This is a genomic window from Pseudomonas sp. FG47, assembly GCF_057809115.1.
Map to the genome: position 1 here is coordinate 1 of NZ_JBMDJI010000011.1, position 56,389 is coordinate 56,389.

53 protein-coding genes (1 of these 53 cut by a window edge) are annotated in these 56,389 nt (G+C 65.4%); 19 read left to right on the top strand and 34 right to left on the bottom strand.

Annotation, left to right across the window (positions count from 1 at the left end; all coding sequences use genetic code 11):
* Positions 1 to 151 precede the first annotated feature (151 nt).
* Together recJ and ACODS5_RS11120 are read right to left on the bottom strand one after the other, a co-directional pair.
* Positions 152 to 1,861: a single-stranded-DNA-specific exonuclease RecJ gene (gene recJ / locus ACODS5_RS11115; protein ID WP_134694034.1), complete on the bottom strand. Its 1,710-nt coding sequence runs from the start codon at positions 1,859 to 1,861 to the stop codon at positions 152 to 154.
* Positions 1,862 to 1,891: 30 nt separating this feature from the next.
* On the bottom strand, positions 1,892 to 2,434 hold the full coding sequence (locus ACODS5_RS11120) for a YaeQ family protein (RefSeq protein ID WP_134694035.1): 543 nt from the start codon (positions 2,432 to 2,434) through the stop codon (positions 1,892 to 1,894).
* Between the two features lie 129 nt (positions 2,435 to 2,563).
* Between ACODS5_RS11120 and ACODS5_RS11125 the strand changes: the two genes are divergently transcribed.
* A complete protein-coding gene (locus ACODS5_RS11125; RefSeq protein WP_489108686.1) occupies positions 2,564 to 3,763 on the top strand; it encodes a CaiB/BaiF CoA transferase family protein in 1,200 nt (399 codons plus the stop codon).
* A gap of 19 nt (positions 3,764 to 3,782) precedes the next feature.
* Positions 3,783 to 4,643 carry a TIGR02285 family protein gene (locus ACODS5_RS11130; RefSeq protein WP_134694037.1) on the top strand — a complete coding sequence of 287 codons (861 nt, stop codon included), beginning with the start codon at positions 3,783 to 3,785 and terminating at the stop codon, positions 4,641 to 4,643.
* A gap of 174 nt (positions 4,644 to 4,817) precedes the next feature.
* Here ACODS5_RS11130 and ACODS5_RS11135 read toward each other — a convergent pair whose 3' ends face one another.
* The 6 genes from ACODS5_RS11135 to xerD form a co-directional block, all read right to left on the bottom strand.
* Positions 4,818 to 5,084 (bottom strand): DUF3509 domain-containing protein, encoded by a 267-nt coding sequence (locus ACODS5_RS11135; protein WP_489108687.1) that lies wholly within the window; start codon positions 5,082 to 5,084, stop codon positions 4,818 to 4,820.
* Positions 5,085 to 5,147: 63 nt separating this feature from the next.
* Positions 5,148 to 5,585 (bottom strand): histidine kinase, encoded by a 438-nt coding sequence (locus ACODS5_RS11140; RefSeq protein ID WP_134694039.1) that lies wholly within the window; start codon positions 5,583 to 5,585, stop codon positions 5,148 to 5,150.
* 138 nt (positions 5,586 to 5,723) lie between these two features.
* A complete protein-coding gene (gene thrC, locus ACODS5_RS11145) occupies positions 5,724 to 7,133 on the bottom strand; it encodes a threonine synthase (RefSeq protein WP_134694040.1) in 1,410 nt (469 codons plus the stop codon).
* A 53-nt stretch (positions 7,134 to 7,186) separates the two neighbouring features.
* Positions 7,187 to 8,491, bottom strand: a complete 1,305-nt coding sequence (locus ACODS5_RS11150; protein WP_217849642.1) for a homoserine dehydrogenase — start codon at positions 8,489 to 8,491, stop codon at positions 7,187 to 7,189.
* Between the two features lie 82 nt (positions 8,492 to 8,573).
* Complete coding sequence (locus tag ACODS5_RS11155; protein WP_134694042.1) at positions 8,574 to 9,335, bottom strand: thioredoxin fold domain-containing protein; 762 nt, start codon at positions 9,333 to 9,335, stop codon at positions 8,574 to 8,576.
* 154 nt (positions 9,336 to 9,489) lie between these two features.
* Complete coding sequence (gene xerD / locus ACODS5_RS11160; protein ID WP_134694043.1) at positions 9,490 to 10,386, bottom strand: site-specific tyrosine recombinase XerD; 897 nt, start codon at positions 10,384 to 10,386, stop codon at positions 9,490 to 9,492.
* Between the two features lie 68 nt (positions 10,387 to 10,454).
* Between xerD and ACODS5_RS11165 the strand changes: the two genes are divergently transcribed.
* Positions 10,455 to 12,260, top strand: coding sequence for a cation:proton antiporter (locus ACODS5_RS11165; protein ID WP_489108688.1), 1,806 nt, complete (start codon positions 10,455 to 10,457; stop codon positions 12,258 to 12,260).
* 174 nt (positions 12,261 to 12,434) lie between these two features.
* On the opposite strand, the gene ACODS5_RS11170 is transcribed toward ACODS5_RS11165, so the two are convergent.
* From ACODS5_RS11170 to ffh, 6 genes are all read right to left on the bottom strand, one after another.
* Positions 12,435 to 12,842 carry an acyl-CoA thioesterase gene (locus ACODS5_RS11170; protein WP_134694046.1) on the bottom strand — a complete coding sequence of 136 codons (408 nt, stop codon included), beginning with the start codon at positions 12,840 to 12,842 and terminating at the stop codon, positions 12,435 to 12,437.
* A gap of 100 nt (positions 12,843 to 12,942) precedes the next feature.
* Positions 12,943 to 13,293 carry a 50S ribosomal protein L19 gene (gene rplS / locus ACODS5_RS11175; protein ID WP_011535315.1) on the bottom strand — a complete coding sequence of 117 codons (351 nt, stop codon included), beginning with the start codon at positions 13,291 to 13,293 and terminating at the stop codon, positions 12,943 to 12,945.
* A 41-nt stretch (positions 13,294 to 13,334) separates the two neighbouring features.
* Entirely contained in the window at positions 13,335 to 14,087 is a 753-nt protein-coding gene (gene trmD / locus ACODS5_RS11180; RefSeq protein WP_008094486.1) for a tRNA (guanosine(37)-N1)-methyltransferase TrmD, read from the bottom strand.
* A gap of 3 nt (positions 14,088 to 14,090) precedes the next feature.
* Positions 14,091 to 14,627: a ribosome maturation factor RimM gene (gene rimM, locus ACODS5_RS11185; RefSeq protein ID WP_134694047.1), complete on the bottom strand. Its 537-nt coding sequence runs from the start codon at positions 14,625 to 14,627 to the stop codon at positions 14,091 to 14,093.
* A 5-nt stretch (positions 14,628 to 14,632) separates the two neighbouring features.
* Positions 14,633 to 14,884: a 30S ribosomal protein S16 gene (gene rpsP, locus ACODS5_RS11190; RefSeq protein ID WP_011535318.1), complete on the bottom strand. Its 252-nt coding sequence runs from the start codon at positions 14,882 to 14,884 to the stop codon at positions 14,633 to 14,635.
* A 231-nt stretch (positions 14,885 to 15,115) separates the two neighbouring features.
* The gene (gene ffh, locus ACODS5_RS11195; protein ID WP_134694048.1) at positions 15,116 to 16,492 is read right to left on the bottom strand and encodes a signal recognition particle protein; all 1,377 of its coding nucleotides are present in this window, start codon (positions 16,490 to 16,492) and stop codon (positions 15,116 to 15,118) included.
* Between the two features lie 221 nt (positions 16,493 to 16,713).
* On the opposite strand from ffh, the gene ACODS5_RS11200 reads away from it, so the two are divergent.
* The 3 genes from ACODS5_RS11200 (at position 16,714) to ACODS5_RS11210 (ending at position 20,268) form a co-directional block, all read left to right on the top strand.
* Complete coding sequence (locus ACODS5_RS11200; protein WP_134694049.1) at positions 16,714 to 17,523, top strand: cytochrome C assembly family protein; 810 nt, start codon at positions 16,714 to 16,716, stop codon at positions 17,521 to 17,523.
* 9 nt (positions 17,524 to 17,532) lie between these two features.
* Positions 17,533 to 18,720: a transporter associated domain-containing protein gene (locus ACODS5_RS11205; protein ID WP_489108689.1), complete on the top strand. Its 1,188-nt coding sequence runs from the start codon at positions 17,533 to 17,535 to the stop codon at positions 18,718 to 18,720.
* A gap of 243 nt (positions 18,721 to 18,963) precedes the next feature.
* Positions 18,964 to 20,268, top strand: coding sequence for an MFS transporter (locus tag ACODS5_RS11210; RefSeq protein WP_489108690.1), 1,305 nt, complete (start codon positions 18,964 to 18,966; stop codon positions 20,266 to 20,268).
* 37 nt (positions 20,269 to 20,305) lie between these two features.
* Here the strand turns inward: ACODS5_RS11210 and purT are convergent, their stop codons facing one another.
* The 5 genes from purT to ACODS5_RS11235 form a co-directional block, all read right to left on the bottom strand.
* Positions 20,306 to 21,487 (bottom strand): formate-dependent phosphoribosylglycinamide formyltransferase, encoded by a 1,182-nt coding sequence (purT, locus tag ACODS5_RS11215; RefSeq protein WP_489108691.1) that lies wholly within the window; start codon positions 21,485 to 21,487, stop codon positions 20,306 to 20,308.
* Positions 21,488 to 21,561: 74 nt separating this feature from the next.
* On the bottom strand, positions 21,562 to 22,029 hold the full coding sequence (locus tag ACODS5_RS11220; protein WP_134691634.1) for a VUT family protein: 468 nt from the start codon (positions 22,027 to 22,029) through the stop codon (positions 21,562 to 21,564).
* A gap of 93 nt (positions 22,030 to 22,122) precedes the next feature.
* On the bottom strand, positions 22,123 to 22,317 hold the full coding sequence (locus ACODS5_RS11225; RefSeq protein WP_134691635.1) for a DUF1289 domain-containing protein: 195 nt from the start codon (positions 22,315 to 22,317) through the stop codon (positions 22,123 to 22,125).
* On the bottom strand, positions 22,310 to 22,834 hold the full coding sequence (locus ACODS5_RS11230) for a gamma carbonic anhydrase family protein (protein ID WP_134691636.1): 525 nt from the start codon (positions 22,832 to 22,834) through the stop codon (positions 22,310 to 22,312). The genes ACODS5_RS11225 and ACODS5_RS11230 overlap by 8 nt, the downstream gene beginning before the upstream one ends.
* Positions 22,835 to 22,879: 45 nt before the next feature.
* Positions 22,880 to 23,479 (bottom strand): CoA pyrophosphatase, encoded by a 600-nt coding sequence (locus ACODS5_RS11235; protein WP_489108692.1) that lies wholly within the window; start codon positions 23,477 to 23,479, stop codon positions 22,880 to 22,882.
* Between the two features lie 136 nt (positions 23,480 to 23,615).
* Between ACODS5_RS11235 and ACODS5_RS11240 the strand changes: the two genes are divergently transcribed.
* Positions 23,616 to 24,170 (top strand): NUDIX hydrolase, encoded by a 555-nt coding sequence (locus ACODS5_RS11240; protein ID WP_134691638.1) that lies wholly within the window; start codon positions 23,616 to 23,618, stop codon positions 24,168 to 24,170.
* A gap of 20 nt (positions 24,171 to 24,190) precedes the next feature.
* Complete coding sequence (locus ACODS5_RS11245) at positions 24,191 to 24,754, top strand: L,D-transpeptidase family protein (protein ID WP_134691639.1); 564 nt, start codon at positions 24,191 to 24,193, stop codon at positions 24,752 to 24,754.
* Positions 24,755 to 25,231: 477 nt separating this feature from the next.
* Here ACODS5_RS11245 and ACODS5_RS11250 read toward each other — a convergent pair whose 3' ends face one another.
* Genes ACODS5_RS11250 through ACODS5_RS11305 form a run of 12 tightly spaced genes read right to left on the bottom strand, consistent with a single transcriptional unit; the run spans position 25,232 to position 35,852 of the window.
* The gene (locus ACODS5_RS11250; protein WP_489108693.1) at positions 25,232 to 25,879 is read right to left on the bottom strand and encodes a hypothetical protein; all 648 of its coding nucleotides are present in this window, start codon (positions 25,877 to 25,879) and stop codon (positions 25,232 to 25,234) included.
* Positions 25,876 to 26,262 carry a type II secretion system protein GspM gene (gspM, locus tag ACODS5_RS11255; protein WP_134691642.1) on the bottom strand — a complete coding sequence of 129 codons (387 nt, stop codon included), beginning with the start codon at positions 26,260 to 26,262 and terminating at the stop codon, positions 25,876 to 25,878. The genes ACODS5_RS11250 and gspM overlap by 4 nt, the downstream gene beginning before the upstream one ends.
* Positions 26,259 to 27,335: a type II secretion system protein GspL gene (locus ACODS5_RS11260; protein ID WP_489108694.1), complete on the bottom strand. Its 1,077-nt coding sequence runs from the start codon at positions 27,333 to 27,335 to the stop codon at positions 26,259 to 26,261. The genes gspM and ACODS5_RS11260 overlap by 4 nt, the downstream gene beginning before the upstream one ends.
* Positions 27,332 to 27,922: a prepilin-type N-terminal cleavage/methylation domain-containing protein gene (locus tag ACODS5_RS11265; protein ID WP_489108695.1), complete on the bottom strand. Its 591-nt coding sequence runs from the start codon at positions 27,920 to 27,922 to the stop codon at positions 27,332 to 27,334. The genes ACODS5_RS11260 and ACODS5_RS11265 overlap by 4 nt, the downstream gene beginning before the upstream one ends.
* Complete coding sequence (locus tag ACODS5_RS11270; RefSeq protein ID WP_134691645.1) at positions 27,919 to 28,287, bottom strand: type II secretion system protein; 369 nt, start codon at positions 28,285 to 28,287, stop codon at positions 27,919 to 27,921. Before ACODS5_RS11270 ends, ACODS5_RS11265 begins: the two co-directional genes overlap by 4 nt.
* On the bottom strand, positions 28,284 to 28,739 hold the full coding sequence (gspH, locus tag ACODS5_RS11275; RefSeq protein WP_489108696.1) for a type II secretion system minor pseudopilin GspH: 456 nt from the start codon (positions 28,737 to 28,739) through the stop codon (positions 28,284 to 28,286). Before gspH ends, ACODS5_RS11270 begins: the two co-directional genes overlap by 4 nt.
* Before the next feature lies 1 nt (position 28,740).
* Positions 28,741 to 29,175, bottom strand: a complete 435-nt coding sequence (gspG, locus tag ACODS5_RS11280; protein WP_489108697.1) for a type II secretion system major pseudopilin GspG — start codon at positions 29,173 to 29,175, stop codon at positions 28,741 to 28,743.
* Between the two features lie 14 nt (positions 29,176 to 29,189).
* Complete coding sequence (gene gspF / locus ACODS5_RS11285; protein WP_489108698.1) at positions 29,190 to 30,386, bottom strand: type II secretion system inner membrane protein GspF; 1,197 nt, start codon at positions 30,384 to 30,386, stop codon at positions 29,190 to 29,192.
* 2 nt (positions 30,387 to 30,388) lie between these two features.
* The gene (locus ACODS5_RS11290; protein ID WP_489108738.1) at positions 30,389 to 31,837 is read right to left on the bottom strand and encodes a GspE/PulE family protein; all 1,449 of its coding nucleotides are present in this window, start codon (positions 31,835 to 31,837) and stop codon (positions 30,389 to 30,391) included.
* Entirely contained in the window at positions 31,837 to 33,786 is a 1,950-nt protein-coding gene (gene gspD, locus ACODS5_RS11295; RefSeq protein WP_489108699.1) for a type II secretion system secretin GspD, read from the bottom strand. The genes ACODS5_RS11290 and gspD overlap by 1 nt, the downstream gene beginning before the upstream one ends.
* A 3-nt stretch (positions 33,787 to 33,789) precedes the next feature.
* Positions 33,790 to 34,209, bottom strand: a complete 420-nt coding sequence (locus ACODS5_RS11300) for a pilus assembly protein PilZ (protein WP_489108700.1) — start codon at positions 34,207 to 34,209, stop codon at positions 33,790 to 33,792.
* Positions 34,206 to 35,852: a bifunctional UDP-sugar hydrolase/5'-nucleotidase gene (locus ACODS5_RS11305; RefSeq protein ID WP_489108701.1), complete on the bottom strand. Its 1,647-nt coding sequence runs from the start codon at positions 35,850 to 35,852 to the stop codon at positions 34,206 to 34,208. The genes ACODS5_RS11300 and ACODS5_RS11305 overlap by 4 nt, the downstream gene beginning before the upstream one ends.
* 206 nt (positions 35,853 to 36,058) lie before the next feature.
* Between ACODS5_RS11305 and ACODS5_RS11310 the strand changes: the two genes are divergently transcribed.
* Positions 36,059 to 38,110: a PhoX family protein gene (locus ACODS5_RS11310; RefSeq protein WP_489108702.1), complete on the top strand. Its 2,052-nt coding sequence runs from the start codon at positions 36,059 to 36,061 to the stop codon at positions 38,108 to 38,110.
* 235 nt (positions 38,111 to 38,345) lie between these two features.
* On the opposite strand, the gene gspK is transcribed toward ACODS5_RS11310, so the two are convergent.
* The gene (gene gspK, locus ACODS5_RS11315; RefSeq protein WP_489108703.1) at positions 38,346 to 39,311 is read right to left on the bottom strand and encodes a type II secretion system minor pseudopilin GspK; all 966 of its coding nucleotides are present in this window, start codon (positions 39,309 to 39,311) and stop codon (positions 38,346 to 38,348) included.
* Between the two features lie 135 nt (positions 39,312 to 39,446).
* Between gspK and tatA the strand changes: the two genes are divergently transcribed.
* From tatA to ACODS5_RS11360, 9 genes are all read left to right on the top strand, one after another.
* On the top strand, positions 39,447 to 39,665 hold the full coding sequence (gene tatA / locus ACODS5_RS11320) for a twin-arginine translocase TatA/TatE family subunit (RefSeq protein ID WP_134691654.1): 219 nt from the start codon (positions 39,447 to 39,449) through the stop codon (positions 39,663 to 39,665).
* On the top strand, positions 39,665 to 39,952 hold the full coding sequence (gene tatB, locus ACODS5_RS11325; RefSeq protein ID WP_489108704.1) for a Sec-independent protein translocase protein TatB: 288 nt from the start codon (positions 39,665 to 39,667) through the stop codon (positions 39,950 to 39,952). The genes tatA and tatB overlap by 1 nt, the downstream gene beginning before the upstream one ends.
* Positions 39,952 to 40,686 carry a twin-arginine translocase subunit TatC gene (tatC, locus tag ACODS5_RS11330; protein ID WP_489108705.1) on the top strand — a complete coding sequence of 245 codons (735 nt, stop codon included), beginning with the start codon at positions 39,952 to 39,954 and terminating at the stop codon, positions 40,684 to 40,686. The genes tatB and tatC overlap by 1 nt, the downstream gene beginning before the upstream one ends.
* Before the next feature lie 129 nt (positions 40,687 to 40,815).
* Positions 40,816 to 41,547, top strand: a complete 732-nt coding sequence (locus tag ACODS5_RS11335; RefSeq protein WP_134691657.1) for a GntR family transcriptional regulator — start codon at positions 40,816 to 40,818, stop codon at positions 41,545 to 41,547.
* 11 nt (positions 41,548 to 41,558) lie between these two features.
* The gene (gene nagA / locus ACODS5_RS11340) at positions 41,559 to 42,647 is read left to right on the top strand and encodes an N-acetylglucosamine-6-phosphate deacetylase (RefSeq protein ID WP_134691658.1); all 1,089 of its coding nucleotides are present in this window, start codon (positions 41,559 to 41,561) and stop codon (positions 42,645 to 42,647) included.
* Positions 42,644 to 43,666, top strand: coding sequence for an SIS domain-containing protein (locus ACODS5_RS11345; protein ID WP_134691659.1), 1,023 nt, complete (start codon positions 42,644 to 42,646; stop codon positions 43,664 to 43,666). The genes nagA and ACODS5_RS11345 overlap by 4 nt, the downstream gene beginning before the upstream one ends.
* An 18-nt stretch (positions 43,667 to 43,684) precedes the next feature.
* Positions 43,685 to 46,228 (top strand): phosphoenolpyruvate--protein phosphotransferase, encoded by a 2,544-nt coding sequence (ptsP, locus tag ACODS5_RS11350; protein ID WP_489108706.1) that lies wholly within the window; start codon positions 43,685 to 43,687, stop codon positions 46,226 to 46,228.
* A gap of 12 nt (positions 46,229 to 46,240) precedes the next feature.
* Positions 46,241 to 47,905, top strand: coding sequence for an N-acetylglucosamine-specific PTS transporter subunit IIBC (nagE, locus tag ACODS5_RS11355; RefSeq protein WP_489108707.1), 1,665 nt, complete (start codon positions 46,241 to 46,243; stop codon positions 47,903 to 47,905).
* A 346-nt stretch (positions 47,906 to 48,251) separates the two neighbouring features.
* A complete protein-coding gene (locus ACODS5_RS11360) occupies positions 48,252 to 50,291 on the top strand; it encodes an HET-C-related protein (protein WP_489108708.1) in 2,040 nt (679 codons plus the stop codon).
* Positions 50,292 to 50,365: 74 nt separating this feature from the next.
* Here ACODS5_RS11360 and ACODS5_RS11365 read toward each other — a convergent pair whose 3' ends face one another.
* Both ACODS5_RS11365 and purL read right to left on the bottom strand, forming a co-directional pair.
* Positions 50,366 to 50,677, bottom strand: coding sequence for an NGG1p interacting factor NIF3 (locus ACODS5_RS11365; RefSeq protein ID WP_489108709.1), 312 nt, complete (start codon positions 50,675 to 50,677; stop codon positions 50,366 to 50,368).
* A 3-nt stretch (positions 50,678 to 50,680) separates the two neighbouring features.
* Positions 50,681 to 54,580: a phosphoribosylformylglycinamidine synthase gene (purL, locus tag ACODS5_RS11370; RefSeq protein WP_489108710.1), complete on the bottom strand. Its 3,900-nt coding sequence runs from the start codon at positions 54,578 to 54,580 to the stop codon at positions 50,681 to 50,683.
* A gap of 360 nt (positions 54,581 to 54,940) precedes the next feature.
* Here purL and mltF point away from each other — a divergent pair, with 360 nt between their 5' ends.
* Positions 54,941 to 56,389: the 5' portion of a membrane-bound lytic murein transglycosylase MltF gene (gene mltF, locus ACODS5_RS11375; RefSeq protein WP_134691722.1), read on the top strand. The gene runs 9 nt beyond the window's last position; 1,449 of the gene's 1,458 nt are visible here — the first part of the coding sequence; the start codon lies at positions 54,941 to 54,943; its stop codon lies off the right edge, out of view.

Here is a 56,389-nt window from a genome sequence, read left to right on the forward strand (position 1 = left end):
AACACCCTGCGAAAGCGTACGCCTCGCAGGGTGCCGGGGTGACCATCTCATTAAGTAAGTCGCCGCAAGGCGAAACAGCGATGTAAGCGTCGCCACCGCGCATGTAGAAATACACAAAACCTAAAACCACAAACAAACAATGGTACGCGACCTACCGCGCCTCCATATGAGCAATCATCAACTGCACACTCTCATTCCCACGAAACTCATTCACATCTAGTTTGTAAGCCAACTCCACCCAACGCACAGTAGGGTTCGGCCACACCTCGCGGTCGATCCCGAAGGCAATCCCATCCAGCCGCACCGACCCACACTCGCTCTTGAGCACCACCTTCAAGTGCCGCTCCCCCACGACCCGCTGCTCGACCAGCTGGAACACCCCATGGAACAACGGCTCGGGAAAGTGCTGCCCCCAAGGCCCGGCATTGCGCAGGGCCCGCGCCAGGTCCAGGTGGAACTCCTCCACCGCCAACGTGCCATCCGACAGCAACCGCCCAGTCAGGTCCTCTTCACGCAGCTGGCGCCGAACTTCCTCATCGAAGGCCTCGGCAAACGCCGGGAAATGCTCGGCCGGCAGCGACAAACCCGCCGCCATCGCATGCCCGCCAAACTTGCTGATCAACGCCGGGTGCCGCGCCGCCACCGCGTCCAGCGCATCACGAATATGCAGCCCCGCCACCGACCGCGCCGAGCCCTTGAGCATGCCCTCCCCAGCATCGGCGAAAGCGATGGTCGGGCGGTGGTAACGCTCCTTCAGGCGTGAGGCCAGAATGCCGATCACCCCCTGGTGCCAATCCGCATCGAACAGGCACAGGCCATATGGCATTGACTCCACCGGCAAGTCCTTGAGCTGGGCCAGCGCCTCGCGCTGCATGCCCTGCTCGATGGACTTGCGGTCCTGGTTCAGGCCATCGAGCTGCTGGGCCATGTCCAGCGCCACCGCCGCGTCATCGCACAGCAGGCACTCGATACCCAGGCTCATGTCGTCCAGCCGCCCGGCGGCATTGAGCCGAGGGCCGAGGATGAAGCCCAGGTCGGTGGAAGTGATACGCCGGTGATCCCGCCGGGCCACTTCGAGAATGGCCTTGAGCCCCGGTCGCGCACGGCCGGCGCGGATACGCTCCAGGCCCTGATGCACAAGGATCCGGTTGTTGGCATCCAGCGGCACCACGTCGGCGACACTGCCCAGGGCCACCAGGTCGAGCAACTCGCCGATGTTCGGCTGCGCCTGGGTTTCGTAGCGACCCAGGCTGCGCAAGCGAGCCCGCAATGCCATCAGCACATAGAAAATCACCCCGACCCCAGCCAGCGACTTGCTCGGGAAGCCGCAGCCCGGCTGGTTCGGATTGACGATGGCGTCCGCGTCCGGCAACTGCTCGCCCGGCAAGTGGTGATCGGTGACCAGCACCTTGAGCCCCGCCGCCTTGGCCGCCGCCACGCCCTCGACACTGGAAATACCGTTGTCCACGGTGATCAGCAGCTGCGGCTGGCGCTGCAAGGCAACCTCGACGATCTCCGGGGTCAACCCATAGCCGTACTCGAAACGGTTGGGCACCAGGTAATCGACATGAGCCGCGCCCAGCAGGCGCAGGCCAAGCACGCCCACGGTGCTGGCCGTGGCGCCGTCGGCGTCGAAGTCGCCAACGATGAGAATGCGCTGGCGCAGGTCCAAGGCCTCGACCAGCAGGTCCACCGCCGCCTCGATGCCCTTGAGCTGCTGGTACGGCAGCAGCCGCGCCAGGCTCTTGTCCAGTTCGACCTCCGACTGCACGCCACGGGCGGCGTACAAGCGGGTCAGCAACGGTGGCAGGTTGCCCAGCAACGGCAGGGGCGATGGCAGGGGGCGGGGTTCGATATGCATGGGGCCTTCGTCGATCAGGTGTGAATCAGGTCAGCCGCGCTCGCCGAGCAGCCACTGCAGTTGCACTTCGTGCTGGCCACGGTCGTCGGTGACGAACACCGTGCCTTCGCTGATCATCACGTCCCACTTGATGGCACGCGGCATATCAGTGGCCAGGGTCTCCAGCACCTCTTGCGGCACGGCGGCGACATTGAGGTTCTTCAGGCCCTTGACCGCGCCGAGCACCTTGGTTTCCCAGACCCGCAGGCTGCCATAGGCCAGCAGGCTGGTGCGTTCTGTGCGGCGCGAACACCAGGTCAGGCGATCGGCGTCGGGCTGGCCGACTTCGATCCAGTGCAGGATGCGATCGTCCAGGCTCTTTTCCCACACCGCCGCCTCGTCGACATCCGACAGGCCCCGGCCGAACGCCAGGTTTTCGTTGTACCACAGGGCATAGGCCAGCAGGCGCACGGCCATGCGCTCCTCGGTTTCCGACGGGTGACGGGCGATGGTTTGCTTGACGCTCTCGTACACGCCGCGATCGAGGTCGGTCAGATTCAGTTCGAACTTGTAGGTGGTGGACGGCTGGGCCATGGGCGCTGGGCTTCTTGCGGGGGAAAGGCGCACAGTCTAACCGATAGCGCCGGTTCGGACGACGCCGGTATACCTGCCGTTGCCGAGCTGTGATACAACCTGCGCACGCCCAGCCGCCACGGATGCCCCATGCCCACGCCCAGCAAGCCACTCGCCGGCCTGAAAGTCATTGAACTCGGCACCCTGATCGCCGGCCCGTTTGCCTCGCGCATCTGCGCCGAATTCGGCGCCGAGGTGGTCAAGGTCGAGTCCCCTGACGGCGGCGACCCGTTGCGCAAATGGCGCAAGCTGTATGAAGGCACCTCGCTGTGGTGGTTCGTCCAGGCGCGCAACAAGCAGTCGCTGACCCTCAACCTCAAGCACCCAGAAGGCCGCGAAGTGCTCAAGCGCCTGCTCGCCGAGGCCGACATCCTGATCGAAAACTTCCGCCCCGGCGTGCTGGAGAAACTCGGCCTGGGCTGGGACGTGCTGCATGCGCTCAACCCGCGCCTGGTCATGGTGCGCCTGTCGGGCTTCGGCCAGACCGGGCCGATGAAAGACCAGCCGGGCTTTGGCGCGGTTGGCGAGTCCATGGGCGGGCTGCGTTACATCACCGGCTTCGAGGACCGCCCACCGGTGCGAACAGGCATCTCCATCGGCGACTCGATCGCCGCGCTGTGGGGCGTGATCGGCGCGCTGATGGCCCTGCGTCATCGCGAAGTCAACGGCGGCCAGGGCCAGGTGGTGGACGTGGCGCTGTATGAGGCTATCTTCGCCATGATGGAAAGCATGGTCCCGGAGTTCGACGTGTTCGGGTTCATTCGCGAGCGCACCGGCAACATCATGCCCGGCATCACGCCATCGTCCATCCACACCACTGCCGATGGTCGCCACGTACAGATCGGGGCCAACGGCGACGCGATCTTCAAGCGCTTCATGCAGGCTATCGGCCGTGACGACCTGGCCAACGATGCCGCACTGGCTACCAACGACGGCCGCGATACCCGCCGCGACGAGCTCTACGGCGTGATCGACCGCTGGGCCAACAGCCTGCCGCTGAACCAAGTAATGCAGGTGCTCAACGACGCCCAGGTGCCGGCCAGCCGTATCTACAGCGCCGAAGACATGCTGGGCGACCCGCAATTCCTCGCCCGCGAGATGTTCCTCCAAGCCCGCCTGCCAGATGGCAAGCCGTTCAAGATGCCCGGTATCGTGCCCAAGCTGTCCGACACCCCGGGCTCTGCCGAATGGATCGGCCCGACCCTGGGTGAACACACCAACGCGCTGCTCACAGCCCTAGGTTACGACGCCGCCGCCATCGCCCGCTTGCGCGCCGACGGCGTGCTCTGAGCGCGCGGCGGCCTGGCCCATGCGTATCGCGCAGCTGCCTGCCCTGCTCTGCCTGCTGCTTGCCAGCGTGCACATGGCCGAGGCCAAGGAACGCCTGCTGTGGCTGGTGCGAGACCTGCCGCCGTTCACCATCTTCGAAGGCCCCTCGCAAGGGCGCGGGGTGATCGACCAACTGCTGCCGCAGCTGATCGCACAGATGCCCGAGTACGACCACCGTATTGTCCGGGTCAACCGCGCGCGCGGCATCCAGATGCTCCAGGAGCCCAGCTTCACCTGTGATCCAACCTTGCTGTGGACCCCTGAGCGGGCACGCTACGTACATTTCTCCAAACCCTCGCTGGGCGTGCTCAGCAGCGGCCTGGTGATACGCAAGCAGGACCAGGCGCTGCTCGCCCCCTTCCTCGATGGCGAGCAAGTGGACTTGCAGCGCTTACTGGCACAGACCCAACTGAAACTCGGCATCGTCGCCGAACGCAGCTACAGCGTGCAGGTCGACCAAGTGCTGCGCCAATTGCCCGATAGCGCCTTCAGCCGCCACTACGGTAACGACGCCACCGCCAGCCTGCTGCAGATGCAGCAACTGGGTCGCCTGCAACTGGTGCTGGGCTACTGGCCGGAGGTGCGCTACCTGATCCAGCAGCAGGGCGGCACACTCGACGACTACAGCTTCCATCCGATCCGCGGAGTGGATCGCTACCAGTTCCTGCATGTGGGCTGCTCGGACACCGCCCTGGGGCGGGAGGCCATTGCCCATATCGATCAACTGCTGCCCGAATTGCGTGAGCACAGCCTCCCCGAGCTGTACGCCAGCTGGTTGGACCCAGCGTTGCAGCAGGACTATCTCGAGCAGGCTCGGCATTTCTTCGAACCCAGGTATTGAGGCTCAAGCTGCACCGCGTTGCCTGCGGTGCCAGCAAGGCTGGCAAAAAAGAAACCCCGGCCGCTGGGGAAGACGACCGGGGTCAAGCGAAAGCCCTTGGGACTTCCAGTGGCACCCTGCGCGATACCGGAGCAAAGCATCGCCAGGCGGCCCCTAAAGCGTCTGATTTGGCCGTCAGGCAAAGGTTCCCGGGGGCTGCTGGCGATGTTGCAACGCGGCGATCACGCAAGGCTGCAAACGCCCTTCGACAATCTGCAGGTCGCGGTGCAGGCCATCCACCAGGTCGACCAGCAACTGCCGCGCACAGACCGTACGCCGCAGGATCAACGCACCCTGTTGGTCATACAAGGTCAATTGCCGGTTACCATCGGCATCGAGCGCGCCAAGCGCGGCCTGGTAGGGGATCAGGGCATCGTTGAGCAGTCTGCAGACTCGTTCCATCCGGATCACTCGCTGGCTAGGGACATGTGGGAACTGACCGTCGGGCGTGATGGAAAGTTCGCATCAAGCCCGCTCCAGCGAGCATGCGCGGTCAACATGACAGTTTCGCCAGCGGCCTTTGCGCTCCAGCGCCAAGCCATCCAGCGCCCGACCCAGAGCCACGGCCAGCCTGGGCCAAGGCACATCCACCAGCACCTGCAGGCCATGGCGTCGCGCCTCATGGGCAAGGCTGGCACCGGCTTGCGCCTGGCCGACGAACAGTAGCGCGCGCGTCGAAGCGATGGACGCCAGGCGCGCGAACAAGGGCAAGGCCTCCTGCCGCGCCATCCCATGGTCGAGCACCAGCAGGTCGGCAGGTCGCCCACGCGCCAGGTCGCTGATGATCTCGCCCACGTCGTCGCTCAAGCGGACGTTGTAGAGCCCCTGGGCATTGAAAGCCTGGTGCAGGCGGATCTGGTGGAAGGGGCGTGTCTGATGGATAAGCACATGAAGGTTGTGCATGGGCCGGCTCCTGGGCAATACGCCGTGAAAATCAGGCGATCACTGTAGGGAGAGGCCAACGGGTAGTTCTATAGGAAATGTCCGAAAACGATGAGGGCCACTCTCGTGACCCTCACAGGATGAATGCGACCGCGCGCCTTACAGCGGCTTGCCACGATTGCCATGCTGGCTGACGAAGGCCTGCACGGTCTTCAGGTCGTTGGCCAGCACCGTGCAACGCTCCTCACGGCTGAACAGGTCGCTCAGGTGCGCCGGTAATTCCAGGGCCTTGCCGACGCCGGCCTGCTCCACCGCCTCGGGGAACTTGACCGGGTGCGCGGTGCCCAGCACCACCATCGGTGTGTCCAGGCTGCGACGGCACTCGCGGGCGGCCTTGACGCCGATCGCGGTGTGCGGGTCGAGCACCTCACCAGTACTGGCGAACACTTCGGCGATGGTCTCGCAGGTTTGCGCGTCGGTCACGGCCAGCGAATCGAACAGTTTGCGCGCCTCGGTCCAGCGATCCTGCTCGACACTGAAACCGCCGCCCTGTTTGAAGGTGTCCATCAACTGGGCTACCGCCGCGCCATTGCGACCGTGCAGGTCGAACAGCAGGCGCTCGAAGTTGGACGAGACCATGATGTCCATCGACGGCGACAGGGTCGGGTGCAGGGCATCCTTGACGTACTGGTTGCCGCTCATGAAGCGGTGCAGGATGTCGTTGCGGTTGGTCGCCACCACCAGCTGGCTGATCGGCAGGCCCATGTTGCGCGCCAGGTAACCGGCGAAGATATCGCCGAAGTTGCCGGTCGGCACCGAGAACGCCACCGAACGGGCCGGGCCGCCCAGCTGCAGGGCTGCGTGGAAGTAGTAGACGATCTGGGCCATGATCCGCGCCCAGTTGATCGAGTTGACCGCCACCAGGCGGGTGCCCTTGAGGAACGACTGGTCGGCGAAGCTGGCCTTGACCATCTCCTGGCAGTCGTCGAAGTTGCCCTCGATGGCGATGTTGTGGATGTTGTCACCAAGAATGGTGGTCATCTGCCGGCGCTGCACCTCCGACACGCGCTGGTGCGGGTGCAGGATGAAGATGTCGACGTTGTCGCAACGGCGGCAACCTTCGATGGCGGCCGAGCCGGTGTCGCCACTGGTGGCGCCAACGATCACCACGCGCTCGCCGCGCTTGACCAGCACATGGTCGAGCAGACGGCCGAGCAGTTGCAGGGCAAAGTCCTTGAACGCCAGGGTCGGGCCGTGGAACAGCTCCATCACCCACTCGTTGCCGTTGAGCTGGCGCAGCGGCGCCACCGCGGCGTGGGCGAAGTTGCCGTAGGTTTCTTCGAGGATCTTCTTGAAGTCGGCATCGGCGATGCTGCCGTCGACGAACGGGCGCATCACCCGGAAGGCCAGCTCGTGGTACGGCAGGCCGGCCCAGGAGGCGATTTCTTCCTGGGTGAAACGTGGCAGGTTTTCGGGGACGTACAGGCCGCCATCACTGGCCAGGCCTGCCAGCAGGACGTCTTCGAAGTTCAGGGCCGGAGCCTGGCCGCGGGTACTGATATAGCGCATGGGACAAACCTTCGATGCTGGGCGCGGGCCGCCCGGGCGGCCCGCCGCTGAGATTAATTGAGCTGTTCGACGCGAATCCGCACGACCTTGCCGACCACGTCCTGCAGGGCTTCGAGGGCAACGATGGCGTCGTCGATGCGCTGCTCGACCACGCGGTGGGTCAGCAGGATCATCGGCACCAGGCCGTCCTGTTCCTCGGCTTCCTTCTGCATGATCGACTCGATGTTGATGCCGCGCGCCGAAAGGATGCTGGCGACCTGGGCAAGCACGCCCGGGTGGTCCTTGGCCTGGATGCGCAGATAGTAGGCGCTTTCGCAGGCCTCGATCGGCAGGATCGGATGGGCCGACAGCGCGTCGGGCTGGAAGGCCAGGTGTGGCACGCGGTTTTCCGGATCCGAGGTCATGGCGCGAACCACGTCGACCAGGTCGGCGACCACCGACGAGGCGGTCGGCTCCATGCCGGCACCGGCACCGTAGTACAGGGTCGAGCCTGCGGCATCGCCGTTGACCATCACCGCGTTCATCACGCCGTTAACGTTGGCGATCAGACGGTCGTTGGGGATCAGCGTCGGGTGCACGCGCAGCTCGATGCCCTCGGCGGTGCGGCGGGCCACGCCCAGGTGCTTGATGCGGTAGCCCAGGGCCTCGGCGTAGTTGACGTCCGCAGTGGTCAGCTGGGTGATGCCCTCGGTGTAGGCCTTGTCGAACTGCAGCGGGATGCCGAAGGCGATGGACGCCAGGATGGTCAGCTTGTGCGCCGCGTCGATGCCTTCGACGTCGAAGGTCGGGTCGGCCTCGGCATAACCCAGCGCCTGGGCTTCGGCCAGCACGTCGGGGAAGGCGCGACCCTTGTCACGCATTTCGGTGAGGATGAAGTTGCCGGTGCCGTTGATGATCCCGGCCAGCCAGTTGATACGGTTGGCCGACAGGCCCTCGCGGATGGCCTTGATCACCGGGATGCCACCAGCCACGGCGGCCTCGAAGGCGACGATGACGCCCTTCTCGCGAGCCTTGGCGAAGATCTCGTTGCCGTGCACGGCGATCAGCGCCTTGTTGGCGGTGACCACGTGCTTGCCGTTGTCGATGGCCTTGAGCACCAGGTCGCGGGCGACGGTGTAACCGCCGATCAGCTCGATGACGATATCGATCTCGGGGTTGCTGGCCACGTCGAACACATCAGCGGTAATGGGGGTACCGGTAATCTGGCAGTTCGGGTTCGGCGAGCGCATGGCAATCTGTGCCACTTCAATACCGCGCCCGGCACGGCGGGCAATCTCCTCGGCGTTGCGCTGAAGTACATTGAAGGTTCCGCCACCGACGGTCCCCAACCCACAGATGCCTACTTTGACCGGATTCACAGTGAACTCCCCATTGAACGGCCGGCACCTGCGCCGACCGTGAAACATGCCGTCACCCCATGACGACGGCGTACTGAATTGATTACTTGGCGGCTTGCTGCTGGCCAGCCAGGGCCAGCTTGGCCACTTGTGGCGCCGGCTGGTAGCCCGGGATCACCTGGCCGCTCTCGAGCACGATCGCCGGCGTGCCGTTGACCCCGATCGACTGCCCCAGGGCAAACTGCTTGCCGACCGGGTTGGCGCACTTGGCGGCCTTGATTTCCTTGCCATCGACCATCTTGTCCAGCGCCGCGCGGCGGTCGCTGGAACACCAGACCGCCTGCAACTGCTCGTCACCCGGCGAGCCCAGGCCCTGGCGCGGGAAGGCGACATAGCGCACCTCGATACCGCGACGGTTGAGCTCGGGCACTTCGGCGTGCAGCTTGTGGCAGTACGGGCAGGTGGTGTCGGTGAACACGGTGATGTGCGACTTGGTCTCGCCCTTGGCCGGATAGACCACCATCTCCCCTTTCGGGATGCCGTTGATCAGCTTGGCGACGCCTTCACGCTCGGTCTTCTCGGTGAGGTTGACTGGCTTGCCGTCCTGGATCTGGAACAGGTAGCCCTGCATCACGAACTGGCCATCGGCGCTGGCGTACAGCACGCGCCCGCCCTGCAACTTGACCTCGTAGAGGCCATTGAGCGGGCTGCTGGCGACGCTCTCGACCGGCACTTCCAGCTCGAGGTTCTGCAACGACTTGCGGATCGCCTGCTCGGCGCCGGCGTTGGCGTCGCTGGCGGCAGCGACAGCAAAGGTACTGGCCAGCGCCAGGGCGGCGGCGGCGAAAATCTGGGTCACGCGCATGGGGTACTCCTGAAGGCGGACGGGGCCGTTGGGGCATCGCTCGCGCATCGCGCGCGGCAAAAAACAGGCCCTTGCAACAAACCGTCCAAGCCTACCACAACAGACCGGCGCAGTAGGGGTCCTCAGGCGCCGGTCGGCGGAACATGAAAATCATTCATCCACGTGGATGGTGCTGGGCGTGCAGCTGTTGCAGGCGGGCCTTGGCGACGTGGGTGTAGATCTGCGTGGTGGACAGGTCGCTATGGCCCAGCAGCATCTGCACCACGCGCAGGTCGGCGCCATGGTTGAGCAGGTGGGTGGCGAAGGCATGGCGCAGGGTATGCGGCGACAGCGCCTTGCCGATTCCGGCAACCTGGGCGTGGTGCTTGATCCGGTGCCAAAAGGTCTGCCGGGTCATCTGCTCGCCCCGCTGACTGGGGAACAGCACATCACTGGGGCGGCCATTGAGCAGTTCGGCACGACCACCGCGCAGGTAGCGCTCGATCCATACCACGGCCTCCTCGCCCATCGGCACCAGGCGCTCCTTGCTGCCCTTGCCCATCACCCGCAGCACGCCCTGGCGCAGGTTGACCTGGTCGAGGGTCAGGCTGACCAGCTCGGTCACCCGCAGGCCACAGGCATACAGGACCTCGAGCATCGCCCGGTCGCGCTGGCCGATGGCCTCGCCCAGCTCAGGGGCTTGCAGCAGGGCCTCGACGTCGGCTTCCGACAGCGATTTGGGCAATGGCCGACCGAGCTGCGGCATGTCGACCTGCAGCGTCGGGTCGACGGCGATCATCCGCTCGCGCAGCAGGTAGCGGTAAAAGCCCCGCACACCAGAGAGGAACCGCGCCGTGGAGCGCGGCTTGTAGCCCTGGTCAAAGCGCCAGGCCAGGTGATCGAGGATCAGCTCGCGGCCGGCATCGGGCAACAGCACGTGCTTTTCCTGCAGCCAGCCGTTGAACAGCGCCAGATCGCTGCGATAGGAGGCACGGGTGTTGTCGGACAGGCCTTTTTCCAGCCACAGGGCGTCGAGGAACTGGTCGATCAGGGGGTGGTCCAGTGCAGGCATGAAGACTCGGTGGCAAACGGCGAAATGACGCTTAGTCTTTCACAACATGGCATGCAGAGGGAGCCCGCATGAACGAACAGCAGATTCTTTTGAGCGTCGGCGGCATCGGCGCGGCCGCCCTGCTCTGCCAATGGCTGGCCTGGCGCCTGAAACTACCAGCGATCCTGTTCCTGCTACTGTGCGGCATTCTCGCCGGGCCGGTGCTGGGCTGGCTGCAACCGCAGACATTGTTCGGCCCATTGCTGATGCCACTGGTGTCGCTGGCGGTGGCGCTGATCCTGTTCGAAGGCAGCCTCACCCTGCACCTGTCGCAATGGCGCGAGATCGGCAGCGTGGTACATCGCCTGGTCACCGTCGGCGCGTTGAGCACCTGGCTGCTGATCGCCGTCGCTACCCACTGGCTGCTGGGCTTCGATTGGCCCCTGGCAATCCTGTTCGGCACCCTGACTCTGGTCACCGGCCCCACGGTGATCGTCCCCATGCTACGGGTGGTGCGCCCGAAGGCGGCGATTGCCAACATCCTGCGCTGGGAAGGCATCGTCATCGACCCGATCGGCGCCTTGCTGGCGGTGGTGGTCTACAGCTTCATCATCGCCAGCGCCGCCGGCAATGGCCTGAGCCAGAGCCTGGTGACCTTCGCCGGGGTGATTCTCTGCGGCAGCGCGCTCGGTGCTGCGGGTGGCTGGGTGCTGGGACAGGTGATGCGCGAGCAGTGGCTGCCGGAGTACCTGCACAACCTCGCCTCGCTGGCGGCGGTGCTGGGTATCTTCATCGCCGCCAATCAGATCGTTCATGAGTCGGGGCTGCTGGCGGTCACCGTCATGGGGATGTGGCTGGCCAACATGCCAGGCGTGGATGTAAGGCAAATCCTGCATTTCAAGGAAAACCTCAGCGTGCTGCTGATCTCCGGGCTTTTCATCCTGCTGGCGGCGCGGCTCGACCTGCATGCGCTGCTGGCCCTGGGCCCTGCGGTACTGGCACTGCTGCTGGTGATCCAGTTGCTGGCGCGACCGCTGAACGTCTGGCTGTCGACCCTGGGTTCTCCCTTGAGCTGGCGCGAGCGCGCGCTTTTGGCCTGGATTGCGCCACGGGGCATCGTCGCCGCGGCGGTGTCGGCGATCTTCGCCATCCGCCTGGACGAGGCCGGTCATCAAGGCGCCCTGCTGCTGGTGCCACTGACCTTCGCCGTGATCATCGGCACCGTGGTGCTGCAAAGCGCCACGGCAAGACCGTTGGCACGCTTGCTCAAGGTCGCGGAGCCGGCGCCCAGCGGGTTTCTCGTCGTGGGTGCCAACCCACCCGCGCGCGCTATCGCCAAGGCGCTGCAACAACTCGGCTGCCGGGTGCTGCTGACCGACTCGAGCTGGGAGAACATCCGTGCCGCGCGCATGGAGAACCTGCCCACCTACTTCGGCAACCCGGCCTCCCAGCATGCCGATGCCCACCTTGACCTGGTCGGGCTCGGCCACCTGCTGGGGTTATCGCCGGCCGGGGAAATCAACGCGCTGGCCTGCGCCCGCTTTCGCCATGATTTCGGCCACGGCCGGCTGTTCGTGCTGGCCAGCGGCCTTGAGAAGCAACGCAGTGACAAGCACCGGGCCAGCGAGGAGCACCGCGGGCAATTGCTCGGCTCGAGCCCCATGACCTACGGGCAACTGGCCAAGCTGCTGAACCAGGGGGCCGAGCTGTACAGCACCACGCTGACCGAGGCATTTACCTGGGCGGACTACCAGCAACTGCATGGCGAACGCGCGACATTGCTGTTCGCCCGCGACAGCCAAGGCTGGGTGCATGTGGCCAGCCCGGAAAACCCGCTCAAGCCTCAACCGGGTTGGACGCTGGTGGCGCTGGTGGAACCGCAGCCCAACCTGTAGGAGCCAGCTTGCTGGCGAACCCGCCGACGCAGTGGATAGCACCGGCTTTGCCGGTGTTCGCCGGCAAGCCGGCTCCTGCACGTTTGCGGCGCACCCCGCCCCGTAAGCGCGCCATGACAGAACGGTGGCGCCTGCGTTCGCCAGCAAGGCTGGCTCCTCCAAGGGCGGGGAACGTCAGGCGGCCGGGAGCACCGGCACCGGGCGCTTGTCCTCGTCGATGGCAACGAAGCTGAACACCCCATGAATGGCACGCTCGCGGCCGTCCAGGTACATGTTCTCGACAAACACATCCACCTGCACCTGCAAGCTGGTGTTACCCACCTTGACCACACTGCCCACCAGCTCGACGATCGAACCGGCCGGGATCGGGTGCTTGAAGTCGATGCGGTCGGTGGACACGGTTACCAGTGGCAGGCGGCAAAACCGGGTGGCGGCGATGAACGACACTTCGTCCATCCATGCCAGCGCCGTGCCGCCGAACAGGGTGTTGTGGTGGTTGGTGGTGTTGGGGAACACCGCCTTGGTCACGCGGGTCACCGACAGCTCGGTGCGGCGCTGGATTTCCTGGTCTCTGTCTGTCATCACTGGGTTACTTCGCAAAGGCAGAATTCAAAATGCAAAAAAGCAGCCCGAAGGCTGCTTTTTTCTCGCAAGGGGCCTCAGGCCACCAGGCAAACTGTACTCAGGACAGTTTTTCCTTGATGCGAGCGGCTTTGCCGGACAGGTCGCGCAGGTAGTACAGCTTGGCTTTACGCACGTCACCACGACGTTTCACGGCCAGGCTGTCGATCTGCGGGCTGTAGGTCTGGAAGGTACGCTCCACGCCAACGCCGCTGGAAATCTTGCGCACGGTGAAGGCGCTGTTCAGACCGCGGTTACGCTTGGCGATAACGACGCCTTCGAACGCCTGCAGACGCGAGCGGTCGCCTTCCTTCACTTTAACCTGGACGACAACGGTGTCGCCTGGCGCGAAGGTCGGGATCTCTTTGCTCATCTGCTCGGCTTCGAGCTGCTGGATGATCTTGTTGGTCATGCTGTGCTCCTAAGATGGATACTCGATCCACCATCGATACGTTAACTATCGTCCCGCTCGCGGAGGTATTCCTCGAGCAGCTTCTTCTCTTCTCCAGAAAGCGAGCGACTTTCCAGAAGATCGGCGCGTCGTTCGAAGGTCCTACCAAGGGACTGCTTCATCCGCCAACGCCGGATATGTGCATGGTTGCCACTTAGCAACACGTCGGGAACGCGCTGATCCGCATACACCTCAGGTCGGGTGTAGTGCGGGCAATCAAGCAGACCGTCGGTGAAAGAGTCTTCCTCCGCCGAGTCCACATGCCCTAAAGCTCCGGGCAGCAGCCGCGTAACCGCATCGATCAGTACCATGGCCGGCAGCTCGCCACCGGAAAGCACATAGTCGCCAATCGACCACTCCTCATCGACATGAGCCTCGATAAAGCGCTCGTCGATGCCTTCATAACGGCCGGCGATCAGGATCAACGATTCCTGTTCGGCCAGACCTTTGACCGCCTGCTGAGTCAGCTTGCGGCCTTGTGGCGAAAGGTAGATCACCTTTGCCGATGCTCCGGTCGCCTGCCTGGCGCTAACCAGGGCGTCTTCCAGAGGCTTGATCTTCATCACCATGCCCGGACCACCGCCAAACGGCCGATCATCCACGGTGTGGTGGCGATCTGTGGTGTAGTCCCGCGGATTCCAGCAGGTCACTTGCAGCAACCCCTGTTTCACCGCGCGGCTGGTAATGCCGTACTCCGTGATGGCCGAGAACATCTCGGGGAACAACGTGATGACGTCTACGCGAAGGTTACCCATCGTTTAGAAGTCCGCGTCCCATTCAACCCGCATCACGCCTGCTTCCAGGTCGATACCAAGCACGCATTGCGCCGTATAGGGCAACAGACGCTCGCGATCATCCAGGCTGCCTGCGCAGGGCTTGACCACCATTACATCGTTCGCGCCGGTCTCCAACAGGTGATCGATCGTGCCGAACAGTTGTTCGTCCTGATTGATGACCTTCAGGCCCACCAACTGGTACCAGTAGTACTCGTCGGCTGCCAGGTTGGGCAAAAGGCTCCGCGGGATGCAGATTTCGAAGCCGCTCAGAAGACGGGCTTCATCACGATCATCGAGGCCTTTGAGTTTCACGACCAGGCCCTTTTGGGAGCCACGACCGCTGACCAGCTCGACCTGCTTTACCTTGCCTTCGTGCCTGAGCGTCCAGCGCGGATAATCCAACAGGTTTTCAATCGGATCGGTAAAGGAGTACACCTTCACCTCGCCGCGAACGCCGTGAACCGAAAAAATCTTGCCAACGACGATCAGGTCGTCAGCCTTTTCTGGCGTCGCGTTCATACTGCTCAGGCTGCGGCCTTGGCAGCTTCCTTCAGCAGCTGAGCAACGCGCTCAGACGGCTGTGCGCCCTGGCTCAGCCAGTAGGTGACGCGCTCTTGGTTGACCGACAGCTTGACTTCGGCGCCCGATGCGATCGGGTTGAAGAAACCAACGCGCTCAACGAAACGGCCGTCACGGGCGTTACGCGAGTTGGTCACGGTCAGGTGGTAGAATGGGCGCTTTTTCGAGCCGCCACGGGCCAGACGAATGGTTACCATGTGAACATCGTTCCTATAGTCGGTGCTGCAAAACTGAATGCCCAATGGGCACACGGGTGCCCAAAAGGCCGCATATTCTCGGGGAATACACGGACATTTGCAAATGCCTTTTTCGGCAAGCCGTGGCCCACCGTTCAGTTCCGCCGGTTTCAGCCGCCTCGCGGCGACCATGTTCCCGCCTGAGCGGGGTCTAGCCGGCCTCCTTCATGCAAGCAGGCCAGCCGGATTCGTTTACAGTTTTGGCATGCCGCCACCCGGCAGCATCCCGCCGAGGCCGCGCATCATCTTGGCCATGCCGCCCTTGGCGGAGAATTTCTTCATCATCTTCTGCATCTGCTTGTGCTGCTTGATCAGCCGGCCGATGTCCTGCACCTGGGTACCGGAACCGAGGGCGATGCGGCGCTTGCGCGAACCGCTGATCAGGTCGGGGTCGCGGCGTTCGGCAGGAGTCATGGAATTGATGATCGCCTCCATCTGCTTGAACTGCTTCTCGGCCGCGCCCTGGGCGTTGCCCATCTGCGACAGGTTGACGCCACCGATGCTCGGCAGTTTGTCCATGAGGCCGCCGAGGCCGCCCATGTTCTTCATCTGTTGCAGTTGATCGCGGAAGTCCTCGAGATCGAAGCCCTTGCCCTTCTTCAACTTCTTGGCCAGTTTGTCGGCCTTTTCCTTGTCGATGGTCTGCTCGGCCTGCTCGATCAGGCTGAGCACGTCACCCATGCCGAGGATGCGCGAGGCGATGCGGTCGGGGTGGAACGGCTCGAGGGCTTCGGTCTTCTCGCCCATGCCGATGAACTTGATCGGCTTGCCGGTAATGGCGCGCACCGACAGCGCGGCACCGCCACGGGCGTCACCGTCGACCTTGGTCAGCACCACGCCGGTCAACGGCAGCGCATCACCGAAAGCCTTGGCGGTGTTGGCGGCGTCCTGGCCGGTCATGGCGTCGACCACGAACAGGGTTTCGATCGGCTTGACCGCGGCGTGCAGGGCCTTGATCTCGTCCATCATGTCGGCATCGACATGCAGGCGACCGGCAGTGTCGACGATCACCACGTCGATGAACTTGAGCTTGGCTTCGCGGATCGCCGCCTCGGCGATGGCCACCGGCTTCTGGCTGATGTCGGACGGGAAGAAAGTCACGCCGATGTCGTTGGCCAGGGTCTCGAGCTGCTTGATCGCCGCCGGGCGGTAGACGTCGGCGGACACCACCATCACGCTCTTCTTCTTGCGTTCCTTGAGGTGGCGCGCCAGCTTGCCGGCGGTGGTGGTCTTACCAGCACCTTGCAGACCGGCCATCAGCACCACCGCAGGCGGCGCGGCGTTGAGCGTCAGCTCTTCGTTGGCCGCGCCCATCAGGCTTTCCAGCTCGGCCTGGACGATCTTCACGAAGGCCTGGCCCGGGGTCAGGCTGCGCGACACCTCGGTGCCGACCGCGCGCTCCTTGATGCTGTTGACGAAATCCTTGACCACCGGCAGGGCGACGTCGGCCTCGAGCAGGGCCATGCGCACTTCGCGCAGCGTGTCCTTGATGTTGTCTTCGGTCAGCTTGGCCTTGCCGGTGACATGGCGCAGCGTCTGTGACAGGCGGTCGGTCAGGTTTTCGAACATGGTGATCCTTACAGGCCCAGTGAAGCCGAGGTTTTTCAGGTGCCCGGGGGAACATGCACACGCGCCGGGCACAGCAAGGCGGCGATTATAGCGGAGACTGCTGGCGACGCACACCTCGCGCTGGACCACCGGCCGCTTGCCCCGCGATTGATACGCAGTCTTCCTTGCCCACCGCGTTCTATGCCAAACTCCGTCCCTTTAGGGCTTGCACGCCAGGACTTATGTTCTCTTCACCCAGCCTCATCCCCAATCTGCTCGCCGCCTTCCTTTATCTGGCCGCGACCGTCTACCAGGCCACTGGCCTGGCCCGTGGCACCCGTGCCGACAAACGGCTGCTCGGCGTGCTCGGTGCCTTGGCGGTCGTCGCCCAGGGCGGCGCGCTGTTCTTCCAACTGATCACCCCGCTGGGCCTGAGCCTGGACTTCTTCAGCGCTGCCAGCCTGATCGCCGCGGCGGTCATAGGCCTGACCTTGATCGCTTGCCTGAGCATTCCGGTGGAAAACCTGCTGGTGCTGCTGTTCCCGCTCGGCGCCGTCACTGCGCTGCTGGCGCAGTTCGCCCCACCCGGCACGGTGCCGTTGATCAACGAAGAGCCCGGCATCCTCGCGCATATCCTGCTGTCGATCCTCGCCTACGGCCTGTTCACCATCGCCGTGTTCCAGGCACTGCTGCTGTTGCTGCAGGACCGTCAGCTGAAGAACAAGCATCCGTCCGGGATGATCCGCAACTTCCCACCGCTGCAGACCATGGAGAGCCTGCTGTTCGGCTTCCTCTGGGCCGGCTGGGGCCTGCTGTCGCTGTCGCTGGTCTCCGGCTGGCTGTTCCTCGACAACCTGTTCGCCCAGCACCTGGTGCACAAGACCCTGCTGGCCTGCGTGGCCTGGGTGGTGTTCAGCGTGCTGCTGTGGGGCCGCACCCGCCTCGGTTGGCGTGGCCACAAGGCCATCCGCTGGACCCTGGCCGGCTTCTGCCTGCTGATGCTGGCCTATTTCGGCAGCAAGCTGGTCCGCGAATTCATCCTGCATATCTGACGACCCGCCATGGATAGCCTGCCGTACGCCCCGCTGCTCGGCATCATCGCACTGGCGCTGTTGTGGTCGGCGCTCTTCACCGCGGTGGACGCCGCCCGCCAGCAGCTCAATGGCCATGCCGAGCCAGCCCTGCCCAGCCAGGGCCTGGTGCTCGGCGCCAGCCTCGGCAAGCTGCTGGTGCTGGGTCTGGCCTGCCTGATCGGCCAACGTCTCAGCGGCGAACACGGCTTCTGGCTGACCGGCCTGGGGGCAGCGCTGGGCCTGCTGGTGCTTGCCGAATACCTGCCGCGGCGTCTGGCCCGGCGCAATCCCCAAGCCTTCATCAGCCTCGGCGCCAGCCTGCTCAAGCCGCCGCTGGCCATGCTGCAGCCTGTGGGCTGCCTGCTCGATGGCTGCGCCCGGCTGATCCTACGCCCGTTCCGCGTGCAGCCCACGGCCGTGGCCGTGCATCCGCAGCAGGAAGAGGCGTATGACGAGGACGAGACCGCTGACCACAATCGCCATGGCCTGCTCGACGGCTTGCAGGCGCTGGACAAGATCACCGTCAACGACATCCTGGTACCGCGCAACGAAGTCGATGGCATCAACCTCGACGACACCATCGAGCGCATCATCGAGCAGTTGATCGTCAGCCGCCACACCCGCCTGCCGGTCTATCACAGCGACATCAACCAGGTCGAAGCGGTCCTCAATACCAAGCTGATCAGCCACCTGCTGCCACGAGCCGAACTGACCCTGGAGAAACTCCAGGCTGCCTGCTACGAGCCCTACTTCGTCCCCGAGAGCACCCCGCTGCAAATGCAGTTGCTGAACTTCCACAAGCAGCAGCGGCGCATGGGCGTGGTGGTCGACGAATACGGCGAGGTGCTGGGGATCGTCACCCTGGAGGATATTCTCGAGGAAATCGTCGGCGAGTTCGAGGACGAACACAGCCTGGACAACCCCCATGTCCACCCCCAGGCCGATGGCAGCTTCATCATCGAAGGCACCGCCTCGCTACGGGAAATCAACCGTACGCTGGGCTGGCACCTGCCCTGCGATGGCGGGCCGAAGACCCTGAACGGCCTGGTCACCGAAGCCCTGGAAAGCATCCCCGCCAGCGCAGTTTGCCTGAGAATTGGCAGATATCGGCTGGAAATCCTCGAAACCGAGGATAATTGTGCAAGCAAGGTACTGGCCTGGACAGTGGCTCGATAGCTATACTCGAGCCACGCTTACCCAGCCCTGCCGTCTCGCCCGCTACCCGCACCCGGCACTCCACGGCCAGCGCGCATCGCTGACATGCCCCGCGGCCCTGCTTCAACACCCCGAACAGCGCCCGCTCCCCGCCTACCCCTTGGGCTATCGTCAGTCACGCGACTCATAACAATTCGCTCCGGCTCCCGTGTGTCCGTCACATGGGCCGTGCCCCATGGAGCAACGACTGTCAGGGACCTTTGCATGACTACCAGCAGCACTTACGCCGAACCTGCCGCCAGCGCCCCGGTCAACTCACCGGCCCGGGTAGCCACTGCCAGCTTCATCGGCACCGCCATCGAGTTCTACGATTTCTATGTCTACGCCACCGCCGCCGCATTGGTGATCGGCCCGGTGTTCTTCCCCTCTGGTTCCGGCACCGCGCAAATGCTCGCGGCGTTCCTCACCTTCGGCATCGCCTTCCTCGCCCGCCCCCTGGGCTCGGCGCTGTTCGGCCACTTCGGCGACCGCATCGGGCGCAAATCGACCCTGGTGGCCTCTCTGCTGTTGATGGGCGTGTCCACCACGCTGATCGGCGTGCTGCCCGGCTACGACAGCATCGGCGTGTGGGCGCCGATCCTGCTCTGCCTGCTGCGCTTCGGCCAGGGCCTGGGGCTGGGTGGCGAATGGGGCGGCGCGGCGCTGCTGGCCACCGAGAACGCCCCCGAGGGCAAGCGCGCCTGGTTCGGCATGTTCCCGCAACTGGGCCCATCGATCGGCTTTCTCGCCGCCAACGGCCTGTTCCTGACCCTGGCGCTGGTGCTCAGCGACGAGCAGTTCCGTGAGTGGGGCTGGCGCGTGCCGTTCCTGCTCAGCGCCGCGTTGGTGCTGGTGGGGCTGTATGTACGCCTGAAACTGGAGGAAAGCCCGGTGTTCGCCAAGGCGGTCGCTCGTCATGAACGGGTGAAAATGCCAGTGGTCGACCTGTTCGCCCGCTACTGGCTGCCGACCCTGCTCGGCGCCGCGGCAATGGTGGTGTGCTACGCGCTGTTCTACATTTCCACGGTGTTTTCGCTGAGCTACGGGGTGTCGACCCTGGGCTACAGCCGCGAGACTTTCCTCGGCCTGCTGTGCTTCGCCGTGGTCTTCATGGCCCTGGCCACGCCGCTGTCGGCCTGGCTCAGCGACCGTTACGGGCGTAAACCGGTGCTGATCGTCGGCGGCCTGCTGGCGATCGCCTCGGGCTTTACCATGGAGCCGTTGCTGACCTCGGGTTCGACCACCGGCGTGGCGCTGTTCCTGGCGATCGAGTTGTTCCTGATGGGGGTGACCTTCGCGCCCATGGGCGCGCTGCTACCGGAGCTGTTCCCAACCCATGTGCGCTACACCGGCGCCTCGGCGGCGTACAACCTGGGCGGCATCGTCGGCGCCTCGGCGGCACCGTTCTTTGCCCAGAAGCTGGTGAGCATGGGCGGGTTGAGCTGGGTGGGCGGGTATGTGTCGGCGGCGGCGGTGATCAGCCTGATTGCCGTGTTGTGCCTGAAAGAGACGCGTAATACCGAGCTGTAAGCAATTGGGGCCGCTTTGCGGCCCCAGCAATCTCAGATCAGAACTCGACCTTGACCGCTTGCGAGGCGCGGGTCGCCTTGGCACGAGCGGCCTCGACCGACTCGTCACGCGCCAGGCACACGCCCATGCGCCGAGTGCCATTGATCTCTGGCTTGCCGAACAGGCGAATGGCGGTGTCCGGTTCGCTCAGCGCCGCACCGAGGTTGGCGAAGCTGGTCTGCTGCGACTGACCTTCAGGCAGGATCACCGCCGAGGCCGATGGACCGAACTGGCGCACAACCGGGATCGGCAGGCCGAGGATGGCTCGGGCATGCAGGGCGAACTGCGACAGGTCCTGGGAGATCAAGGTCACCAGGCCAGTGTCGTGCGGACGCGGCGAGACCTCGCTGAACCACACCTGGTCACCCTTGACGAACAGTTCCACACCAAACAGGCCACGACCGCCCAGCGCGTCGGTGACCGCCTGGGCCACCCGCTGCGACTCGGCCAATGCCTTCGGGCTCATGGCCTGGGGCTGCCACGACTCCTGGTAGTCGCCTTTCTCCTGGCGATGGCCGACCGGGGCGAGGAAAGTGGTGCCGCCAACATGGCGCACGGTGAGCAGGGTGATTTCGTACTCGAAATCGATGAAGCCCTCGATGATCACCCGGCCCTTGCCGGCACGACCGCCTTCCTGGGCATAGTCCCAGGCATTGCGCAGGTCATCGGCGCTGCGCAGCAGGCTCTGGCCCTTGCCCGACGAACTCATCACCGGCTTGACCACGCAGGGGTAGCCCAGGTCGGCGACCGCCTTGCTGTAGTCCTCGAAGGTATCGGCAAAATGGTACGGCGAGGTCGGTAGGTCAAGCTCTTCGGCGGCCAGGCGGCGGATGCCTTCGCGGTTCATGGTCAGCTGGGTGGCGCGAGCAGTGGGCACCACGTTGAAACCCTCGCTTTCCAGCTCGACCAGGGTGGCGGTGGCGATGGCTTCGATCTCGGGGACTATGTAATGCGGCTTCTCCGCTTCGATCACCGCACGCAGGGCAACCCCATCGAGCATGTTGATCACGTGGCTGCGGTGCGCGACCTGCATGGCCGGGGCATTGGCATAGCGGTCCACGGCGATCACCTCGACGCCCAGGCGCTGCAACTCGATCACCACTTCCTTGCCCAGCTCGCCGCAGCCGCACAGCAGTACACGGGTCGCGGTGGGCGACAATGGGGTTCCGATACGGGTCATTTCAGGTCCTCGAAGGCGTCCGGGGCCGCGCCACGCTGGCTGCCGCCCGCTGAAAAATGGACCGGTATTCTACATCAGGATGTGGCCACCGCGCGCCGTGCCCGCCACGCCATGATCAACCACACCGCCGTGACCCCGGCGAACTTCGAGGCCATCGCCGTGCCGATCACCGCAGGCGTCAAGGCACCGATCATGCCGAAGAAGATGAAGGTGTCCACCGGGATGCTCAGCGCCGAGCTCAGCCACAGACGGTCACGCAGGGGGCGACGGGTGATGCTGAACACCAGCCAGTCGATCAGCTCGGAAACGAAGAACGCCGTGGCGCTGGCCAGGGCGATGGCTGGCTCCGAGGTGGCGTAGGAGAGCACCAGCGCCACCAGCATCGCCAACAGCGCGCCATGGCCATAGCGGGTCTGCACCATGTCGCGCAAGATGAACACCAACCCGCCCCAGGCGGACCAGATCACGTCCAGGTGCGGCGCACTGGAGAAGGCGTAGTTGATCAACACCACGCTGCTGATGTAGGCGATGAGATAGAACATGATGACTGTTTGGCTTGGGCAAGCCGGACAGATTAGCGTTGCCCCTATCGCGGGGCAAGCCCGCTCCCACGCGGTAATCCTCGCGAGAGCAGACTACAGGCCGATGATCAGCCCCGCCGCCGCCGCGCGCTGGTGACAGCGCTGCAACACCAGACGCCGCTCGGTGTTATCCATGCGGCCCCAGCGGGTGATCTCGTCCACCGTGCGCTGGCAACCAGTGCAGATATCCTGCTCGTCCAGCGCGCAGATGCTGACGCAGGGCGAGGCCACGGGGCGTTCGTCACTCATCGTCGACGACCAGCTCAGCCGCGTAGCGCTGGGCGTTGTGCACATAGTGCGCGGCGCTGGCCTCGAGCATGCGTTTCTGCTGCTCGGTAAGCTCACGCACCACCTTGCCCGGCGAGCCCATCACCAGCGAACCATCGGGGATCTCCTTGCCCTCGGCGATCAGCGCGTTGGCGCCAATGATGCAGTGCTTGCCGATACGCGCACCGTTGAGGATCACCGCATTGATGCCAATCAGGCTGTAGTCGCCCACGTCGCAGCCATGCAGCATGGCGTTATGGCCAATGGTCACGCCCTTGCCGATGTTCAGCGGCGAGCCCATGTCGGTGTGCATCACCGTACCGTCCTGGACGTTGCTGTCCTCGCCGATGTCGATCAGCTCGTTGTCACCACGCAGTACCGCGCCGAACCACACGCTGGCACGGGCCTGCAGGCGCACCTTGCCGATCAGCGTGGCGTTGGGCGCCGTCCAACTGCTGGGGTGGGTCTCGACGCGCAGGTCGCCCAGGCGGTATTTCATGTATCGCTCCTCACGGTATAAGGCCAGTGGCGGGGTCGGCCCCGCTCAGTACTTGATGAAACGCTCGGGGGGCTGGTGCAGGCTGATGCCAGCATCGAACAACAGGTTGACCAGCTCGACGATCATGATCGCCGACAGCCCCCAGATCTTGTAGTCGCCGTAACGGTAGCTGGGCACATACCAACTGCGGCCCTGGTAGTCGATGCGGTGGGTGTGGTCGCGTGGGTCCTGGCGGAAAAAGGCCAGCGGCACGCTGAAGACGGCGGCGATTTCCGCATCGTTGGCACGGTAGTCGACGTAGTCGGGGATCAAGCCGACGAACGGTGTCACCTTCAGCCCATGCAACGACACCAGCGGGCTGAGTGGCCCGATCACCTCGACCAACCCTGGCGGCAGGCCGATTTCCTCCTCGGCTTCGCGCAGAGCGGTGAACACCAGGTCCGGATCCTCCGGGTCGCGCCTGCCACCGGGGAAGGCTACTTCGCCACCATGGGTGGACAACCCCTTGGCACGCAAGGTCAGGACCAGCTCGGGCTCTTCGCTGCGGGTAATGGGCAGCAGCACCGCCGCTTCAGGGAAACGGTGATCCGTCTCCAGTGACGCGGGGGTATGGTTGCTCATTCGGCGAAGAAGCTCGTCCAGCATTACGCACTCTCGATTCCAAGGCCTGCCCTGCATGATGCACCAAAGCCGCAAGGCACCCAAGCCCCGACCGGGGCGCGCTTGCGGTGGCCGGGCCGGGCGCGCCAAGATAGCCCGACCCCACAGGAATGAATAAAGCATGAAATTCTGCAGCGCGTGCGGCCAACCGGTCACCCAGCGGATCCCCGAAGGCGACAGCCGTCTGCGGTATGTCTGCGATCACTGCCGGACCATCCATTACCAGAACCCCAATATCGTCGCCGGGATACTGCCCACCTGGGGCAGCCAGGTGCTGCTGTGCCGGCGCGCCATCGAACCGCGCCGAGGCTTCTGGACCCTGCCCGCCGGTTTCATGGAGAACGGCGAGACCCTGGAGCAGGCCGCCCGTCGCGAAACCGTCGAGGAAGCCTGCGCCCGGGTCGCTGAAACGCACCTGTACCAGCTGTTCGATTTGCCGCACATCAACCAGGTGCATGTGTTCTTCCGCGCCGAACTGAGCGACCTGGACTTCGCCATAGGCGTCGAGAGCCTGGAGGTGCGCTTGTTCGAGGAACAGCAGATCCCATGGGCCGAGCTGGCTTTCCGCACCGTCACACGCACACTAGAATGCTACTATCGCGACCGCATCAGGCAGCACTACCCGATTGGCCATGAATACCTGCCGCCGATGAACGTCGCGTCGTCCACCACCTAAGTTTTCAGGGATACGGTTTCATGCGCTGGCTGCTCGCCCTCTTCTGCCTCAGTGTCGCCTCGGTGTCGCAAGCGGCCTTCACCGAGACCATCATCCGCAAGACGCCTTCGGCGCAGCCGTCGCCGGTGCAGCCGGCCGCCACTGCCGCGCCGCAGGAGCGCCTGATCGACAAGGTGCTGGTGATCAAGTCCGAGCGCCGCCTGCAACTGATCAGCCGTGGCGAGCCGCTCAAGACTTACCGCATCTCGCTGGGCAAGCAACCCAAGGGCGCCAAGGAGCGCGAGGGCGACAAGAAGACCCCCGAGGGCCTGTACTGGCTGGACTGGCGCAAGGTCAGCGACCGCTACAACCTGGCCATGCACATTTCCTACCCGAACATCAGCGATGCGGCCAAGGCGCGCAGCGAGGGGGTCGCCGCTGGCAGCATGATCATGATCCACGGCACGCCGATCAACGAGGAGTACCCGGAATGGTACTTCCATACCCTCGACTGGACCGAAGGCTGCATCGCCATGCGCAACGACGACATGCGCGAGGTATGGAGCATGGTCAAGGACGGGACGATGATCGAGATTCGGCCCTGATCGCTCTCGACGGTATTCGTTAACAACAAAGGCCTGCCCTGCTCACACATGACGGACCTTTTCGTTCAACTTGTCGCTAAGGCTTACCTGGTATAGACGCGAGGAAATCATCCAACTGCTTCTTGTTGCGGGCAGTTTCCTCCCGCTCGGCTTGCGGTACCCAGCGGTATTGAGGCGGGGTCACGGGGAGTGCGGCTCCCGATGGCAAATCAAAGCGCCTGAGCCAGGCGTTGCTCAAAAACTGATTCAAAGGCTGAAAACTGAAACGTAGATCTGACTGTCTGTACATTAGCCGTTCTTCCTGCATCGATCCGAAGAAGACGAGGCATCACAGACTAAGCAGGCAAAAGGCTTTTTAAACAAACCAATCGGTTATTAATTGGCCTCAATCGCATGAAAATTCTTACAGCTCAGCGACAGTGCCAGACCTTTCGAGTTGATGGATTCGAATAAATCAATAACGCCTTCGAGCACGACTCACCAGCGAACCTCCCGCTGCCCCCGCAGGGCGTCCACACCCAGCCACTGCACACCCCGCAACACCGGCGTCAGCGCCGCATCAGGCCGCACCTCGATGTTCAAGCGCGCCCGCCGCGCCAGCAGGTCGGCATCCAGCGCCAGCGCATGCTGCCCAGCCAGCCCCAGGTTGCCTGTCAATCGCCACCCGCCCTGGCAGGTCATTTCGATCGCGCCCTGGCCCAGGCCCAGCGACCAGGGCTCGGCCAGGGCCAGGTCATTCACCGTGATTCGTCCACTCGCCGCCTGGCACACCCGCCCCGCGCCCTGTACCTGCAACGCCCCTTGCCAGTGCCCGGCCAGACGATAGCCCTGCGCCGTGCTGGCTTGCCCACCCAGCGTCGCAAGGCTACCCTGCCAGCGCCAGGGCCAGCCGCTGATACGCGCCTGCCATCCCTGCCCCTGGAAGCTGAACGCGATATGCGCCTGCATGCGCCATGGCTGCAGTTCCCACCTCAGTGGTCCGACCGCTCCCCACTGGCTCGCCTGCCCCTGCCACAGGCTACCGACCACGCCTTGCGCCGGCAGCCCCAGCCAACTGACCGGCAGCTCGGCCAGCACAGTCAGGCAGAACACCAGGCACAGCCAGGCCGCGCCGCGCCGGGTCATGGCCGCACCTGTACAACGAAACGCAAGCCATCAGCTTCGCGCGCCAACGCCCATTGCAGCGGCTGCGCGCCGTCTTCACGCAGGGCTTGCAGCCAAGCTTGCAGGGCCTGGGCCTGGGTAACCTTGCCACGAACCTGCCAGCCCTCACCTTCGGGCTGCACCTCGTCCAGGCCGATGCCTCGGGCCTGGGCCGACTGGCGCAGACGCTCCAGGCTCAGCTTTGGCGACGCGCGCAGCCCAGCCACCGACTCGGCGAGCACCCGCCACTGTTGCAAGTCGCGCCAGTAGCCCAAGCCCTCGCGCAGCGCCAAAGCAAACACCAGCAGCGCCACCACCCCCCACGCCAGCGACAGCCGCTGGCGCTGCAACCATTGCCGATTCATGACGCTGCTCCCAGCTCGAACACCACCTGGCGCGCATCGTCCTCGACCCGCACCTGCGCGCCAACCGCCTCGGCCATTGCCTGCCAGGGCGCCGCCTCGCCCTCCCCATCGAGGGACAACCGCCAACGCTGGCCGTCGTAGTCCAGCGCACGCAATCGCCAAGCGGGGTGATCGGCCAGCCAACCCTGCACATGGGCTTGCAAGCCCTCGAGCTGGGCCAGACGCACCTGAGCGTCCTGCTGAGCCTCGCGCAGCCGCCTGAGGGCCTGGGCCGCCTGGCCTGGCGTGGCTCGCTCAGCGGTCAGCGCCACTACCTGATCGCGGTACAGCTGGGCCTGACGCCACTGCTGGGTGCACCACAGCCCACTCCAGGTGGTGGCCAGTAGCAGGCAGGCCACTGCCAGGCGCTGCTGGGCAGTAGACCAGCGAGGGCGCGCACGGCCGCGGCGAGCCTCGAACAGGCCTGGCAAGCCATCGAGGCGGGCCAAGGTCTGCGGCCAGTTGCCCGTCACGCTGCGTCTCGTCCCTTGCAAGCCGTCCAACGCAGGCATCATGCCTAGTTGCCGAGGCCAGGCCAGCCAATGTGCCCTGCCCTGCTCATCGCGCCCTTGATAAAGCTCCGTTTCCCCACGCTGCCACTGCCAGACTTCGCCCTGCTCGGGGTCGGGCAACAACTGAAACTCAGCCCAGCAGCGCTCCAGCGCCAAACCCCATGCGTCGCATTGCCCACGCCATTGGGCCACCAACAGGTTGCTGACTGCCCATAAGCGCAGCTGCCCGACGTGGCGACCGATGCTCGCGCACGCCACCTCGTCGCTGGCCTGAACCAGCCGCTCTTCAAGCAGCAAAGGCCACTCCTCACGCTTGAGCCCCGGCGGCGCGGCAAGCTGGAAATGGCTGCAATGCTCGGCGGGCACGATCAAGGCGACGCGCGACTCGAGCCCGACCGGGGGTTGGCCCCGGCCTTGTCGCGCCGCAACGCCCTGCTCGACCAGCAACCAATCCCAGACCGCGCCGGGACGTACCAGCAACCAAGGCCGGGCCGGAACACGGCGTCGCCAATCAAGTTTCATGAACGTCCCCAAGGCAGAACGAAGGTGCAGGCAAAGGGTGCTCCATCACGGACTAACTCCACGCGCACGCCACGTCCGGGGTGCGTCGGTTGATCGGAAGGCCAGGCCAGCCAACGGCCGGACTGGTAATAGAGGACGCCCATGGCGCTGACCCGTTCCAGGCGCTCACGCGCCACCCAATGGGGCAGCGATGCCGCATACAGGTCCGCCGAGGTTTCCAGTAGCAGGCGTTGCTCACGCGCCTCGAAACGCAGGCGCTGGCGCTGCAGACGCGAACCGCCCTCGGCCTGCGGCCAGGCCGCGGCGGCCACCCATAGCAGTTGCTGGCGGTCGGGCTGCCAGTCGAACCAGCGCACCGCCAGCGGCAGGCGCTGCTCGTACAGACGGCGCAGCAGCGGGCTGTCGAAGCGCCGCTCCAGGGCCAGGCAGAAGTCCAGCACGCCGGTTTCCCGAACCTGCTCATCGAGCCGCTCGCGCACCTTCAGCCAGCCGTTGACCAGCGCCGACAGCATCACCCCGAGCAAGGCCGTGAGGGCCAGGGCCACCAGCAGTTCGATCAGGGTCATGCCCGCCTGGCGCCGTTTCATGGCCGCTCCAGGAACACAGTGAACTGCCCCAGCGGCAGGCGCTGGTCACGATCGGCATGCAACAGCAGTTCGCCACGGCGCAGGTCGCGCACATTGGTACGGCGCAACTGCAACTGCCAATGACAGGCCTGCCCGCCCTGCACCAGCACGCCGTTGTCCTGGTTGCTCGCTGGCCAATACTGCTCGACCACGAAGCGTGCCTGCAGCTCACGGGCGCACAGCAGGCCCAGGCGATGCTGCTGCACGGTTTCCTGGACCGCCAGGCGCTGGCGCAGGACCTGGCTGGTAATCACCGCCAGGACGGCGGCGATGCCCAGGGCCACGCTCACCTCCAACAGGGTGAAGCCGCGTTGCCGGCGCTTCATGGCATCGCGCTCACGCGCAACTGCCCGCCGCGGTCCCAGTCCCAGCGCTGACCGCCCTCGGCCCAGCGCCAGCGCACAGTGCCCGGGCGTGACCAGCCATCGGGGGTGAACAACAGCGCTGGTGCCTGGCTGGCTGCCCAGTCCGGCCGCAGGCCCTTGGGCCAATCACCCAGTGCCACGCTTTCCACCTGCCAGTGCTCGCCTTGCCGACGGACGAACTCGGGGCGTTGGCCGTTCCAGCGCAGCCCGCGCAACTGCCCGGCATGGCGCGCCAGGTCAGCCTGGGCCACGGTGGCGGCAGCCAGGCGATCGAGTGCTTGGTCGACACTGCTTCTGCCGCTGTCGAGCCAGGCCACGGCCAGGGTGGTCATCAAGGCGGCGATGGCCAGCACCACCAGCAGTTCGAGCAGGCTGAAACCGCGCTGGAGGGAGTGGGCCTCAGGCTTGATCAACTCAGAGCGCCCAGTTGCCCAGATCGGCATCCAGCCCTTCGCCGCCCGGCACGCCATCGGCGCCCAGCGAATACACATCGACCCGACCATGCTCGCCGGGCATGCGGTACTGGTACGGGGTGCCCCACGGATCTTCCGGCAGGCGGCGGATATAGCCGTCACTGCGCCAACTGCGTGGCAGCGGTTCCTGGGTCGGCTTCTTCGCCAGCGCCGCCAGGCCCTGTTCGTTGCTGGGGAAACGCAGGTTGTCCAGGCGGTACATGTCCAGCGCCTGCTCCAGGGTCGCGAGGTCGGCCATGACTTTCTGCTTCATGGCCTTGTCCTGGTTGCCCAGCACGCTGGGCGCGACCACGGCGATCAGCAGGCCGATGATGAAGATCACCACCATGATTTCCATCAGCGTGAAGCCCCGCTGACGGTTAGCTCGTTGCAGCATCGATGTTCTCCTAGTCACAGTTGCAATCCCTGGTTGAGCTGCATGATCGGCAGCAGCACCGCCAGCACGATGAACAGCACCACGGCGCCCATCACCAGGATCATCAGCGGTTCGAACAGCGCCATGGCGGTGTCCACCTGGCGGGCGAAGCCGCGTTCCTGGTCGTCGGCCACCCGTTCGAGCATGTCGGCCAAGGTACCGCTGGCCTCGCCGCTGCCGACCATGTTCACCAGCAGCGGCGGAAATTCCCCGGCGTTGTCCAGCGCCCGCTGCAGGCTGGTGCCACCCTGAACCTGCTGGCGCACCTGCTCCATGGCCGCGCGGATGCGCCGGTTGCCGACCGTCTCGGTAGCCACCTGCAAGGCTTCGAGCAGGGCCACGCCGCTGCCGCAGAGGATCGCCAGGCTGCGCGCCAGGCGCGCGCTCTCCAGCACTTGCAGCAGCACGCCGATACGCGGTAGGCGCAGCAGCAGGTCGTCGCGGCGCAGGCACCAGTGCGGCTTGCGCAGCAGCCAGCCGCCCAACAGCGTGGCCAGGATCGCCAGTGCCAGCAGATAGGGGCCGGCCTGCACCAGCCCCTGGCTCAAGCCGATCAGTAGCGACGTGATCAAAGGCAGGCTCTGCCCGGAGTGGGCGAACTGCTCGGTGAGCTTGGGCACCACGAAGGTCATCAGGCCGACCACCACGGCCAGCGACACGCCCATCAGCACCGCCGGGTAGATCAGCGCGGTGCGTGCCTTGTGGCGCTGGCGCTGCATTTGTTCGAGATGATCTGCCAGACGGCTCAGTACCTGACCAAGGCGCCCGGACCGCTCGCCGGCCTCGACCAGCGCGCAATACAAACCGGTGAACGGCGCGCCCTGTCGCGCCAGGCTACGCGCCAGCCCCAGGCCCTCGGCGAGGGAACCGCGCAAGGCCACCAGCACCGCGTGCAAGGCCGGCTGGCGCAGTTGCCGCTCCAGTGTGGCAAGGGCATCGACCAGGGGGATGCCAGCGCCAACCAAGGTCGCCAATTGGCGGGTCAGCTCGCACAGTTGGCCGCGGGTCGGGCGCTGACGACGTGGCTGGGCGCTGTCGTGACGTTGCAAGTGCCGGGTGAACAGCCCCTGCTCGCGCAGCAATTGCCGCGCATGGCGCTCGCTGTCGGCCTGCACGCTGGCCTTGTGCGTCTTGCCGGCAAGATCCACGGCCTGGTAGCGATAGGTCGGCATGGCTAGCCCTGCACCACGCGCAGCACTTCGGCCAGGCTGGTCTCGCCACGGGCCAGGCAGTCGCGGGCCTCAGCCACCAGGCTCTGCCGGCGGCCATCCAGGTAGGCCTGCATGGCCAGTTCGCTCTCGCCGTCGTAGAGCAAGGCAACCAAGCCAGCATCCAGCTCGATGAACTCGTACAGCCCCAGCCGGCCGACATAGCCGCTGCCCTGGCAGTGCTCGCAGCCAACCGGGTGAAAGCTTTCGCGCAGGCTGCCCAGTTCCGGCCACAGTTCACGCTCGGCGCTTTGCAGCGGCTGCGCCACCGCGCAGGTGCACAGGCGCCGCACCAGGCGCTGGGCCAGCACCCCACGCAGGCACGAGGCAATCAGGAACGGCTCGATGCCCATGTCGCGCAGGCGGGTCACCGCGCCGACGGCACTGTTGGTATGCAGGGTCGACAGCACCAGATGCCCGGTGAGGCTGGCCTGCACGGCGATCTGCGCGGTCTCCTGGTCGCGGATCTCGCCCAGCATGATCACGTCCGGGTCCTGGCGCAGGATGGCGCGCAAGCCACTGGCAAAGGTCAGCCCGGCACGCGGGTTGATGGCGGTCTGACCGATGCCGGCGATGGCGTACTCCACCGGGTCCTCGACGGTGAGGATATTGCGGCTGCCGTCATTCAGGCTGTTGAGGCTGGCGTACAGCGTGGTGGTCTTGCCCGAACCGGTGGGGCCGGTGGACAGCACGATGCCGTTGGGCCGTGCCAGGCATGAACGCACGCCACGCAGCACCGCGGCGGGCATGCCCAGGTTGTCCAGCGCCAGCAGGCTGGCCTGCTTGTCGAGCACGCGCATCACCACCCGCTCGCCATGGATGCCGGGCAAGGTCGAGACCCGCACATCCACCTCGCGCCCAGCGGCGCGCAGGGTGATACGGCCATCCTGGGGCTGGCGCTTCTCGGCGATATCCAGCCGCGCCATGACCTTGATCCGCGACACCAGCATCGCCGACAACGCCCGTGGCGGGCGCAGCACCTCGCGCAGATGACCGTCGATGCGCAGGCGCACCACCAGGCTCTGCTCGAAGGTTTCGATATGGATGTCTGAGGCGCGCAAACGCAGGGCCTGGCCGAACAGGCCATTGATCAGGCGGATCACCGGCGCTTCGTCATCGCTTTCCAGCAGGTCCTCGATGCGCGGCATCTCGCTCATCAGGCTGTCCAGGTCGACCTGCTCGCCGATGCCTTCGATCAAGGCCTGGTTCGCCGCCTCGCCGGCCTGGTAAAGCTGGCCGAGGCGCTCGTCGAAGCGCGCGCTGTCGAGCTGCTCGATGCCTACCGGCTGGCCATGCACGCGCAGCAGTTCCTGCAATTGGTCACTGTCGGCGTCGCCGCGCAGCCACAGCTGCCAGCCGTTTTCAGCCGGTGCCATGGCCACCCCGCTCTGCCGTGCCAGGCGATATGGCAGCATCACCAGTCACCGCCTTCAAGGCGTGCCCGACTGGCGGGAAACACCTGCAGAAGCGGCAGGCCTTCAGCCAAGGCAGGCAGCTTGAGCGGACTGTTCTGCTGCAGGCTCTGGTACTTCTGCTGGCTGATCCCGGCCAGGCTCTCGCCGTCACGCAGGATGCGCGGGCGGATGAACACCATCAGGTTCTGCTTGGTGTTCTTGCTGGCGTCGGAGCGGAACAGCCGGCCCAGGTAGGGAATATCGCCCAGCAGCGGCACGCGCTGATTACTGGTGGCCAGCTCGTCGCTGATCAGCCCGCCAAGGATCACCAGGCCGTTGTCCTCGACCATGACCTTGGTCTTGATCTCGCGCTTGTTGGTAATCACGTCGCTGGCGGCGCTGGAGTCGGCGATCGACGACACCTCCTGGACGATGTCCAGGCGCACGCTGTCGTCGATGCTGATCTGCGGCTTGATGCGCAGCTTCACCCCGACTTCCTTGCGCTCGATGGTCTGGTAGGGATTGGCGTTGTTCTGGGTGACCGAGCCGGTGACGAACGGCACCTCCTGCCCGACCAGTATCGATGCCTCGGCGTTGTCCAGGGTCAACAGGGTCGGCGTGGACAGCAGGTTGAAGCCGCTCTTGCCCTTGAGTGCGTTGACCAGCATGGCAAAGTTGAAACCGCCGCCGAAGTGGCCGATACCGGCGGTGGCGCCAGTGGTGGCCGACAGCAGCTTGCCGAGTTTCTCGTTGTCGCCGCTGCTGGCGGCCCCGGCGATGCTGGCGATGTTCACCCCGTTGCCGCCGAAGTTGACGATGCCGGCGCCGAATTTCTCGTCGGCGAACAGCCACTGCACGCCCAGTTCCTGGGCGCTGCTGTCGGAGACCTCGGCGATGATCGCCTCGACCACCACCTGCGCCCGGCGAATGTCCAGCTGCTCGACGATGCTGCGGTAGGCGGCCAGCTCGCTGTCGGGGCCAACCATCACCACGGCGTTGGTGCCTTCCTCGTACTCCAGGCGGATACCCGAGTCGCTGGCCGCCGGGACGGGCGCATCCTTGCCCTCGCCTTCCGCCGCCGGCACCGTGCCAGCCTGGCTCAGGCCGCGCAGCACCTTGACCACCTCGGCGGCATTGGCGTGGCGCAGATAGATGACCTGGGTGTTGCTGCTGCGCCGACTGTCGCTGGGCCGGTCGAGCTGCGCCAGCAGCGCCCGCACCCGCTCCCGGCTGTCGGCGCTACCGCGTACCAGCAGGGCATTGCTGCGCGGATCGGCGACCACCTGGGCGGCATCGCTGCCCTGCTCGCGGGCCAGCAGGCGGGTCACCAGGCCAGCGGTGTCGGCGGCGCTGGCGTGCTTGAGCGGCATCACCTGCAACGGCTCGTCGCTGACCTGGTCGAGCTGGCGCAGCAGGCTGTCGATGCGCTCCAGGTTACTGCGCCAGTCAGTGACCACCAGCAGGTTGGCCGCCGGATACGGGGTGATCACCCCGACCCGTGGGTCGATCAGCGGCTTGAGGATACCGAGCATCTGTTCGCTGGCGGCGTTGCGCACATTGAACACACGGGTGGCCACGCCGTCGCTGCCTTCGGCCTTCTTGCCGGCGGTTTCCACCGGCACCGGCTCCAGGCGCGCGGCTTGGTCGGGGACGATCTTCACGCTACCGTTGGGCAGGTCCACCGCGGCAAAACCCTGGGCGCGCAACTGTGCAAGGAAGATGTCGTAGATAGCGTCGGCGTCATGCCGATCCACCGTGCGCACGGTGACCTTGCCCTGTACCCGGGGGTCGACGATGAAGGTGGTGCCGGTGATGCGCGACACGCTGTCGATGAACTCACCGAGCTCGGTGTCGACGAAGTTCACCTCGTACAACGGCGTGCCGTCGTCGGCGAACACCTCCGGCTCTTCGGCCCGGGCCAGGGACATGCCGAGCATCAGCAGCCCGACCAGACAGTACCTTGCGATCATCATTCATCCTTGGCGCTTTAAGCCGGTCACGGCGGGGCGTGGTGGCCAGGGCAGGCGCTCGCGCCGGCCGTTGTTGTCGAAAATCAAGCCATCGGCGTCGATGTCCTGCAGCACGATGCCCGGCGCCAGGCGCTGGCCACGGCCGAGGGTGCGCACCTGCTGGCCGTGCCGCAGTACCACCACGCTGGCCGACAGCGGCTGGGCCTTGAGCCCACCCAGGTAGACCAGGGGCAAGCGAGTGAGCGGGATGCTGCCGTCGTCCAGCGGCGCCTGCCAATGCTCGACCAGCAAGCCGGGCAACGGCGCCAATACCTGCTGAGGCGCGCTAGCCGGCTGCGGCTGACGGCTCAGCAGCAGCACGCACTGCGCCGCCAGCCAGCCGGCCAGGGTCAGCAGACCGAAGCTGAACAGCCGCGAGGTCACGCGGCCACCTGGTGCGGATGCCAACCGGGGTGGCCCTGCACGTAGCGCACGGCTGGCAGTTGCAAAGGCGCCAAGGCCCAGCCCGGAGTCTGTCGGCTCAGCCAGGCTTCCAACGTCTGCCACAGCGGCGCGCCGGCCTGGGCATCGAAATGCAGACCGAAGGTACGGCACAGCCCTTCGACCGGTTGCAGGCCGATGATGCGCTTGCCGTTGGGGCTGTAGCTGACCTGCCAGCCCTGGCTTTGCCAGCGCGGCAGGTCCTGGCTGTTGTCCAGCAGCAACGGATCGCCGAACAGCTGCTCGGCGGCGTTTTCCAGCACCTGCTCGACCTGGCGCGCCGGGGCCTCGACCACCGGGGCGGGATAGCCGCCAGTCAGGCTGATCAGATGCTCGCGGGTGATCGCTTCACCGGCTTGCAGAGGGTAGTCGTAACGCAGACCGGGCAGCAGCACCGGCATGCTCGAGTCGTCGGCCAGGGCCTGGTGCAGCAGGCGGTCCCAGCTGCCGCCACGGGTATCGCGGCGCCACAGCGCCTCGGGGGCGTGCGCCAACGGCTGATCGAGCCAGGCGGCATAGCCACTGCGCTGGCGCTGCAACTCGCCGCGCAACAGGTTGGCGCGGGCCATCGCCTGAGGCCCGAGGCTGTGCTCGAAGGCCGGGAAGAAGCGCGCCTCGAACTGCCACTGATCGCCCGCCTGGCGGCAGCGCAGACGAAACGCGCCGCTGGCCCGGCAGCCAGCGAACAGTACCGGCACTCGGCGACCGCTGGCCTGAATGGCCTGCACGGGCGCCGGCCACAGGTCCTGGCCACGGGCACACAGCAGCACATCCACCTCCGGCACGCGCTCGGCCAGCCACAGCCCAGGGCCGGTGCCGACATCCGCCAGCGCCACCACCAGGTCGGCCTCGCGCCGGGCTTGCTGGAAGCTCGGTTGCAAGGATTGGTACCACTGTTTGAGGGAGGCTTTCTGATCCTGCGCATAAGGGTCGGTGACGCCGACCACGGCAATGCGCACACCACCACGCTGGAACACCTGCAGCCCCTTGACGCCCAGGGCCTTGGCCTGGGCATCGGCCAGGCCGGCACCGAGGGTAATAGAGGAAGACTGGCGATAGAGCCCGGCACTGCGCTGCGGCCACAGCACACGCTCATCGCTGCTGACCCGCACCTCGCTGCCCAGCAACTGGCTGCCCTGCACACCGCTTTCACCTTGGGTGAGGTAGGCCAGGCCGCTGCCGTTCCAGCATTGGCCGTTCTCCAGGGTCAGGCACTGCTCGCGACCCGCCTCGAGCCGCAGTTGCTCGAGCAGCGCCGCCAACACCGCGTAGCCGCCGGTGCGGGCCTGCCCGGCCAGATTGGCATCGAGCAGTGGCGCCAGCGCCGGCTGTCCGGCGCTGGCGTTCGGACCACTCATCCAGGGCGCCCGGCCCAGGTGGCTGACCGGCCCCAGCCGTGTAGCCGGCACCACGGCCTGGCCGGGTTGGCGGGCGTCGAGGGTATCGGCGACATACAGCAGGTCCAGCGCCCGGTCAGCCGCGCCACGGGGCATGGGCAAGGCCGAGCAGGCACCGAGCAACGGTGCCAGGGCACCGACACCCATCCAGCTGATCACTTCGCGCCTGCTTGCCATCGACTCCGCCATCCCTGTTCTCGTTGGGCCCCGGATATTGCGGCGCTTGCGTGACAGTTTGATGGCAGAAAACCGACGGTAATTCCAAAAGGTACTTGATTAAACCTTTAGTAATAGCCGCAAGTTTTAAACGCGCGTTAACAAATCTGACAATCAATCATCATACTTGCCGTCTACAGTCGCGGTTTCCTTCAACTCAGCCAAAAAAGGACACCCTGATGAGTCGAGACAGCGGCGATAACCTGGACCGCAACCCGAGCGGCAACCTGCCGATGGCCAGTGTCATGGACACTTACCTGAGCCGTCGCGCCGTGGTTCGCGGCAGCCTCGGCGCCGCCATCGCCATGATCGCCGGTGCCGGCCTGACCGGTTGCTTCGACAGCGGCGGTGGCTCCAACCACGATGATCCGGCACCGCCCACCACGCCAGAGAAACCCAAGCTCAAGCTGGGCTTCAACTCGATCACCGGCTCGCGTACCGACGCCTGCGTGGTCGCCGCCGGCTACAGCGCCTACGTCCTGGCGCCCTGGGGCACACCGTTGAACGCCACCGCCAACCCATGGAAGGCCGACGGCAGCAACAGCTCCACCGACCAGGCCAACGCCATGGGCATGCACCATGACGGCATGCACTTCTTCCCCATCAACGGCAGCTCCAGCGACGGCCTGCTGGCGATCAACTTCGAGTACATCGACACCGCCGCCCTGCACCCGAGCGGGCCCACCACCGTCGCCGGCAAACGCCCGGTCGAAGAGGTGCGCAAGGAGATCAACGCCCACGGCGCCGGCGTGGTGCGCATCAGCAAGGTCGCCGGGCGCTGGCAGGTGGTCGACAACGACCCGCTCAACCGCCGCTTCACTACCGTCTCGCTGATGGATATCGCCGGCCCGATGCGCGGCACCGACCACGTCAAGACCAAGTTCTCGCCCACCGGCACCCAGTGCCGCGGCACCAACAACAACTGCGGCAACGGCTACACCCCATGGGGCACCTACCTGACCTGCGAGGAGAACTGGCCCGGCATTTTCGTCAACAAGGGCACCCGCCCGGCCAACCAGGTGCGCATCGGCGTATCCAGCAGCAGCGGCCAGTACAAGTGGGAGACTGCCGCCGGTGACGCCAGCGAAGTGGCCGGCGAATTCGCCCGCTTCGACATCACCCCAACCGGCGCCAGCGCCACCGACGACTTCCGCAACGAAGCCAGCACCTACGGCTACATCGTCGAGATCGACCCCTACAACGCCGCCACCCTGGCCGTGAAGCGCACCGCCCTGGGCCGTTTCCGCCACGAAGGCTGCTGCCCGGGCCTGCCGGTGGCCGGCAAGCCGCTGGTCTGGTACACCGGCGACGACTCCAACAACGAGTACCTGTACAAGTTCGTCTCCGACGCGCTGTGGGACCCGGCCGACGCCAACCCGGCCGACCGCCTGGCCACCGGCGCCAAGTACCTGGACAAGGGCAAGCTGTATGTCGCCCGCTTCGATGCCAACGGCACCGGCGCGTGGCTGCTGCTCGACGTGGCCACCCCAACCACCGCCGGCAGCACCCTGGGGGCGCAGTTCGGCGACCTGCCGGGCATCATCCTCAACACCCGTGGTGCTGCCGACGCCGTGGGCGCCACACCGATGGACCGCCCCGAGTGGACTGCCGTCAACCCGCTCAACGGCGACGTCTACCTGACCCTGACCAACAACAGCGCACGCACCGCGGCCAAGGTCGATGCGGCCAACCCACGCGGGCCGAACCGCCACGGCCACATCATCCGCTGGCACGACAGCGACGATCACAAGACCTTCACCTGGGACATCTTCGTGTTCGGCGCCAACGCCGCCGGCACCCCAGACATCAACCGCTCGGGCCTGACCGAACTGAACCAGTTCGCCAGCCCCGACGGCATGAGCTTCGATAGCCGCGGTGTGTTGTGGTTCGAGACCGACAATGGCGAGGCCACCTTGACCAGCTACACCAACGACCAGTTGCTGGCGGTGATCCCCACCGACCTGGTGGATGCCAACGGCAAGCAGATCCCGGTCAACGCCACCAACCAGGTGGACCTGCGCCGCTTCTTCGTCGGGCCCAATGGTTGCGAGGTAACGGGCATTACCTTCACCCCGGACAACAAGACCATGTTCGTCAACATCCAGCACCCGGACAACTGGCCGAGCACCGACAAGGCCACCGACGTCACGCCGGCCGGCAGCTCGGTGCGGCCACGGGCCTCGACGGTGGTGATCCAGCGTGATGATGGCGGGGAGATCGGCACCGCCTGATTCGCCCCAAGCGCAGGGCCGCTCCCTCAAGGGTTTGCGTACACCTTGTGGGAGCGACTGTCTTGCTCAACTGCTAAAGCTAGCGCGGTCACTGTAGGAGCGGCCTTGCGTCGCGAAAGGGCTGCGCAGCAGCCCCGGCGATTTTGATGGTGGCTCAGAATCTGGGGCCGCTGCGCGCCCCTTTCGCGACGCAAGGCTGCTCCTACACAGATTGCGCACAACCTGCGATTGTCTGCTACCAGGCCACCGGCTCCCGCCCCCTGACCCGCACCTGCTGCGCCGGCACCCGCGCATGCCATTGCACCACGCCCAGCGCCTCGATCTGGAACTGGCTGCGCAGCGTGCGCCCCTCTTCCTCGAACGACAGTTGCAGGACGAAATGGCCGCTGTTGAGCAACAACCCTTCGCTTAGCCGGGCGAAGGTCTCGTCATCCACCGCCCCCAGCGCCTGGCGCAAGGCCGCGGCATCGACATACCCGGCCGCCGGGCGGCCACTGATCACGCGGCTGAGTATCGAACGGGAGAACTGTCCTTCGTACATCGCCTCCAGCAATGGCAAGTGCTCCAGCCCCAAGGCATTGGCATTGAGCCGCCAGCCGCTGGTCGACGGCAGCGCGCAAAGCATTCGATAGCGGCCTTGCCGACCACTGTCCGGCTCCAGCAGCAGGTTCAGTTCACTGGTGTCGAGCATGGGCTGGTTGGCCGCCAGTCGCGGTGGCTGCTGGCGCAGGTACTGGGCGCTCTCGGCGCCCTGCAGACGAGCATCGCTGTCGGCATCCAGCCAGTCGGCCAGGGCATCGACCAGCCGTTCGGCAGCCATGTCATCGCCCAACAGCTGGCGCAACTGGCGCTCGGCCCGTGGGCCATCCTCCCCCAGCAGGGCGTTGACGTTGAAGCAGCTGTGCTGGTCGATCACCCGCAACTGCGCCTCGCCGGCGCCAAAGTCGTAGGCCAGCGGCTGCCCACGCAGGGCCTGCCAGAACAGCGGGCTGGCGCGCCAGGCCGGATCACGCAGGGCCTGGGAGGCATAGGCCAGGCCAGCCTGCTCCATGGCGCGCACCTGCACCCGCTGGTGCAGCAGGCGCACCGCATCCACCTGGCGCCGGCCATCCTCCACCAGCCAGGCCAGCCCCGCCGCCAGCATCGCCAGCACCACCAGCACCATCAGCAGTGCCGCGCCCCGTTGTCGCCTGCGCCCCATCCTTGTCTTCCCGTGGCCGCTGAAAGCGCCAGTCAACACGCCGGTTGTTGCAGGCACATGGCAGTCATGTGCCCGTCATCTGCGCAGGGCAGGATTGGCCTTCCTTTTTCTTTGACCTGACAGGAGTGGTCTTACATGGGTGGCATCGGAATCTGGCAATTGGTGATCGTGCTGTTGATCGTCTTCCTGCTGTTCGGCACCAAGCGTCTCAAGGGGCTGGGCGCTGATGTGGGCGAGGCGATCCAGGGCTTTCGCAAGTCCATGGGCGGCACTGCCGACAACACTGTCGAGCAACAGCCGCAGGTGCTGAACAATCAGCCGGCGCAGCAGACGCAAACGGATCGTCAGGCCTGATGTTCGAGATCGGCTTCACCGAACTGCTGTTGGTGGGCATCGTCGCCCTGCTGGTGCTCGGCCCCGAGCGCCTGCCGGTGGCGGCGCGTAGCCTGGGCCGTGGGCTGGGCCAGGCCCGTCGGGCACTGAATGCGTTGAAGGCGCAGGTGGAACGGCAGATCGACATGCCCGCCCTGGATGCCGCGCCGTTGCAGCGCCTGGAGCAGGAGCTGCGCCAAGGTATCCAGCTCGACGCGACGCCGGCCAATGACCCGACGCCAGTCGCCCATGCCAAGGAGAGCGCTTGATGCCCCTCGCTCTCGACCAGGCGGCGCGCATGCCGCTGACCGATCATCTGCGCGACCTGCGCAAGCGCCTGGTGCGCTGCCTGCTGGTGATCGTGCTGGTGTTCTGCGGGCTGTTCCCCTTTGCCCAGACGCTGTACACGCACATTTCCGAACCGCTGCGCCGTTACCTCCCCGAAGGCGCCAGCATGATCGCCACCAGCGTCACCTCGCCGTTTCTGGCGCCGTTCAAGCTGACGGCGATGTGCGCGCTGTTCGTTGCCATGCCGCTGTTGCTGCACCAGGCCTGGGGCTTCATCGCCCCGGGGCTGTATCGCCGCGAACGGCGCATCGCCTTGCCGTTGCTGCTGTCGAGCATCGTGCTGTTCTACGGCGGCATGGCGTTCGCATTCTTCCTGGTGTTTCCGATGATGTTCGGCTTTTTCGCCAGCGTGACCCCGGAAGGGGTGGCGATGATGACCGATATCGGTTTGTACCTGGACTTCATCCTGGCGCTGTTTTTGGCGTTCGGCCTGGCCTTCGAGATCCCGGTGGCGATCTTCATCGTGGTCTGGGCCGGGCTCACTGACGTGGCCACGCTACGCCGCAGCCGGCCCTATGTGATTGTCGGCTGCTTCGTGGTGGGGATGGTCCTGACGCCACCGGATGTATTTTCCCAGACGATGCTGGCGGTGCCGATGTGGCTGCTGTTCGAAGTGGGGTTGCTGGCGTGCGGGGTGGTGCGCAGGGCTGGGTAGACCGATGGATTGCCAGGGCTGCTGCGCAGCCCTGAATCAAAAAATGAGATTCCTGATCAGACCAGTGGTATTGACCTGGTATTAAAGTGGTATTAATTTTCTACCAAACAACAATACCGGACACCGCCCATGCGTCCTCTATCGGCCCTGCGCCCCGACGACACCAGCGCCACCCCGCTCTACCTGCAGCTGGCACGCAACCTGGAGCAGGCCATCCACGCCGGCCAGTGGACCGCCGACCAGGCGCTACCCTCGGAGCGCACCCTCAGCGAAACCCTCGACATCTCCCGGGTCACCGCGCGCAAGGCGCTTGAGGTGCTGCTCGAACAAGGCCTGATCCAGCGCATCCAGGGCTCCGGAACCTTCATCACCCCACGCCTCGAACAACCCCTTTCACGCCTGTCGAGCTTCAGCGAAATGCTGCGCATGAAAGGCTTCGTGCCCAGCTCGCAGTGGCTGGAGCGCAGCATCGGCACGCCAAGCAGCGACGAACTGATCCGCCTCGGCCTGTCGCCCACTGACCAGGTGGCCCACCTCAAGCGCCTGCGCAAGGCCGACGACATCGTCATGGCGGTGGAGGTCAGCACCCTGCCCGCCCGCCTGCTTGGTGACCCACAGGCCATCGGCGATTCGCTGTACCAGCACCTCGACCAACTCGGCCGCCCGGTGGTCCGCGCCCTGCAACACATCCGCGCGATCAACGCCAGCGACGAACTGGCCGCACAGGTGGGCATCGCCCCCGGCACCGCCATGCTGCTGATGACCCGGATCGGCTACCTCGACGACAACACCGCCATCGAACTGACCGACACCTACTGCCGCAACGACTACTACGACTTCGTCGCCGAACTGCGACGCTGACCGGAGCCCCCATGGACATCGCCAACATCCTCACCCCCGACGGCTGGGTGTGCGGCCAACTGCACCTCGAAAACGGCCGCATACAGGCCATCGAGGGCACCCCGTGCGACCCGCTGGCCAACGACCTGCCCTACCTGTTGCCCGGTTTCATCGACCTGCATGTGCACGGCGGCGGCGGCAGCGACATCATGCAGGGCGGTGAGGCCTTCGCTACCATCGCCCGCACCCATAGGCGCTTCGGCACCACCTCGCTGCTGGCCACCACCATGACCGCGCCACGCGAGGAACTGGCCCGCGTACTGGCCGAACTGGGCGCGCACCTCAAGCAACCGCGCCAAGGCGCGCGCATTCTCGGCGTGCACCTGGAAGGCCCGTACATCAACCCCGGCAAGCTCGGCGCTCAGCCGAACTTCGCCCACCAGGCGCTGCTCGACGAAGTCGAGGAATACCTGGCCCTGGCGCCGATCAAGGTCATCACCATCGCCCCAGAAATCGCCGGGCACCTGCCGCTGATCCAGGCCTTGAGCCAGCGTGGCATCCGCCTGCAGATCGGCCACACCCTGGGCAGCTACGAGGAAGGCGTGGCGGCCCTGGAGGCCGGCGCCAGCAGCTTCACCCACCTGTACAACGCCATGAGTCCGCTGCACCACCGCGAGCCGGGCATCGTCGGCGCGGCCCTGGCCCACGCCCGCTACGCCGAGCTGATCCCCGACCTGCTGCATGTGCACCCCGGGGCGATCAAGGTGGCCCTGCGCGCGATCCCGTGCCTGTACTGCGTCACCGACTCCACCGCCGCCGCCGGCATGCCCGACGGCGAATACCGCCTGGGCAGCCACACCGTGACCAAGTGCCTGGGCGGCGTGCGCCTGCCCGACGGCACCCTGGCCGGCAGCACCCTGACCATGGACCAGGCCCTGCGTAACCTGGTGAAGATCGGCCTGCCCCTGGCCGAGGCCTCCGCGCGCCTGTCCCGCTACCCCGCCGATTACCTCGGCATCGCCGACCGTGGCCGCCTGCAACCGGGCGCCTGGGCCGACGCGGTGCTGCTCGATCGCCAACTGAACCTGACCGCCGTGATGGTCGAAGGAGAAACCGCATGAGCTCAAGGATGCTCGAAGAAGCCCGCAGCTGCGCCGATGTCGTCGAACGACAGAACCAGGCGCTGGACCCGCGCCTGGAAACCCTGAGCGAACAACTGCGCCGGCTCGACCCACAGGTGGCGCTGACCGTGGCCCGGGGCAGTTCGGATCACGCCGCCAGCTACTTCGCCTATGTCGCCATGCAGCAACTCGGCCTGCCGGTGGCCTCGCTGCCGATGTCGGTGGTGACCTTGCAGCAGGCGCCGCTGCGGGTGCGCGGCCAGGTGGCGCTGGGCTTCTCGCAGTCGGGCCAAAGCCCGGACCTGGTCGACAGCCTGCGTCGCCTGAACCAGTGCGGCGCGACCACCGTGTCGCTGGTCAATGCCGAGGGCTCGCCGCTGGAGCAGGCCTGCCAGCACCACCTGCCGCTGGGCGCCGGGCCTGAGCTTTCGGTGGCGGCGACCAAGAGCTTCGTCGCCACCCTGAGCGCCAGTGCTCGCCTGGTCGCCCATTGGGGCCAGGACCACGCCCTGCTGGCAGCCGGCCTTGCCCTGCCCGCGCAATTGCGCGAGGCCGCCGCCCAGGACTGGAGCCCGGCCCTCGACACCTTGCGTGACGCCGAACGACTGATGGTGATCGGCCGTGGCGCCGGCTTTGCCATCGCCCAGGAAGCGGCGCTCAAGTTCAAGGAAACCTCGGTGATCCAGGCCGAGGCCTTCAGCAGCGCCGAGGTGCGCCACGGCCCCATGGCGCTGATCGACGCCCAGTACCCGCTGCTGGTGTTCGCCCCGCGCGGCGTCGAGCAGGCCGGCCTGCTGCAACTGGCCGCCGACATGCGCCAGCGCGGCGCCCATGTGCTGCTGGCGGCACCCGCCGATATCGCCGGGCGCGACCTCACCCTGAGCTGCGCCGAACACCCGGCCCTGGACCCGCTGCTGGCGATCCAGAGCTTCTACGTCATGGCCGCGGCCCTGGCCGAGGCCCGTGGCCTCGACCCCGACCAGCCGCGCCACCTGAGCAAAGTGACCTGCACGCAGTGAAGCCGCGAGGAACAGCGCATGCCCGACAATAACAAGATCATCCTCCATGCCCCGCTCGCAGGGCCGCTGGTGCCGCTGGAACAAGTGCCGGACCCGGTGTTCAGCAGCGCCACCCTCGGTGACGGCGTCGCCATCGACCCGCTCAACGACGTGCTGCACGCCCCGTGTGCCGGCGAGGTGGTGCAACTGGCCCGCACCGGCCACGCGCTGACCCTGCGCGCGGCCAACGGTGCGGAAATCCTCCTGCATATCGGTGTCGACACCGTGCAACTGCAGGGCCGTGGCTTCTCGCCGTTGGTGGCGCTGGGCGACCAGGTCAGCCAAGGCCAGCCGCTGGTGCGCTTCGACATGGACCTGGTGGCGCAGCACTGTGTCAGCCTGGTTACGGTGATGCTGATCAGCAATGGCCCAGGCTTTGGCCTGAGGCAATTGGAGGCAGGCACTGCGCAGCTCGGCGCGGCGCTGCTGGAGGTCGAGGCCACGGCTCGCGAAGCGAATGCCCGGCCGGTCAGCGATGAAAGCGCGCGCGGTCACGCCCGGGTCGCTCATCACGGCGGCCTGCACGCCCGCCCCGCTGCCTTGCTGCGTCAGACTGCGCAAGGTTTCCAGAGCCATGCCGTGCTGCGCTTCGCCGAGCGCGAGGCCGACCTCGACAGCCTGGTGGCGGTCATGGGGCTGGGTGTTGGCGAAGGTGCCGAAGTCGAACTGATCTGCACCGGGCCAGACAGCCAGGCCGCGCTGCAGGCGTTGATCGCCGCCGTACAGACAACCTCGGTCGGTGAGCGCCATGCCGCGCACGCGCCGACCAGCACCGCCATGCCCAAGCCCACTGCCGGGCCCGGCATGCTTACCGGTGTCTGCGCCGCCCCCGGCCTGGCCCAAGGGCCGCTGGCCCGGCTGGACGGAGTCAGCCTGCCGCCCGACAACGGCGACAACGACCCCGCCGCACAGCACCAGGCGTTGAACACGGCCTTGGCCGAAGTGCGCCACGCCATCGACCGCGACTGGCGCCACCTGCCGCGCGGCCAGGAGGACGCGGCCGCGATCCTCGAGGCCCACCTGGCCTTGCTCGACGATCCGGCCCTGCTCGGCGACGCCCGCCAGCATATCGCCAACGGCGTCGCCGCCAGCCATGCCTGGAGCCGTGCCATCGATGCCCAGTGCCAAATCCTGCGCAGCCTGGGCAACCCGTTGCTGGCCGAGCGCGCCAACGACCTGTACGACCTGCAACAGCGCGTTCTGCGGGCCTTGCTGGGTGAAACCCGGCAACTGCGCCTGCCCCCCTCGGCCATCGTCGTCGCCCATGAACTGACGCCCTCCGACCTGCTGCTACTGGCCCGCCACGAGGTCGCCGGGCTGTGCATGGCCGCCGGCGGCGCCACCTCGCACGTCGCCATCCTTGCCCGCGCCCGCGGCCTGCCGTGCCTGGTGGCCGTGGGCGAAGCGCTGCTGGAGCTGCCCGCCGGCACGCCACTGGTGCTGGACGCCGACCAGGGCCGCCTGGAAACCGAGGCCGATGCGCAGCGTCTGGCCGAGGTCCAGCGTCTTGTGCGACAGCGCCGCGAAACCCGCCAACGCCAGCAGGCCGCCGCTCAACAGAGCGCCCGCACCCGCGATGGCCAAGTGATCGAGGTCGCCGCCAATGTCGCCAGTGCCGAGGAGGCCGCCGAGGCCTTGGCCCAAGGTGCCGACGGCATCGGCCTGCTGCGCAGCGAATTCCTGTTCATCGACCGCCCCACCGCGCCGGACGAGACCGAGCAGCGCAGCGCCTACCAGGCCGTGCTCGATGCCATGGCCGAACGCCCGGTGATCATCCGTACCATCGATGTAGGCGGCGACAAGCAGCTCGACTACCTGCCCCTGCCGGCCGAGGCCAACCCGGTGCTGGGCCTGCGCGGCATCCGCCTGGGCCAGGTGCGCCCGGAACTGCTCGACCAGCAGTTGCGCGCGTTGCTGCAAGTCAGCCCGCAACAGCGTTGCCGGATCATGTTGCCGATGGTGACCGAAGTCGACGAGCTGATCGCCATTCGCCAGCGCCTGGACCGGCTGGCCGGCGAGCTGGGCATCAGGCAACGCGCCGAGCTGGGGGTGATGATCGAGGTGCCGGCCGCGGCGCTGCTCGCCGAGCGCCTGGCCGAACATGCCGATTTCTTCTCCATCGGCACCAACGACCTGTCCCAGTACACCCTGGCCATGGACCGCGACCATGCCGGGCTGGCTGCGCGGGTGGATGCCTTGCACCCCGCCCTGCTGCGCCTGATCGAGCTGACCTGCCAGGGCGCGGCGAAGCACGGGCGCTGGGTCGGCGTGTGCGGTGCGCTGGCCTGCGACCCGCTGGCCACGCCGGTGCTGGTCGGGCTGGGGGTGGCCGAGCTGTCGGTCAGCGCGCCGCAGATCGGCGAGATCAAGGCGCAGGTGCGCCAGCTCGATGCCGCCGCCTGCCGCCGCTTCAGCCAGGGCCTGCTGGGCTTGTCCAGCGCCGCCGCGGTGCGCCAGGCCTGCCGTGACTTCACCGCCCCGTCCCACGCCCAACCGGCCGCCGCCGCGGCCCTACAACAATAATCGGAGCGCACCATGTACCAGCACTTCATCCAGGGCCTGCAGCGGCTCGGCCGCGCCTTGATGCTGCCCATCGCCATCCTGCCCATCGCCGGCCTGCTGCTGCGCCTGGGCGACACCGACCTGCTCGACATCGCCCTGGTGCATGACGCAGGGCAAGCGATCTTCGCCAACCTGGCGCTGATCTTCGCCGTCGGCATCGCCGTGGGCTTCGCCCGCGACAACAACGGCACCGCTGGGCTGGCCGGGGCCATCGGCTACCTGGTGCTGGTGGCGACGCTGAAGGTGATCGACCCGAAGATCGACATGGGCATGCTCGCCGGGATCCTCTGCGGCCTGCTCGGTGGCGGCCTGTACAACCGCTTCAAGGACATCCAGCTGCCGGACTACCTGGCGTTCTTCGGCGGCCGGCGCTTCGTGCCGATTGCCACCGGGGTGTCGGCGGTGTTCCTCGGGCTGTTGTTCGGCCTGGTCTGGCCGCCGATCCAGGACGGCATCAACAGCCTCGGCCAACTGATGCTGGAGAGCGGCAGTATCGGCGCGTTCTTCTTCGGCGTGCTCAACCGCCTGCTGATCATCACTGGCCTGCACCATATCCTCAACAACCTGGTGTGGTTCGTCTTCGGCAGCTTCCAGGCGGCCAGCGGCCAGGTGGTCACCGGCGACCTGGCGCGCTTCTTCGCGGGCGATCCGAACGCAGGGCAGTTCATGGCCGGCATGTTCCCGGTGATGATCTTCGGCCTGCCCGCCGCCTGCCTGGCCATGTATCGCCACGCCCTGCCGGCGCGACGCAAGCTGATCGGCGGGGTGCTGTTGTCGATGGCCCTGACCTCGGCACTGACCGGGGTGACCGAGCCGATCGAGTTCGCCTTCATGTTCCTCGCACCGCTGCTGTACCTGATCCATGCGCTGTTGACCGGGCTGTCCATGGCGCTGTGCGACCTCCTCGGAATCCGCCTGGGTTTCACCTTCTCCGGCGGCGCCATCGACATGGCCCTGGGCTGGGGGCGTTCCAGCAACGGTTGGCTGGTGTTCCCTGTAGGCCTGTTGTATGCCGTGGTCTACTACTTCGTGTTCGACTACTGCATCCGCCGCTTCGACCTGAAGACCCCGGGCCGTGAAGAGCAACCCATCGCACAGACCAGCATGGCCGGCGACGCCAGCCGCGCCCGACGCTATATCGACGCCCTCGGCGGCAGCGCCAACCTGCACGGTATCGATGCCTGCACCACACGCCTGCGCCTGGTGCTCGCCGACCGCAGCCTGGCCAACGACGCGACGCTGAAGAGCCTAGGCGCCCTGGCCGTGGTCCGCCCCGGCAGCGGCGGCAGCCTGCAGGTGGTGGTCGGGCCGATGGCCGATGCGCTAGCGGATGAAATACGTGCCGAGATACCTCATGCGCCAATTGCCCCCCCGCTCAGTCCAGACACGCCGGCTCCCGCCACGCAAGCGGTAGCCGTCGAAGATTGGCTGCAGGCATTGGGTGGTCGCGACAACCTGGTGAAAGCGCAGTGCGTGGCGCTAAGCCGGGTACGAATCCAGCTCAAGGATCAGGGTCGGGTCAATTCGGCACAACTGATGAGCCTGGGTTGCCAGGGCATCAGCCAACAGGCCGATGGTGTTTGGCATTTGCTGCTGGGTACTCGGGCCGCGTCACTGAGTCAGGCATTGCACGGTTGATACAAGAAGCAGGGGCACGCCAGCCAGGTGTTGCCCCTGGTGCCCTGTCTCGGAAACAAGCTATTCACTTTTGCCGGCGTCTTGGGCGCCTGGCTGGCGTTGCCATAGCCCTGCCATGGCTCATCGCGGAGCCTTGACCAAACAGCCAAGCCACTCGCCAAAAGAGAGCGTCCTTCCAAGACAGGACACTAGCCCCTACACGTAGGAAAACACTGCACCTGCACGCAAGAAACAAACGATTACGCAGCGAGATCAGCCTGACACCGATGTAAGGTAGTTCTTCCATATTCTGTTACCGCTCACCGAACAGCAATGTTGTCGTCCAACCATTAATGAGGACGCCACCATGAGCGAACTGAACAGCACCTTCGCGCTGGAGCAATTAACCGCGATTGCACGCAAGTACGAAGAATTGGAATTTGTACTGATGTTCACGCCGATCTTCGGCTATGAAGTTCCTGCGGAGCTTTACATCAAATTCCGCAATGCCCTGCTCGCGGACGATGTCGAAAACCCGGATCACCGCGTCGATGAAAATGCCGAGCGCATTGCCAGCTACGACAGCGACACCCGTACCATCAGCGTCGATGTCACCGCTATCGAGCAAGCCCTGGAAGATCCCACCACTGCCCCCAATCTGCTAATTGAAATGCTGGGCGCGTTCGGTCGGCACCTGCATGCCTTGTTCGAGTCCGAGCTCTCTGCGCTGGACCCAATGCCAGAGTTGCTTGGAGCCGAAGAGGTCGGCGAAAACTATGCAGCAATGCTGAGCCTGTTCGACAGTACCCCTGAGACAGGGACTCAATTCGGCCACTACACCAACGCAGAGCAAACCTCGCCCCTGGTGCTGGACCTCAGTGCCGCCCCAGACCTCGAGAGTCTCCTGCCACAGGAGTCAGACACCCCCATCATCAAGCCTCGGTTTGGCGCAGGCACAGGCAATGGCTCAGAGAACTCCTTCGGCCACGAGTCTATCGAACTGATTCTAAAAGATGCGGGTTTCACTGAACTTGAATGCAAGGCGATCTATTTTGGCAACTGGCTGCGAGACCACTCGCAGTTAGTCGACCCGAAGATCATTCGCACGGCAAACTTCAACCGCGAACACCCATGGCAATTACCACGGGAAGCCATCACAAAAATCGTCGATATCTTTGCCCACGAGGAATTCATCAGCCTGCAAGATACCGATGAAGCTCGCGAAGCCTACCGGGTTACCAAAGAAATGCTAGGCGTGTATCGACCGTCCGAGCATATCGACAACCCCACGAACCTTAGCGAGAACCCGGTTGATCCACAACTGATCGATGAGGACTTCGAGCGACTGGTGAGACCCGGCGATGAAGCTACCCAAGTAAACCCACATACCTCGAAAAAGCACCATATCGATTCCGCCGAAAGCTATATGCGTCATAAGCTGTTCGAAGCGGCGGAGCATGGCAAGACCCCAGATGGCATGCGTTGCTTCGGCGAGGCCCTGCATGTGCTGGAGGACTATTTTGCCCATTCCAACTTCGTTGAACTCAGCCTGATCAAACAAGGCCATGACGTTCTGCCATGGACCACAGCGAATGAGGAGTACCGCCATAGCTTGCCGATTGTCACCGGTCTTTTCAGCGCTCTGGATGTCATCGCAAGCATTGTCGAACCGCTTGGCAAAATACTGTTCTCCACGGAAGACCCCAAAGACAAACGGCAACCCGGTTACCGCTCGCGAGCCGACAAAGCCCTGCTGTTAGTACTGTCAGAGCAGGAGGACCTGCGCTGGTACACTGCAATGCGCGCAGTGCTGCTTATCCGCGATGGGATACATAACAACCCACTCGTCAGGTTCAGCTCGAGACTGCTTTGGGCCATTGGCAAGCCAAGCAGGTTGGTCAGCCAAATAATGAATGCCTACTTGCAGAAGGCACTGCTGAAAGTTGGTGAAGTGGTCCATGACCACCAGACAGCACTGGGCGACCCCAACACCGAGCCTGGCGTGGACCCTACCCATACGCAACTGTCCAAGGACCATGACGATCACCCCTTCCATGCACTGGCAGCCCTGCTTGCCCAGTGGGCGGTGCTTGAGGTCGGGCGGAAGATGCAGGCGATCTGGGAAAAGGATGACCTCGAAGCCATCGACTGGATCGAGCTGCAGGACCTGGCCTCGAACTTCCTTATCCATCCCAACGACAGCGAATGGCAAGACGATATCGTTGCTGCCTGGGCCGCCACCAATGCCCAGGCAATCGAAGACGGTAAATCAGCCACCTACTTCGAGCGGCACCACGCGCGCGAGCTGGAGCAGTCCAAGCAACGGGTCAAGGATCTGAGCAGCAACCCAAACTTCCAACCGATCAAGCTCAATGAAAATTTCCGCAATACGTTCCCTCTGTTCTGACGCAACCCAACTGCCTAAGCAATAAAAAAGGTGGGCATCCGCCCACCTTTCTCGTACAACCGAACCAGCGACCCTCAAATGTCCAGCAACTGCCAGACTTCGTAGGCCGGGGTTTCATAGGGATGGCTGTGCTTGAGCGCGATAACGACTTGCGCGATCAGATCATCCGCCACCACCAACTCTACCTTCCATTCCTCGACCACCTCGACCTGACCGGTCTGCCCGAGGTACGGCTGGCTGCCGTGCAACGGGCGGAACTGGCCCTGGCCGAGGGTCTGCCAGGCGCAGTGGTCATAGTCACCGATACGCCCGCCACCGGCGGCGAATACAGCGGCCTTGACCACTTCGACATGGCTGTCGGGGACAAAGAAGGCGAGCTTGTACACGCCTTAATTAACCCAGACCCGCGCGTTGCGGAACATGCGCATCAGGGCCGCGTCTTCCTGCCACTCGTCCGGGCGCCAGGAGTTCTGCACGGCGCGGAACATACGCTCCGGGTGCGGCATCATGATGGTCACGCGGCCGTCGCGGCTGGTCAGGCCGGTGATCCCGCGCGGCGAGCCGTTCGGGTTGGCCGGATAGGCCTCGGTGACCTTGCCGTGGTTGTCGACGTAGCGCAGGGCCACGCAACCCGACAAGTCGGCTTCCAGCAGTGCCTCTTCACTGGCGAATTCGGCATGGCCTTCACCATGGGCGATGGCGATCGGCATGCGCGAACCGGCCATGCCCTGCAGGAAGATCGAGTTGGACTTCTGCACCTCGACCATGGCCACGCGCGCCTCGAACTGCTCCGAGCGGTTGCGCACGAAGTGCGGCCAATACTCGGTGCCCGGGATCAGCTCGTGCAGGTTGGACATCATCTGGCAACCGTTGCACACGCCCAGGGCGAAGCTGTCGGTACGCTCGAAGAAGGCCTGGAAGGCATCGCGGGCACGGGCGTTGAACAGCGCCGACTTGGCCCAGCCCTCACCGGCACCGAGCACGTCGCCGTAGGAGAAGCCACCGCAGGCCACCAGGCCCTTGAACGCTTCAAAATCGACACGACCAGACAGGATGTCGCTCATGTGCACGTCGACGGCGGCGAAGCCGGCACGGTCGAAGGCCGCGGCCATCTCGACCTGGCCGTTGACGCCCTGCTCGCGCAGGATCGCCACTTGCGGGCGCACGCCTTTCTTGATGTACGGCGCGGCGATGTCTTGGTTGACGTCGTAGCCGAGCTTGACCGACAGGCCTGGGTTGTCTTCCTCGAGCAGCGCGTCGAACTCCTGGTCGGCGCAGTCGGCGTTGTCGCGCAGGCGCTGGACCTGGTAGCTGGTCTCGGCCCACTGGCGCTGCAGCAGGCGACGGTCGCCCTTGAACAGCTCTTCGCCTTCGAACTTGATCAGCACTTCAGCGTTGTTGATCGGCTGGCCGATCACCGCGACGCAATCCTCACCCAGGCCTGCGGCGCTGAACTGCGCCAGCACATCCGGCGTGGCGTCCTGACGGACCTGGATCACCGCGCCCAGCTCTTCGTTGAAGAGGATGGCCGCGACTTTCTCGCGCTTGCTGGTCAGGTTGCCCAGTTCCAGCTCCAGGCCACAGTGGCCGGCAAAGGCCATTTCCAGCACGGTGGTCAGCAGGCCACCGTCGGAACGGTCGTGGTAGGCCAGCAGGTGGCCGTCTTCGTTCAGGCCCTGGATGACGGCGAAGAACGCCTTGAGGTCTTCGCCGTCGTCGACGTCCGGCGCCTGGGCGGCCAGCTTGCCGTGGGTCTGCGCCAGGATCGAGGCGCCCATGCGGTTCTTGCCACGGCCCAGGTCGATCAGGATCAGGTCGGTCTCGCCCTTGTCCATGCGCAGCTGCGGGGTCAGGGTCTTGCGGATGTCGGTGACCGGGGCGAAGCCAGTGATGATCAGCGACATCGGCGAGGTGACGCTCTTCTGCTCGCCGGCTTCGCTCCACTGGGTCTTCATCGACATCGAGTCTTTACCGACCGGGATGGTGATACCCAGCTCCGGGCACAGCTCCATGCCGACGGCCTTGACGGTGTCGTACAGGCGGGCATCTTCGCCCGGGTGGCCGGCGGCGGACATCCAGTTGGCCGACAGTTTGATGTCGGACAGCTTCTCGATGCGCGAGGCGGCCAGGTTGGTCAAGGTTTCGCCGATTGCCATGCGTCCGGACGCCGGGGCGTCGAGCAGGGCCAGCGGGGTACGCTCGCCCATGGCCATGGCTTCGCCGGTGTAGACGTCGAAGCTGGTGGCGGTGACGGCGCAGTCGGCCACCGGAACCTGCCACGGGCCGACCATCTGGTCGCGGGCCACGAGGCCGGTGATGGTGCGGTCGCCGATGGTGATCAGGAAGCTCTTGCTGGCCACGGCCGGGTGACGCAGCACGCGCTCGACCGAGTCGCTCAGGTCCAGCGTGCTCGGATCGAACTCATCGCCCAGCTCCGCTTCGCGGGTGACCGAGCGGTGCATGCGTGGCGGCTTGCCCAGCAGCACGTCCAGCGGCATGTCCACCGGGGTGTTGTCGAAGTGGCTGTCGGTGACGGTCAGGTGCTTCTCTTCGGTGGCCTCGCCCACAACAGCGAACGGGCAGCGCTCGCGCTCGCAGATGGCCTTGAAGCGCTCGAAGTCCTCGGCGCTGACCGCCAGCACGTAGCGCTCCTGCGACTCGTTGGACCAGATCTCGTGCGGGGCCATGCCAGGCTCGTCGTTGGGCACGTTGCGCAGTTCGAAGCGACCGCCACGGCCACCGTCGTTGACCAGCTCGGGGAAGGCGTTGGAAATGCCGCCGGCGCCGACGTCGTGGATGAAGGCGATGGGGTTCTTGTCACCCAGCTGCCAGCAACGGTCGATGACCTCCTGGCAACGGCGTTCCATTTCCGGGTTCTCGCGCTGCACCGAGGCGAAGTCGAGGTCGGCGGAGCTGGCGCCGGTGGCTACCGACGAGGCCGCGCCGCCGCCCAGGCCGATCAGCATGGCTGGGCCGCCGAGCACGATCAGCTTGGCGCCGACAGTGATCTCGCCCTTCTGCACGTGGTCTTCACGGATGTTGCCCATGCCGCCGGCGAGCATGATCGGCTTGTGGTAGCCCCGCACTTCCTCGCCGTGCGGGGTGTTGATGCCCTGCTCGAAGGTACGGAAGTAGCCGGTCAGCGCCGGGCGACCGAATTCGTTGTTGAACGCGGCGCCACCCAGCGGGCCTTCGATCATGATGTCGAGGGCATCGACGATGCGCTCGGGCTTGCCGTACGGCTTTTCCCAAGGCTGCTCGAAGCCGGGGATGCGCAGGTTGGACACAGTGAAACCGGTCAGGCCGGCCTTGGGCTTGGCGCCACGGCCGGTGGCGCCTTCGTCGCGGATTTCGCCGCCGGAGCCGGTGGAGGCGCCGGAGAACGGGGCGATGGCGGTCGGGTGGTTGTGCGTCTCGACCTTCATCAGGATGTGCACCGGCTCCTGCACCGCGCCGTACTGGCGGGTCTCAGGGTTCGGGAAGAAACGCCCGGCCACCGAACCGACGATCACCGAGGCGTTGTCCTTGTAGGCCGACAGCACGCCTTCGTTGTGCATCTGGTAGGTGTTCTTGATCATGCCGAACAGGCTCTTCTCTTGCGCCTGGCCGTCGATGTCCCAGCTGGCGTTGAAGATCTTGTGGCGGCAGTGCTCGGAGTTGGCCTGGGCGAACATCATCAGTTCGATGTCGTTCGGATTGCGCGCAAGGCCCTGGAAGGCGGCGACCAGGTAGTCGATCTCGTCTTCGGCCAGGGCCAGGCCCAGGTCGATGTTGGCCTGGGCCAGGGCGGCGCGGCCACCGGCCAGGATGTCGACCGAGGTCATCGGCTTGGGCTGGGCGTGGCTGAACAGGTCGGCGGCGTCTTCCAGCTTGCCCAGCACGCGCTGGGTCATGCGGTCGTGCAGCTCGGCGGCGATGGCCTGGGCGTCGGCGTCATTGATGTTGCCGGCGACGTAGTAGGCGATGCCGCGCTCCAGGCGCTGGATCGACTGCAGGCCGCAGTTGTGGGCGATGTCGCTGGCCTTGGATGCCCAGGGCGAGATGGTGCCCAGGCGCGGCACGACCAGGAACAGGCGGCCGCTCGGCTCCTGCACCGGCACGCTCGGGCCGTACTTGAGCAGACGGCCCAGCACCTGCTGCTGGTCGGCGGTCAGCTCGCCGTCGACGTCGGCGAAGTGGGCGAATTCGGCATACAAACCAGTAACAGCGGGGACTTTCTGGCTCAGTTGCTCGAGTAATTTACCGTGGCGAAAGGCAGAAAGGGCAGGAGCGCCGCGCAGGATCAACATCGTCGGGACAGCCTCAGGAAGGGGTGTGCTTAGAGGCCGTGCATTCTAGCCTAATTCGCAGGCTTGCGGCACCCGCTCTACGCCAATGCTGCCGGGCGGTGGAACCGGACTCCGGGGTCAAAAAAACCACCAACTTTCACGCGGTCCATGTAGGAGCGGCCTTGTGTCGCGATGGGCTGCGCAGCAGCCCTAAATTCACTGCTGAGCTGGGAAAACCCTCGGGGGCCGCTGGCGCAGCCCATCGCGACACAAGGCCGCTCCTACAAAGGAATCGAGCCGCTGCTGCACAGAACCCGCTAGCAGACCTGCCAACCATTGTCGAGATATGGCGCCGGCAGTCCTTTGCGTATACTGCACCCTATGTTCGCCCACTCTGCTTTGCGCCAGCGTTGCGCCAAATGGCTCTTCGCAACCGGACTCTTCCTGATGCTCGGTGCCTGTGTTGAAAAACCCAGCACTCTCGAGCGCGTCAAGGAGGATGGCGTATTGCGCGTGATTACCCGCAACAGCCCGGCCACCTATTTCCAGGACCGCAACGGCGAAACCGGTTTCGAATACGAACTGGTCAAGCGCTTCGCCGACGATCTGGGGGTGAAGCTCGAGATCGAGACCGCCGACAACCTCGACCAATTGTTCGACCAGCTGGGCAAGCCCTCCGGCCCCGTGCTGGCCGCCGCCGGCCTGGTCAGCAGCGAGCGCCGCGCCAGCCAGGCGAAGTTCTCCCACCCCTACCTCGAAGTGACCCCGCAGGTCATCTACCGTAACGGTCGCTCGCGCCCGACCGACGCCAAGGGCCTGGTGGGCAAGAAGATCATGGTGCTCAAGGGCAGCAGCCACGCCGACCAGCTGGCCGAACTGAAAAAACAGTACCCAAGGCTCGACTACGAAGAATCCGACGCCGTCGAGGTGGTCGACCTGCTGCGCATGGTCGACGAGGGGCAGATCGACCTTACACTGGTCGACTCCAACGAACTGGCCATGAACCAGGTGTACTTCCCCAACGTGCGCGTGGCCTTCGACCTGGGCGATACCCGCGACCAACGCTGGGCGGTGGCGGCCGGCGAAGACAACAGCCTGCTCAACGAAGTCAACGAGTTCCTCGACAAATCGCAGAAGAACGGCACCTTGCAACGCCTGAAGGACCGCTACTACGGCCATGTCGATGTACTCGGCTATGTCGGCGCCTATACCTTCGCCCAGCACCTGCAGCAACGTCTGCCCAAGTACGAAAAGCACTTCAAGACCAGCTCCAAGGTCGAACAGGTGGACTGGCGACTGCTGGCCGCCATCGGCTACCAGGAATCGATGTGGCAGCCGGAGGTGACCTCCAAGACCGGCGTGCGCGGGCTAATGATGCTTACCCAGCGCACCGCCCAGGCCATGGGCGTGTCCAACCGCCTGGACCCCCGGCAGAGCATCCAGGGCGGCGCCAAGTACTTCATGCTGGTCAAGGACCAGCTCGACGACAGCATCAAGGAGCCAGACCGCACCTGGTTCGCCCTGGCGGCCTACAACGTCGGCAGCGGCCACCTGGAAGATGCCCGCACCCTGGCCCGGCGCGAGAAGCTCAACCCCAACAAGTGGCTGGACGTGAAGAAGATGCTGCCACGCTTGTCGCAGAAGCAGTGGTACAGCAAGACCAAGTACGGCTATGCCCGCGGCGGCGAGCCCGTGCATTTCGTGGCCAACATCCGCCGCTACTACGACATCCTCACCTGGGTCACGCAGCCACAGCTCGAAGGCCAGGTGGCCGAGGGCAACCTGCATGTGCCTGCGGTGAACAAGGACAAGCCAGCAGAGCAAGCGGCG

Bases quoted from the DNA above. Each gene is read 5' to 3' on its own strand.
- ACODS5_RS11305 (WP_489108701.1), bottom strand. From the start codon at position 35,852: ATGGCGGAGTCGATGGCAAGCAGGCGCGAAGTGATCAGCTGGATGGGT.
- gspD (WP_489108699.1), bottom strand. From the start codon at position 33,786: ATGATCGCAAGGTACTGTCTGGTCGGGCTGCTGATGCTCGGCATGTCC.
- recJ (WP_134694034.1), bottom strand. From the start codon at position 1,861: ATGCATATCGAACCCCGCCCCCTGCCATCGCCCCTGCCGTTGCTGGGC.
- tatC (WP_489108705.1), top strand. From the start codon at position 39,952: ATGCCCCTCGCTCTCGACCAGGCGGCGCGCATGCCGCTGACCGATCAT.
- ACODS5_RS11125 (WP_489108686.1), top strand. From the start codon at position 2,564: ATGCCCACGCCCAGCAAGCCACTCGCCGGCCTGAAAGTCATTGAACTC.
- rpsP (WP_011535318.1), bottom strand. From the start codon at position 14,884: ATGGTAACCATTCGTCTGGCCCGTGGCGGCTCGAAAAAGCGCCCATTC.
- ACODS5_RS11260 (WP_489108694.1), bottom strand. From the start codon at position 27,335: ATGAAACTTGATTGGCGACGCCGTGTTCCGGCCCGGCCTTGGTTGCTG.
- rimM (WP_134694047.1), bottom strand. From the start codon at position 14,627: ATGAACGCGACGCCAGAAAAGGCTGACGACCTGATCGTCGTTGGCAAG.
- gspK (WP_489108703.1), bottom strand. From the start codon at position 39,311: ATGGGGCGCAGGCGACAACGGGGCGCGGCACTGCTGATGGTGCTGGTG.
- xerD (WP_134694043.1), bottom strand. From the start codon at position 10,386: ATGCCTGCACTGGACCACCCCCTGATCGACCAGTTCCTCGACGCCCTG.
- ACODS5_RS11290 (WP_489108738.1), bottom strand. From the start codon at position 31,837: ATGCTGCCATATCGCCTGGCACGGCAGAGCGGGGTGGCCATGGCACCG.
- ACODS5_RS11345 (WP_134691659.1), top strand. From the start codon at position 42,644: ATGAGCTCAAGGATGCTCGAAGAAGCCCGCAGCTGCGCCGATGTCGTC.
- gspG (WP_489108697.1), bottom strand. From the start codon at position 29,175: ATGCTGCAACGAGCTAACCGTCAGCGGGGCTTCACGCTGATGGAAATC.
- ACODS5_RS11250 (WP_489108693.1), bottom strand. From the start codon at position 25,879: ATGACCCGGCGCGGCGCGGCCTGGCTGTGCCTGGTGTTCTGCCTGACT.
- ACODS5_RS11220 (WP_134691634.1), bottom strand. From the start codon at position 22,029: ATGTTCTATCTCATCGCCTACATCAGCAGCGTGGTGTTGATCAACTAC.
- gspF (WP_489108698.1), bottom strand. From the start codon at position 30,386: ATGCCGACCTATCGCTACCAGGCCGTGGATCTTGCCGGCAAGACGCAC.
- tatB (WP_489108704.1), top strand. From the start codon at position 39,665: ATGTTCGAGATCGGCTTCACCGAACTGCTGTTGGTGGGCATCGTCGCC.
- ACODS5_RS11140 (WP_134694039.1), bottom strand. From the start codon at position 5,585: ATGCACAACCTTCATGTGCTTATCCATCAGACACGCCCCTTCCACCAG.
- ACODS5_RS11225 (WP_134691635.1), bottom strand. From the start codon at position 22,317: ATGAGTGACGAACGCCCCGTGGCCTCGCCCTGCGTCAGCATCTGCGCG.
- ACODS5_RS11130 (WP_134694037.1), top strand. From the start codon at position 3,783: ATGCGTATCGCGCAGCTGCCTGCCCTGCTCTGCCTGCTGCTTGCCAGC.
- ACODS5_RS11205 (WP_489108689.1), top strand. From the start codon at position 17,533: ATGGATAGCCTGCCGTACGCCCCGCTGCTCGGCATCATCGCACTGGCG.
- ACODS5_RS11245 (WP_134691639.1), top strand. From the start codon at position 24,191: ATGCGCTGGCTGCTCGCCCTCTTCTGCCTCAGTGTCGCCTCGGTGTCG.
- ACODS5_RS11170 (WP_134694046.1), bottom strand. From the start codon at position 12,842: ATGACAGACAGAGACCAGGAAATCCAGCGCCGCACCGAGCTGTCGGTG.
- nagE (WP_489108707.1), top strand. From the start codon at position 46,241: ATGTACCAGCACTTCATCCAGGGCCTGCAGCGGCTCGGCCGCGCCTTG.
- tatA (WP_134691654.1), top strand. From the start codon at position 39,447: ATGGGTGGCATCGGAATCTGGCAATTGGTGATCGTGCTGTTGATCGTC.
- purT (WP_489108691.1), bottom strand. From the start codon at position 21,487: ATGACCCGTATCGGAACCCCATTGTCGCCCACCGCGACCCGTGTACTG.
- thrC (WP_134694040.1), bottom strand. From the start codon at position 7,133: ATGCGCTATATCAGTACCCGCGGCCAGGCTCCGGCCCTGAACTTCGAA.
- rplS (WP_011535315.1), bottom strand. From the start codon at position 13,293: ATGACCAACAAGATCATCCAGCAGCTCGAAGCCGAGCAGATGAGCAAA.
- purL (WP_489108710.1), bottom strand. From the start codon at position 54,580: ATGTTGATCCTGCGCGGCGCTCCTGCCCTTTCTGCCTTTCGCCACGGT.
- ACODS5_RS11265 (WP_489108695.1), bottom strand. From the start codon at position 27,922: ATGAAACGGCGCCAGGCGGGCATGACCCTGATCGAACTGCTGGTGGCC.
- ACODS5_RS11165 (WP_489108688.1), top strand. From the start codon at position 10,455: ATGAACGAACAGCAGATTCTTTTGAGCGTCGGCGGCATCGGCGCGGCC.
- ACODS5_RS11135 (WP_489108687.1), bottom strand. From the start codon at position 5,084: ATGGAACGAGTCTGCAGACTGCTCAACGATGCCCTGATCCCCTACCAG.
- ACODS5_RS11335 (WP_134691657.1), top strand. From the start codon at position 40,816: ATGCGTCCTCTATCGGCCCTGCGCCCCGACGACACCAGCGCCACCCCG.
- gspM (WP_134691642.1), bottom strand. From the start codon at position 26,262: ATGAATCGGCAATGGTTGCAGCGCCAGCGGCTGTCGCTGGCGTGGGGG.
- ACODS5_RS11230 (WP_134691636.1), bottom strand. From the start codon at position 22,834: ATGAAATACCGCCTGGGCGACCTGCGCGTCGAGACCCACCCCAGCAGT.
- ACODS5_RS11310 (WP_489108702.1), top strand. From the start codon at position 36,059: ATGAGTCGAGACAGCGGCGATAACCTGGACCGCAACCCGAGCGGCAAC.
- ACODS5_RS11270 (WP_134691645.1), bottom strand. From the start codon at position 28,287: ATGAAGCGCCGGCAACGCGGCTTCACCCTGTTGGAGGTGAGCGTGGCC.
- nagA (WP_134691658.1), top strand. From the start codon at position 41,559: ATGGACATCGCCAACATCCTCACCCCCGACGGCTGGGTGTGCGGCCAA.
- ACODS5_RS11240 (WP_134691638.1), top strand. From the start codon at position 23,616: ATGAAATTCTGCAGCGCGTGCGGCCAACCGGTCACCCAGCGGATCCCC.
- ACODS5_RS11235 (WP_489108692.1), bottom strand. From the start codon at position 23,479: ATGCTGGACGAGCTTCTTCGCCGAATGAGCAACCATACCCCCGCGTCA.
- ACODS5_RS11155 (WP_134694042.1), bottom strand. From the start codon at position 9,335: ATGCGCGTGACCCAGATTTTCGCCGCCGCCGCCCTGGCGCTGGCCAGT.
- ACODS5_RS11360 (WP_489108708.1), top strand. From the start codon at position 48,252: ATGAGCGAACTGAACAGCACCTTCGCGCTGGAGCAATTAACCGCGATT.
- ffh (WP_134694048.1), bottom strand. From the start codon at position 16,492: ATGTTCGAAAACCTGACCGACCGCCTGTCACAGACGCTGCGCCATGTC.
- ACODS5_RS11120 (WP_134694035.1), bottom strand. From the start codon at position 2,434: ATGGCCCAGCCGTCCACCACCTACAAGTTCGAACTGAATCTGACCGAC.
- ptsP (WP_489108706.1), top strand. From the start codon at position 43,685: ATGCCCGACAATAACAAGATCATCCTCCATGCCCCGCTCGCAGGGCCG.
- ACODS5_RS11210 (WP_489108690.1), top strand. From the start codon at position 18,964: ATGACTACCAGCAGCACTTACGCCGAACCTGCCGCCAGCGCCCCGGTC.
- trmD (WP_008094486.1), bottom strand. From the start codon at position 14,087: ATGGGTAACCTTCGCGTAGACGTCATCACGTTGTTCCCCGAGATGTTC.
- ACODS5_RS11200 (WP_134694049.1), top strand. From the start codon at position 16,714: ATGTTCTCTTCACCCAGCCTCATCCCCAATCTGCTCGCCGCCTTCCTT.